Origin of the sequence: Amycolatopsis thermalba (assembly GCF_003385215.1) — a bacterium.
Classification (GTDB): Bacteria; Actinomycetota; Actinomycetes; order Mycobacteriales; family Pseudonocardiaceae; genus Amycolatopsis_E; species Amycolatopsis_E thermalba.
Genome location: NZ_PQHW01000030.1, coordinates 1 through 56,071, shown reverse-complemented (window position 1 = coordinate 56,071; position 56,071 = coordinate 1). Strand labels below are relative to the sequence as shown.

Genomic DNA, 56,071 nt, shown 5'->3' with positions numbered 1-56,071 from the left:
AGATCACACCCGTGACAAGGAGCCGTCGGCGAGCGATACTGGTCGGTAGAGGCGGTGCGGGCGATGGCACTCCACGGTGAAGAACAGCGACGGCTCTCGGAGATCGAGCGGCAACTGGCCGCCGAGAACCCGCGCCTGGCGCAGCGACTGGCCGAACTCCGGCCGATGCGCGTGTCCGGCATCCTGCTGTCCGTCCTGTGCATCCTCGGCTCCCTGGTGATCGGCCTGTTCCTGCTGGTGGCCGCGGCCCAGTCGCAGACGCTGGTCCTGTTCGTGATCGGAACCGTGTTCACCTCCGTGCTGCCGACGGCGCTGATCTGGCGCGCCTGGCTGCACCGGTTGTGACCGCTACTCCGCCGCGGCGGAGTCCCTCGGCGGCACCGGTGACGGGCGGGTGTCCTGCTGCGCGTGGTTCGACAGGAAGTTCGGGACCACGAACCACAGCACCGCGAACGTGATACCGACCAGCCCGCCGACGATCGCCATCGCGATCGGGCCGTAGACCACCTTCGCGATCAGCGACACCGTCGCCGTGATCGCGGCCGCCAGGCAGACCAGGCCGGCCAGGACGGCGCGGTTGCCCGCGCGCAGGATGTCGTCGCGGCGGCCGGCGCGGAACAGGATCCGGTGCCACGCCGCGGGCGAGGACAGCAGCGCCGTGGAGACGACCGCGAGCAGCACCGCGACCAGGTGCACGGCCTTCTCGAACCCGCTGGCCGCGCGAAACTCGCCGGTGAACACGACCGTCAGCAGGAAGCCGAACAGGATCTGCACCCCGGCCTGCGCCACTCGCAGCTCGCCGAGAAGCTCGTTCACGTTCCGCGCGAGGCGCTGGTTCGGTGTCTCTTCGTCAGGGCCGCTCACGGAGATCAGCCTATGGGAGGATTTGCGCGGTCACAGAATGACCGATAAATGGAACATCATGCGAATCGTCCCCTTGGTCCTCGCCGCGGCCGCACTGCCGGTCCTGTCACCCGCCGAAGCCGCCGCCGCACCCGCCGCGCAGGTGGGCGTCGGCACCTCCGTCGTGCGCTACGACACGGCCCTCGTGCCGGAGGGGGCGACGGCGCGGGCGTTCACGGCGTCGGCGGCGGGCACCCTGACGGCGCTTTCCGTGCGCGGTCTGCTGCCCGCCCGCGAGTACGGGGCCCACGTGCACACCAAGCCGTGCGGGCCGTCGCCGAGCGATTCCGGGCCGCACTACCAGCACGTGCCGGACCCGGTGCAGCCCTCGACCGACCCGGCGTACGCCAACCCGCGCAACGAGATCTGGCTCGACTTCACCACCACCGCGAACGGCAGCGGGTTCGCGGTTTCACACGTGGACTGGACTTACGGCGACCGGTTGCCGGCGTCGGTGGTCATCCACGAGACGCACACGCACACGGGCCCGGGTCACGCCGGGACGGCGGGCGGGCGGCTGGCCTGCCTGAACCTCGAGTTCGGGCCGAGGTGACCGCCACGGCCAGGTGAATCCGGCTTGAGCCGGCGGCCCGCGGGTAGGTCCGGACGGAGCAGCGGCGGAGGGGAGAAGCGATGGAAGCGACCCCGGACGACCATCCGGTCTGGGTGACCAGCGCGGACGGCACGGCCGAGCACGCGGTTCCCGACACGGCGATGGCGGCGGGCCTGGAGCTGGAATCGGTGTGCGGCGCACGATTCCTCCCCGCCGCGATGACCGCACCACCAGGCAAGACCTGCGAAGAGTGCCTGACGCACCTGCTGGTGCCCGCACCGCGCGAGCCGGAGCCACGCCGGCTCTGGCGCCGCTACGTGGCCAAACACTGACGGGCCGCGGGCGGCACCCGGTGCCACCGCTCCGGCGCGGAACGCTGGCCCGCGCGGGCACCGGAGCCCGCGAGGCGCGCCTGCCCGCCCACGGGGGAATCAGCTCGAAACTGCCGGGCGCCACCCGAGCCGCCGCCCGGAAGCCCTCACCGGCGCGACTGCGTCGACGCCCGCACCACCAGCTCCGGCTTGAACACCACCGACCGGTGCGCCGGCCGGTTCTCCGGGTCCGCCGTCTCCGCGATCAGCAACTCCGCCGCCGTCTGGCCCAGCCGCCGCGCGGGCTGGCGCACCGACGTCAGCGGCACCGCCGCCGCCCCGGCGAACTCGATGTCGTCGTAGCCCACGATCGCCATCTCGTCCGGCACCCGAACGCCCGCGCCGACCATCGCCTGCAGCACGCCCAGCGCGAGCAGGTCGTTGGCGCAGAACACCGCCGTCGGCCGGGGGCTCACGCCCAGCAGCCGCGCGCCCGCGTCCCGCCCGGACACCACGTCCAGCTCGGCCGTCTCGATCACCGACAGCTCGGCCCCGGACCCCTCCAGCGCGGTCCGCAGCCCTTGTTCCCGGTCGCGGCACTGCGTGAGTATCCGCGGCCCGTTGACGAACGCGATGTGCCGGTGCCCGGTCTCCAGCAGGTGCCGCCCGGCCAGCTCACCGCCCGCGAGGTCGTCCACGGACACCGAACTCGCCTCGTCCGCGGGCACCTTCCGGTCCACGAACACGTACGGGATTCCGCTGCGGCGGAACGTCTCCAGCGCCGCGCCGGACGTGTCGACCGGGCTCAGCAACAACCCCCGCACCCGCTGCTCGGCCAGCAGCGACAGATACGACTCCTCGCGGTCGACGCGCTGCCCGCTGTTGCACGTGATGACGCTCAGCCCCGCGTCGTGGGCGGCCTGTTCGGCTCCGCGCGCGACGTCGACGAAGAACGGGTTCGCCAGGTCCAGCACGAGCAGCGCCATGATGCGGCTGCGGCCGGCCCGCAACTGCCGAGCGGACTCGTCGCGGACGTAGCCCAGCTCCTCGATGACGGACAGCACGCGTGAGCGGGTGGCCGGGGAAACGATGTGCGGCCGGTTGACCACATTGGACACCGTGCCGATGGAGACCCCGGCGCGCCGGGCCACATCCTTGATGCCAACCATGCGTCCCCTCGATCTGCCAGGCTACGAGCCTAGCACGCATGAAACGTTCAATGGGCCGAACGGAAGCTTGTTATTCCCCCACCCACACGCTAACCTGCCCGCTTAATACGTTTCAAAATGTGACCCGCGTCAAGGAAGACGAGGAGAACCACATGACCTCACGCGAAGCGGTCGGCGCGAGCGCCGTGGAAGACGGCGGCACGATCAGCCGTCAGCAGTGGCGGTGGTCCGTGCTCGCGGGCATGGCCTCCTACCTGGATGCCGGGTCGATCGTCGCCCTCGGTGCCGGTCTGGCCCTCTTCCAGAGCTACCTCGGCCTGTCCGAGGGCGCGGTGGGCGCGCTCGCCGCGATCGGCCCGAACGCCATCGGCTGTGCGATCGGCGCGTTCATCGGCGGCCGGCTGGGCGACAAGCTGGGCCGGAAGCGGATCTACAAGTACGACCTGCTGGTCTACGCGGCCGGCATCCTGTGCATCGCGCTCGCGGTCAACACGCCGATGCTGTTCATCGGCACGTTCGTCGTCGGGGTCGCGGTCGGTGCGGACGTGCCGACGTCGCTGGCGCTGGTCGGCGAGTTCTCCCCGTCGAAGGCACGCGGCAAGCTCCTCGGTTTCACCCAGGTCGCGTGGAACCTCGGCCCGGTGATCGTGCTGTTGCTGTCGCTCGCGCTCACCCCGCTGGACCTGCTGGGCACGCGGATCGTGTTCCTGCACCTGTTCGTGATCGCGCTGGTCACCTGGGCGATGCGCCGCGGCCTGTCCGAATCCGCGCGCTGGACGTCGGCCGCGTCCACGAAGGACGTCAAGTACCAGCTGAAAGCGCTTTTTCGGGGCGCCCACCTCAAGGCGCTGCTGTTCACCGGGCTCGTCTACGTGTTCTGGAACATCGCGGCGGGCACGTCGGGGATCTTCACGCCGTACGTCATCAAGACCCTCAACGCGGGCAGCCAGGCGGCCAGCGTCGCGCTGTCCTGCGCCGGGTTCGTGATCGGCATCCTGGTCACCACGCTGGTCTTCATGCGCTTCGCCGACCGCAGCCACCACACGCGCAAGTGGATGTGGGGCATCGGCGCGATCATGCAGATCGTCGCCTACGGGCTCTACGTGGTGCTGCCGTTCAACGTCCCGGTGATCATCGCCAACATCGTGCTGTTCGGCGTCGGCTGCTCGCTCGCCGGTGAGGCGTTCTACAAGGTGTGGAGCCAGGAGCTGTTCCCGACGATGCTGCGCGGCACCGCGCAGGGCTTCACCTTCGGCGTCGCCCGGACGTTGCTGGGTGTGTGGAGCTTCTTCCTGCCGACGCTGGCCAGCGGCGGGTTCACCCTCGCCGGCGGTCTGCTCACGCTGTTCCTGGTGATCAGCGGCTGCGTCGGGTTCTTCTTCATGCCGAACACCTCGGGCAAGTCGCTGGAGCAGATCGAGGCGGAGCGCACCACCGCATGAGCTCCGACGAGCTGCTGACCCGGTTCACCGATCCCGGCCCCGAGTTCTCGCCGCTGCCGATCTGGTGGTGGAGCGGCGGCCGGGTCACCGGGGACCGGATCCGGTGGCAGATGGAACAGCTGGTGTCGCAGGGCGTCCGGCAGGCGGTGGTGATGTGCCTGGCGCCGACCGGCCCGATGTTCGGTTCGCTGGCCGACGATCCGCCGTTCCTCAGTCCGAAGTGGATCGAGCTGCTGGACGGCGCCTGCGCCGACGCCGCCGAGCTGGGGTTCCAGCTGTGGATGTACGACCAGATCGGGTTCTCCGGGGCGAACTTCCAGGGCCGCCTCACCGCGGCCCGCCCGGAGTTCGCCGGGCTCGCCCTGCACCGGGACCCGGACGGCACGATCAGCCACCGCGTCAGCGGCTTCGACTACTTCAACCCGGACGCCTGCGCGGCGCTGCTCGACCAGGTGCACGGCGTGCTGGAGCGGCACGTCGGCCGCTGGTTCGGCACGGTGATCCCGGGCTTCTTCCAGGACGAGCTGCCACCGCTGCCGACCTGGGGGCACGACTTCGCGGAGACCTTCGCGGCCGAGTACGGCTACGACCTGGTGCCGCGGCTGTCCGCGCTGTACGCGGGCGACGACGCGGAGTCGGCCGGGATCCGCCGGGACTACCAGGAACACCGTGCCCGGCTGGCGCGGCGCGCGTTCTTCGGTCCACTGGCTCAGTGGCTCAGCCACCGCGGTCTGATCTGCGGGTTCGACCAGGCGAGCCCGGCCCGCGAAGGCGATCCGGTGGGCGGTGTCCGGATCTACGGCGACTACCTGGGCACGCACTCCGGGTTCGGCGCGCCGGGCAGCGACCACTGGGGCGACGCGAAGGTGCACAGCTCGCTCGCCCACGCGCACGGGCATCCGCGCACCTGGATCGAGGCGTTCCACTCCTCCGGCTGGGGCGGCACGCTGGAGGAGACCTACGACTGGCTGGCGCCGTTCCTGCGCCGCGGTGCCACGCTCTACGACCCGCACGCGGTGTACTACTCGACGGCGGGCGGCTGGTGGGAGTGGGCGCCGCCGTCGACCTGCTGGCGGCAGCCGTACTGGCCCGCGTACTCGCAGTTCTCCGGCGCGGTGAGCCGGTTGTGCTCGGTGCTGACGGCGGGCACGCACTGCTGCGACGTGGTGCTGCTGTCGCCGACCAGCACCGCTCAGGCCTACCTGACGCTGGACGGCCCGCTGCCGCCCGCGGAGCGCGCGGCGGCCACGTTCCACGCCCTCAACGGGGTGGGCACCTGGTTCGCCGAGGAACGCGGGGTGCTGGAGCGCGCCGGGATCGACCACGACACGTTCGACGAGGCCACGATCGCCTCCGGGGAGGTCACCGCCGACGGGCTGCGGATCGGGGCGGAGACCTACCGCGCGGTGGTGCTGCCCGAGGTCGAACTGCTGCTCCCCGCCGCGGCCGCTCGCCTCGCGGAGTTCGCCGCGGCCGGCGGGACCGTCGTCTGCGTGGGCGGCGGCGCAGTGGCGGGCGCGATCACGGTCGCCGAGCCCGAGGACGTTCCGGCGGTGCTTCCGAAATCCCGGATCCGGTCCGACGTGCCGTTCCTGGTCCGGCGGCACGGCGACCGGCACGTCCTGCTGCTGACCGCGCACGACGAGCGCAGCGGCACCCGGGCGCCGATCGTCGACCTCGACCGCGAAGGCTGGACGGACACGGGTTTTCCTTGGGACGAGTACTGGCGGCAGCTGCGCGCGAACGGGTACGAGTTCGTGTCGCCCTCGGACCGGGTGGCGCGGGTCAGCGGGGTGACCGGACGGGCCCAGCAGTGGAACCCGCGCACCGGGGAACGCACGAACGTCCCAGTCGTGCACGGCTCGGTCGAGGTCGCCTTCACCGACGGGCCGATGACGCTGCTCGTCTTCGGCGACGACCTGCCCGCGGCCACGCACAGGCCGCCGGGGCCGGTGGTGCGGTCGGTGCTCCTGGACGACTGGCGCGGGCTGGCGGAGTCCACTCTGGACAACCGGCACGGCGACCTGGCCGCGCCGTCCCGCACCGGCGTGCTGCCGATCGAGGTCTGGCGGCTGGGTGACGAGCTGGCCGGGTACGGCGTGTTCGCGGAAGCCCGGGACGCCGATGGGTGGCGGCCCGTCACGTGGTCGCTGTCCCGCGGCATCCGCGACGACCCCGGGCACGCGGAAGCGCTGGGCCCCAAGGGTTACGTGCCCGAGGAGTTCCTCGACTGGCGGCACGTGCGCACCGGGGAGACGGTCGGAATACGAACGTATCTGCCCCTGCCCGAGCGCGACGGTCTGTTCCTCGCCGTCGGGGCGAGCGCGGCGCGGCGGGTGTTCGTGGACGGTGCGGAGGTGCCGGTCGACCGGCCGAGGTACCAGTCGTTCAGCCCGCTTCCGGCCGGACGGACGGTGCGGGTGGAGATCGAGTTCACCGCGGACCAGGACGGCCCACTGCGGGCGTCGTTCGCGGTGGTCACCGCTCCCGCCGCCTACCGCAGGCCGGAATGGCTGGCGGGCGGGGAGATCCACCGGACCTTCCACCTCGACGAGATGCCCAGTGACGCAACGGTGCAGGTCGCCAGCGAGGAGGCCTGCCGAGTCCTCGTCAACGGCGCCGAGGTGGGCAGGCAGGGCGATTTCAACCCCTACCCCGGGTTCCGCGAGATCCGCATCCACCCGTATGACCTGCGCGAACACCTCCGCCCCGGGGAGAACACGCTCACCCTGATCACGACCGGCCCGGTCGCCGTGGACTCGCGCGATCCGCGCCTGGTCAGCGGACCGGACTGGGGCGAGGTGCGTCGCCTGCACCGGCGCGACCCGCGGTTCCTGTGCCGGTGGGCGCGGCCGCACCCGCTGCCCGGCGCGCACTGGCTCGAGCCCGCCGCCGCGCCCGGCGAGGTCGTCGTGCCGGTGATCCCCGACGTCGCGCCGGGCGCGGAACGCACCGAGACGCTGACCTTCCCGGCCCCGCTCGGCCCGGAGGGGCTGCGCGTCCCGACCGATCTCGACGTGGTCGTCCGGATCGGCGAGGCCGAGTACAAGCCGGTCGACCAGCGAGTCCGCTTCCCCAAGCCGTTGCGCGCCGGCACCCCCGTCGAGCTGCGGTTCCGCGCGGTGGACGGGCGCCGGGGTGGCGCGCTGCTGGACGCGGGACTGGAGGTCGAGACCGCCGAAGCGCCGGTCGAGCTGCACAGCTGGGAGGACCTCGGACTGCGTGCGCTCGGCGGCCTGGTCCGGTACCGGACCACGTTCGAGGCGCTGCCCGGCCGCGTCGTGCTCGACCTCGGCGAGGTGCGCGGCACGGCCGACGTGGTGGTCAACGGCCGGCTCGTCGACCGCCTGGTCTGGGGACCCTGGCGGTCCGAGATCTCGGACGCGGTCCGGGATGGCGTCAACGAACTGGAAATCGTCGTCCGCGGGACGCTCGCCGGGTACCTCGACGACGCGTCGCCCACGATGGCCGTGGCCGCCGGGCAGGTCCGCACGGGCCTGTTCGGGCCGGTGCGGCTGGTACAGCACGAGAAGGAGAGCGATCGTTGACCGTCACCGCCGTCCGCTTCGAGCACCACGACGTCCCGCTGGGCATCGGCACCGGCACACCCCGCCTGTCCTGGCAGGTGCGCACGGACGACCCGGACTGGGCGCAGACCGCGTACGAGGTCGAGCTGAACGGGTCGACGACGGTGCGCGTCGAATCGGCCGACCAGGTGCTGGTGCCGTGGCCGTTCGAGCCGCTGCCGTCGCGGACCAGGGCGACCGTGCGGGTGCGCGTCGGCGACGAGTGGTCCGAGCCGGCCACGGTGGAAACGGGCCTGCTGCGGCCGGAGGACTGGTCGGCGCGGTTCATCAGCCCGCGCACGATCGGCGGCATCGGGCAGCGCGCGCCGATCCTCACCCGCCGCGTGGAGCTGCGGCCGGGCATCGTGTCCGCCCGGCTGTACGCGACGGCGCACGGCGTCTACACCGCGTCGATCAACGGTTCCCGCGTCGGTGACGAGGTGCTGGCGCCCGGCTGGACCAGCTACGCGCACCGGCTGCGCTACCAGACCCACGACGTCACCTCGCTGCTCCGCGAGGGGACCAACGACCTGGAGTTCCTGCTCGGCAACGGCTGGTTCCGCGGGCGGCTCACCTGGTCCGGCCGCCGCGCGCTCTACGGCGACCGGCTCGCGCTGCTGGCGCAGCTGGAGGTGACCTACGCCGACGGCACCACCGAGGTCATCGGCACCGACGAGCGGTGGTCGGCGACGGAGAGCCGGATCACCTCCGACGACCTGTACGACGGGCAGCACACCGACCTGACGCTGACCGAGTCCGAAGCGGACGACGTCGAGGTGGTGGACGCCGACCTCGGCCGGCTCGTCGCGCCCGAGGGCCCGCCGGTGCGGGTGACCGAGGTGGTGCCCGCGGTGCGGGTGTGGGCCTCGCCGTCCGGGAAGACGCTGGTGGACTTCGGGCAGAACGTGGTCGGCTGGGTGCGGCTGCGGGTGCGGGACGCCCGCGAGGTCACCGTGCGGCACGCGGAGGTGCTGGAGGACGGCGAGCTGGGCGTGCGGCCGCTGCGGTCGGCGAAGGCGACGGACACCTACGTCCTGTCCGGCGACGCCGAGACCGTACTGGAGCCGAGCCTGACGTTCCACGGGTTCCGGTACGCGGAGGTGTCCGGAGTGGACGATCTGCGAGCCGCGGACCTGGAAGCCGTGGTGGTGCACAGCGATCTGCGCCGCACCGGCTGGTTCAGCTGCTCGGACCCGGACCTGGAGAAGTTCCACGAGAACGTCGTGTGGGGCATGCGCGGCAACTTCCTCGACGTGCCGACCGACTGCCCGCAGCGCGACGAGCGGCTCGGCTGGACCGGCGACATCCAGGTCTTCTCGCCGACCGCGAGCTTCCTCTACGACTGCGCCGGGTTCCTGCGCTCGTGGCTGGCCGACCTCGCCGCCGATCAGCGTCCGGACGGCGCGGTGCCGTTCGTGATCCCGGACGTGCTGCCCGGCGACAGCCCGACCGCGACGGCCTGGGGTGACGCGGCGGTGATCGTGCCGTGGGTGCTCTACCAGCGGTTCGGCGACGCCGAGGTGCTGGCGCGGCAGTTCGACAGCATGCGCGGCTGGGTCGACAAGATCGCGTCGCTGACCACCGACGGCGTGTGGGCGGGCGGGTTCCAGTTCGGCGACTGGCTCGACCCCACCGCACCGCCGGACGACCCGTTCGCGGCGAAGGCCGACTCCGACGTGGTCGCGACGGCGTATCTCGTGCGCTCGGCGGAGATCGTGGCCGCGGCAGCTGAGGTGCTGGGCCGGGACGGTTCGAAATACCGGACGCTGTCCGAGGAGACGCGCGCGGCGTTCGTCCGGGAGTACGTCACCGGGTCGGGGCGCGTGCTCTCCGACGCGCCGACCGTGTACGCGCAGGCGATCGAGTGGGCACTGCTGCCGACGGAGGAGCAGCGGGCGGTCGCGGGTCGACGACTGGCGGATCTCGTGCGCACCAACGGCTTCCGCATCGCGACCGGGTTCGTCGGCACGCCGCTGATCACGGACGCGCTGACCACGGCCGGGTACCCGGAGCTGGCGTACCGGCTGCTGCTGGAGCGGGGGTGCCCGTCGTGGCTGTACCCGGTGACGATGGGCGCGACGACGATCTGGGAGCGCTGGGACAGCATGCTGCCGGACGGGTCGATCAACCCGGGTGAGATGACCTCGTTCAACCACTACGCGCTGGGTGCGGTGGCCGACTGGATGCACCGCACGGTCGCCGGGCTGGCGCCGGCCGCGCCCGGGTACCGGTCGATGGTGGTGCGCCCGCTGCCCGACGCGGCGCTCACCCACGCCTCGGCCCGCCACGAGACGCCCTTTGGTGCGGCTTCGGTGGCCTGGCGGCGGGCGGACGGGCAGCTGACCCTGGACGTCGTGGTTCCGCCCGGCACGCGGGCCGAAGTGCACGTGCCCGGCGGCCCGGTGACCGAGGTCCGGCACGGCACGCACAGCTGGACGGTCGACGACCCGTGCCTGTCGCAGCCACACGTGCGGACCATTCGTGAGCTGATCGGCTCGCCGAAGTGGGCGGAGGCGGTGTCGCTGCTGGTCGAGCACGGACTCGCCGAGGACGCGGTGGACGCCGCGCACCGGGCGGGCCGCTACCTGGACCGCCCGGCGCCGGAACTGGCGGACTTCCTGGCGATGAAGACCCTCGACGATGGGTCGGTCGCGCGGCAGGCGCTGGAGAAGCTGCTGGAGTGAGCCCGCGTCGCCCGGGGTGGCTGCTGAAGCGAGCCGGCCGTCGCCCACCCCGGCGACGGCCACTCCGGCACGGCCGGACCGCTACCGGAGTCAGCCGGCATCAACCACTCCAGTCGCGCCCCGCCGCCCGATTGAATCCGCCCCAGCCACGGCTCCACCGCAACGAGAGCGAACCCCCGCCAACCACTCCAGTCACCACCGCGACCCGAGCGAGCCGGCATCAACCATCCCGGCCGCAGCCGCCCCACCAGCCGACCGAACCCGCGCCAGCCGCCCCGACCGCCATCGCACCCGCGCCGTCCCAACGAACCGGGGTCAACCACCCCGGCCGTAGCCGCCCCCACCACCCGACCGAAGCCGCGCCAGCCACCACCGCGACCGGAGCGAACCGGCATCAACCACCCCAGCGACGGCCGTACCGCCACCCGACCGAACCCCCGCCAACCACCGCTACCCGAGCGCACCGACGTCAACCACTCCGGTGACAGCCACCCCGCGGGGCGCGTCATCGGCACCCATACTGGGGGCCATGAACCAGCCGGAGCCGTTGTTCAGCTCGTCCCGGGCCTTCCGCGTGTGGCGCTACGGCGTCGAGCACTCGGAGCTGGTCCTGCGCACCGACGACGACCCCGACGAGCCGGTCGAGCTGCTGTTCGAGGGCGTGCTGTCGGTGCACTTCGATCAGCTGTGGTTCACCGGCCTGGTGGTCGGCCGCGCGGAGGACCAGATCCTGCGGAGCCCCACCGTCGACATCCCGCACCTGAAGGTCGAACTCGGGTCCGCGGGCCACGCCGCGCAGGTCGTCTGCCGGAGCCTGACCTGCATCGGCGGGATCCACCCAGACGGGAAGATTCTGTGGACCGTCACCGCACCTCGTCCGAAATCCCGGATCACCGCCGACATCCCGGCAGTCGAACGGGCCTGACTGCGGGTGGCGCGAGTCACCAGCGACAATGGAGGACGTGACCGCGACCCTGAGCAAGCCCGCACTGAAGATCGGCCCGTACGAGGTCGATCCCCCAGTGGTGCTCGCGCCCATGGCCGGCATCACGAACGTCGCGTTCCGGCGATTGTGCCGCGAGTACGGCGCCGGGCTGTACGTGTGCGAGATGATCACCGCGCGCGCCGTCGTCGAGCGGCACCCCGGGACCATGCACATGATGGCCTTCGACCAGGGCGAATACCCCCGGTCGATGCAGCTCTACGGCGTGGACCCGAAGACCATGCGGGAAGCGGTCAAGATCATCGTCGGTGAGGGGCTGGCCGACCACATCGACAGCAACTTCGGCTGCCCGGTCGCCAAGGTCACCCGCAAGGGCGGCGGCGCGGCGCTGCCGTACAAGCGGAAGCTGTTCGCGCAGATCGTGCGGGCCTCGGTGGAGGCGGCCGAGGCCGCGGGCGTGCCGTTCACGGTCAAGTTCCGGATCGGCATCGACGACGACCACCACACCTTCCTCGACGCCGGCCGCATCGCCGAGGCCGAGGGCGCGGCGGCGGTCTCGCTGCACGCCCGCACGGCCGCCCAGCGCTACTCCGGCAAGGCCGACTGGAGCGCGATCGCCCGCCTGAAGGAGGCCGTGCGGACCATCCCCGTGCTGGGCAACGGCGACATCTTCACCGCCGACGACGCGCTGCGGATGGTGGCCGAGACCGGGTGCGACGGCGTGGTCGTCGGACGCGGGTGCCTGGGCCGGCCGTGGCTGTTCGGCGAGCTGGAGGCCGCGTTCGCCGGCCGCCCGATCCCGGAGGGGCCAAGCCTGGGCGAGGTCGCGCGGGTGCTGCGGCGGCACGCGGAGCTGCTGATCCAGCACGACGGCCACGACAAGGCGATGCGCGACCTGCGCAAGCACATGGCCTGGTACTTCATGGGCTTCCCGGTGGGATCCGAGCTGCGGCGGCGGTTCGCGATGGTGTCGTCGATGGACGAGCTGGACGAGCTGATCGCCCAGCTGGACCACGCGGCGCCGTTCCCCGCGGACGCCCTCGGCCCGCGCGGACGCCAGGGCTCACCCGGCAAGGTCACGCTGCCACACGGCTGGCTGAACAACCCGGACGACGACCTGGTGCCCGAAGCGGAGGACATGCACTCGGGCGGCTGACGTCCGGCACAGTCGCTCGAGGTCCACGGGAATCGCCCAGGTGATCGATCCGAGGACATTGATCCGGGCGGCTAGCGCCCGGCGCGCCGCCTCGCGCGGTCGAAATCGGCGTGCTGCACCGGGTTGGCCGCCCAGTAGTCCTCCGGGATGCGGCGGAGCGCGTCGACCAGGTAGCCGAAGTGGGTTTCCGCGAACGGGTCCCGGTTGAGGATCTCGAGCGCGCGCGGCACCAGGTACGGCACCCCGATCTGCTGCCCGAGCAGGATGCGCACGCCCTCGGCGTCCAGCTCGTCCAGCGGGACCTGGCGCATCCGGTAGCAGGTCCGGATCAGGTAGCTGGTGTCCGGCGGCGGGTCGCCCCAGTAGTCGTCCTCGAGCTGCTCCAGCGACCGGCCCGTCACGGGTCCTTCCGTTCGCTCGCGCCCAGGGCGGCGCGCAGTTCGGCGATCTCGCGGCTCAGCTCGGCGATCTGTGCGCGCGTCACGGTCTGCGCCGTCGCCTCGACCTCCTCCACCCGGCGGACCAGCCACGACGCGAACGTCGCCGTCACCACGCCGAGCAGCGCGATGCCCGCGACCATCAGCCCGACCGCGACCAACCGCCCGGTGCCCGACACCGGGTAGCGGTCGCCGTAGCCGACGGTGGTGATCGTCGTGATCGCCCACCACAGCGCGTCCGGGAAGGTCTTGATGCCGGCCTCCTCGACCGGCCGCTCCGCTTCGAGCACGGCGAGGGCCGCGCAGAAGACGATCAGCACCGTCGCGCCCACGAAGTACACGACGACCCGTCCGCGCAGGGCGAGCGCGGCGGTGCGGTTGAGGACGTTCAGCATCGCGACGAGGCGCAGCGGGCGGAGCAGCGGGAGCACGATGACCAGGAGGTCCAGTACGTGCCGCCGGAGGAAACGCGGTTTGTCGCGCGACTGGACCAGTCGCACGACGTAGTCGAGCGCGAACAGCCCCCACGTGAGCCACGTGACGACCTCGCACCACAGACGGCCGGTGCTCCCGAGCGACGGCTGGAGGATCGGCCAGGCGTAGGCGGCCAGGAACACCACCGCGACGCCCGTCAGCGGCCACTCCATGCGCTTTCCCACATGTCCCACTCCCGTCGGTCGGCGCGATCGTCGCACGGACCGGCGCGGTGATCCGGATCATTTCGCCCGGATCGTTACCCGCTTTCTGGTAGACACCATGATCGATGGGCAAGCTGACCAACCGCGCCAGGGCGAAGGCCGACTACTTCTGGTTCATCGGCTCGCGTGAATGGCCGGTGTTCGTGTCCGCCCTGGGCGTGCTGCTCGGCCTCGTCACGCTCGTGCCCAGCGCCGTCGGCATCGTGCTCTCGGGGGTCGCGCTCGCGCTCGGCGTCCTGACCCTCACCCGCGACATCCGCATGCTCCGCGGCCGCTGGGCCGCCTACGAGTTCGCCGCGATCGCCGCGCCCTTCCCGCACACGGACGTCCCACCGCCCGCGAGCTACCCCGAAGCCCGGTACCTCCACCTGACCGGACGCGGAACCGCCCTGGTCAGCGATGCCATCGACCGAGCACTGTGGACACAACGGTTCTCGGTCGAGGTCGCGCCGGACCCGTATCGCCTGCCCGCCGAACTCAAGGCCACCGCGCCGTACGTGCTGCCGCTGCGCGCGCACGGCCGGTTGCTGTTCAACGGCAAGGTGGTCGGCATGCGGGGTGAGCCGCTGCCGTCGGTCGGGCACGGCGCGCCGATCCGGCTGCAGCGCACCCGGTTCTTCGACGCGCAGTGCTCCAACGAGCTGGCGACCCTGCGGATCGCGCGCCGGGACACCGACCAGGTCTTCGACCTGCGACGACACATGATGGTCGACACCGCGGGCCGGCTGCACACGCTCGCCGAGAGCCGGCTGGCGGACATCGTCGGGGTGTCAACGGTGGCGGTCACCACCGACGGCTGCGTACTGGTGGTGCTCCAGTCCAACCGGAATTCGGCCAGCCAGTCGCTGCTCGCCCCGTCGGGCAGCGGATCGCTGGAGCCGCGCGACCTCGACGGCGACGACCTGCACGACGTGGTCCGCGCCGGGATGGAACGCGAGCTGTGCGAGGAGACCGGGCTGCGCCGCGACGAGATCGTGCGCACGACGATCACCGGGTTCGCCCGCTGGATGGACCGCGGTGCGAAGTCGGAGTTCTTCGGGCTGACGGAATTGTCGGTGACGCGGCAGGACCTCGTGACGCGCCGTCCGAGCCGGTCGGAGCGCGATTTCACGGCGGCGATGCGGTTCGTGGAGATCGACCTCGCGGCGTACGGGCGGGAGCTGGCCGCGGGTGCGGACCTGCCGTCCCTGCCCGCGCTGATCACCGACAGCGGTTCGGTGCCGCTGCTGCTGGCGCTGCGGGCGGCCGCGCGGTGGACGGTCCGCGCCGAGCCGAAGGAGGGCGATCGTGTTCACCCCTGACAGTCGTGCGCGCTTGCGCGACGCCTTGATCGCGGTGGCGCACGCCGACGAGCGGGTCAGCGGTGCGGCGCTGACCGGGTCCGCGTCCGTTGGACGAGAGGACCAGTGGTCGGACATCGACCTGGCGCTCGCGGTAGCTGAGGACCGTGAGCAGGTCGTGGCGGACTGGACCGACCGGATGTACCGCGCGATCCACCACTTGGACCTCGGCGTGTTCCGGGTGTTCCTGCTGCCGGACACGCTCCAGGTCGACATCGCGTTCTGGCCGGAAGCCGAGTTCGGCCCGACTGGTCCGACATTTCGGACGCTGTTCGGCATGCCGCACGAGCCGCCGCGGATTCAGCCGCCGTCGGCGGAGCACCTGATGGGCATGGCGTGGCTGTACGGGTTGCCCGCGCGGTCCAGCATCGCGCGGGGCCGGGTGTGGCAGGCGGAGTACATGATCAGCGGCGCACGTGATCAGGTGCTCGCGCTGGCGTGCCTGCGTCACGGGGTGCCGGCCGTGCAGGGACGCGGCGTGGACGACCTGCCCGCGGAGGTCGTGGCGCCGTTCGCGGACACCCTGGTCCGGACCGTGGAGCCGGCCGAGCTGCGGCGCGCGTTCGGGGCGGTCGTGGAACTGCTGCTCGCCGAGGCAGGACAGGTCGACGTGGCGCTCGCGGCCCGGCTGTCGGGGCCGCTCCGGGAACTGGTCAGCTGACCTCGACGGTGACGAGGGTGACGTTCGCACCGGCGAGCCGGATGGTGAACGTGCCGGTGCGGGTCGGGGTGACGTCGAGGTCCTCGGGCTCGGCCGGGGCGACGTCGGCGTTCGCGTCCGGGTAGGCGTCGACCACGATGTCGTCAGCGCGGTCCGAGGTGACGTTCACCTGGAGCGGCTGCCCGACCTTCCCCGGCACGACGAGGTTCGCGGGATCCACCTGCCCGTTCCGGTAGGCGACGTCGACGATCGACGCGCCGGCGCTGGTGGGCGGCGCGGAGGTGGGCGCGGCCTGGTCGTCGCCACCGGACGAGCAGCCGGCGGCGGCGAGGGCGATCAAGGTCGTTGCGAGAACACGGCGCACCATCCGACCCAAGCTAGGCCGGATGGCGGCGGCGCGCAGGGCGAAGACCACGTCGGAGTGATCCCGGGGCGTTGTCCTGTGCGGACTCAGGGCCGTGGTGTCCGCTCACCGTGGGTGGCGGTGTACTCGGCGGCGAGCCAGGGGGCCAGGTCGTCGATCAGCATCGCGAGGATCGCCGGGTCGGCGGTGGGTTCGCGGGCGGTCCGGGCGGCGGTGCGCATCTGTTGGCGGCGGTCCGGGTAGTAGTGGCCGAAGAGTTCGGCGGATCGGGCGAGGTCGCTCGTCCAGCCGCCCCAGCGGGGCATGACCAGGGTGAAGCCGGTGCGGACGATCCGGCGCGCGACCGTGCGGCTGAGGGTCTGGCGTTCGCGGTCGGTCACCTCGGCGGCGCGCTTGCGCCAGTCCGGGAGCAGCGCTCCGAGATCGCCGTTCGTCTCGCGCGCGAGCACCGACGTCGGGCGATAGCGGGGCAGGTGCTCGGCGAGGTGGCGGCCGAGGAGGGGCGTGCACAGGCAGGCGACGAAGAAGCCGCCGTCGTGGCGCTCGGCGTCGCTGAGGAGTGTGCGGGCGCTGTCGAGTTGGATGCCGGCGCCGTTGATCTGGGGGAACTCGCGGTCGAGGGCGTCCTCGATGCGCCCGGCCTCGCGCCGGTCGGCATCGGTGGGCTCGTCGTGGAAGGCGAGGAGGGCGTCGAGGTCGGAGGTGCCGGGGAGGGCGGTGCCGCGCGGGACGCTGCCGTAGAGGTAGGCGCTGTGAAGCCGCACGAAAGTCCCAACGACGCGCCTCCGAAACGCCTCCACGACGGGGGCGAACTCTGTGGACACGCGATCCAGAGAGCCTTCGCGCGCGATCGTCCCGTCCCGGTCCAGCCCTCGATCGTCCACCTGACTACTGTGCCCTGCGTTCGTCTTGCGGGCGGGTAACTTCTGCCGGATGTGGGACATCCTCGGCGACCTGGCGGCTGCGTTGATCGGGACGCCGTCCCCCGAACGCGAGCCCGGCCGGCGCCGCGAACGTGTCTCGCAGAAGCGGCGCGAGGCGTTCGAGTCTGGTGGGGAAATCAGACTCAGATGCGCGCTGCGATGGGCGGTTGGCGGGGTGCCGTGTTGGCGGTCGGGCAGCGAGGTTGTTCGGATTCCCCCGCACCGTGGATGATCACAGCTCGCCTTCCCCCTGATCGCACATGCCGCTACGCACTCGCGGGAGCATCGTCGGCGGCTTCGCGTTCGGCCAGGGACTCGTCCAGCAACTCGAACAGCACGTTGATGGCGTGCGCGTTCTCGTCGGCCGTGAGGTCGAAGCCACGCGAGCGGAAGGCTCCATCAGGAAATGCGAGCCACAGCACTTCGGCGCTCCAGACCAGAGGGCTCCTCTCGAGGCCGCGCCTCCGCAAGACCCAGTCGTGAAATTCGCGCAGCCATCCGCCGCCGTTGCGCATGGCGTGCTGGTCGTATCCGGTGATGAAGGAACTGATCGCGTGGTAGGTCCCGCGCTCGACGAACATGCCGGGCCGCCGCCCCACATTCGCGAAGAACTCCCGTTCGCTCATCGTCTCGAGCGACGTCATGTCGATCTCCCCTGAGTTGAGTCGAACAGAGCATACGAACGGACGCGCTGCACAGGCGCAAGCCAGCCTCGGGCGAGGTTCGGGCGGCATGGCCGCTGATGACGTCACGACGGTTGGAGCGGGAGGTGCGCCGGGGCCGACGGCCTGAGCGGAGCGGCTCCCGAAGCTCGTCGAGGAGCACCGCCGTGGCCGCATGATGTTGCTGGAGACAGCAGAAGGGGCGCCTCCCGAACCCGGATGGCACCCCTTCTGACCTGCGGAGAGCGGATGACGGGAATCGAACCCGCGTTCTCAGCTTGGGAATCGGTCTGATCTTGCTTGACGATGGCCCTGACCTGCGGGACGGGTTCGCCCGGGTGTGCCTCCGTTGACCGTGGTTGACCGCCCCTAATGGCACGCTAATGGCACGACATGCGGGGCTCCCACCTGCACAGTTCCCCCGGCTGAGGTGATCTCCTCGCGGCGCGGGTTCACCCCTGCCAGACCGGGTGGTGCCGGTCAAGGGTCTGCCGGAGGCCGCGAAGCGCCCTTGACCGGTGCCGGCCGGTCTGGCTGCCCTCGGGCGCGCCGTGAGGAGATCACCGGTCGTGACTTTCCCTGATCTCCGAAGCGGTGCCGGGGTCCGGGGCGGAGCCCTGGAAGGATCGCTTAAATGTACGTATGGCGGGGTCGCAGGTCAGCAAGGGCGGAGCCAAGGAGTCGCGGCTGGTACAGCTGGCAGTCCGCGCTCTCCAAGACGCTCTTCGCCGCCTTCGCCTGGAGCGCTACGACGTCGACAAGGCCTACGCGCCGACCGGCGAGACCTTGTTCTGGCTCGGATCATGCGACGAAGGTCTTCAGGACCTGCTCGGCGACCGTTATCGGGCGGCCAGGCAGGGCGATCCCGAGGGGCAGTTGATCGCTGGAATCCGGTGGGCCAGAAATCGGATGACGCATCAACGTGCCATCGTCATCCAACGGAACCACGGCAGTGAACTTGGCACTTGGATCCTTGGCCAAGGCAGGCTTGGCACTCGGGACGAGATGTACTGGGCCCCTGCCGACGGTGTCCCGGCAGACCCAAGGTACGACCGCGGACGAGATGTGTATGAGGACCAGCTTGCGGGTCAACCGGTGATACCAACGGCGGAGGCGACTGTTCGATGGATACAGAAGGCGGCATCCCAGGTCGGATTAGACAGCACGCCTTGACGGCAGATGTCGGGACCGCCGGCCGGAGCGGAGCGGAAGGCCGTGCGGATCCCGACGCGGCCCGCTTGCGGGCCGCTCTTGATCCAATAGAGCCAAGTTCGGCAGCTGAACTGCAGCTAACTCGACGCCTGACCGATTGACACGCCTTCCAAGTCGACCGATACAAGGTTGTCCGAACGCCACTCGAATTCAAGCCAGACGCGAAAGGAAACTCGACGAACCTCGGTCGTGGGGTTAACCCCAGAGGCAAAGCCATAGATATCCATGACAACATTGACGAGCGCCAGCTTTGTTTCCTCGATCTCATAGGCACGCAAGACGGTACCCGCAACAGATTCGTACGCATCGAAGACTTCAAACGGCGTGAAGTTCTCCGACGCCAACGCGTCTTGCAATACTGATTCAACCGAATCGGATACCTCTGTCAACGCGCTAGCGAGGAGTCCTTCTGGCAGTGAATCAATCTTCACCCTGCTCGCCAGAACGTTGACCAGCTCGTCTAGTGACTTGTAATAGTGGAATCCATCATTTTGGTCGCCAAGGTCCTGGATTAGGTCACCATGGAGCCCACTCTTATTATTATCAGCGAAATCATTCGTATTCGCAGATACAAGGTATGTGGGACCGCCTGTCGACCTATGATGCCGGACAGCCGTTAGCCATATAGCGGAATCTCGCGCACCTCGGCCATTCGATGCCGGTTTGATTCTGTTCGCTTCTCTGATCAGCGACTCCGTCGCATCATCTGGATGCACATCGACGATCGTGAAAGCTTCCCGTAAGTCCGTTCGCCACTCGTCTTCTACCTCAACTCGCCCTGGCACGTAGATCGGTGGCAATTGGAAGTACTTGCTAGCGTCGTTATAAGAGGTAAGCAGCTTTGAGAACACATCTTCCGCGTCTCGTCCGCGAGCACTGACCGACTCCTCGAGCACGATGGAAGGGAGGACGATTTCAATTCCTCTCGTCTTGCAAACATGAATCAACGCGCCGAGGATCGGCGTTCTCAGCTTACCCCGTCGAGGCAAGACCGACGTATCGAGGATGATCATTGTTTAGCTTTCCCCGCCACGTACTCAACGCGTTCAGAAATCTCTTTTGCCAAATTACTGAACAACATATAGGTATCGCGCGCACGAGTATGCTGCGCGCCGCGGGCTTCAACACCGCTCAACTCAAAGATCGCCTTGTTACTACGCTGCGCGATCGGAACGAGGCTCGATAGGTTTTTCACTTCACCGAGACTCGCAGCGCCAGGCGGAATGGCCGCCCCACTTCTAGACAGCGGCTCGACAATTCCCTTTTGATATTGCTCGGGTATCTGCTCTATCCAGCGCCTATAAGCCTCGGCTGGCTCCTGTCGATACACGGAGAACTGTTGGCTAACATAACCAAGCGGCGCTGGTTTGCCTTCAGGTAGAGTAAAGGGAAAGGACAGCTGCCTGCGCTCCATTGACCCAATAGCAGCCTGCCATTCCGAAACCCACAACGACGCACTCTTGCCAACACTGCTGAGTGCAGTTAGCGAGAACAGGTCTGGAGCAAGGGGTACGACAAAGCCCGTCGACCCTAGAATTGCAGTTCTATTCAATGCGCCGACGTTCGGACCGAGGTCCATCATCGCAAAATCAGCCTGTACCACTTCGCCAACCTCGGAAATGAGGCGATAGATTGCAGTGCTGGTCCGAAAGCCTCCCGCATTTCCTGCGACCGCTTCAGTCCAGCCAGTTGGCGCAATTTCCTCAAACTCACTTAACGCTATATGGCCCGGCAGTATCCATGCGGTATCTCTAATCTTAAAAGGCGATATCGGCTTAACGTCCCCCGACCGGTCAACCAGTGGCTGTAGACAGCCGTGGATCGTTAAATCTTGGTCAATCGCCCGTTGTAACACTGTGTCAGATAGGGCGGCGGAAGTAAGATTCGCCTGAGGGTCGAGGTCAACGAAGAGTATACGCTTGCCATGACTAGCGAGCGCCATGCCGACGTTATATAGAAGTGTAGTCTTACCTACCCCGCCTTTGTGATTGAAGAACGAGATGATGCGCAACGAGTCCTCCGGATGTTCGACCGCTCACTAGTGCTTCTCGACGCAAGCCAAGGATAACATTCTCATACGCAGCTGCACAGCTCACTGCAAGATAGTCGACCACGACAGAACGAGACCTCAGTACACCCGATATTGACCTCACCACTTCTGATTGCTTAGATCCGCGCCGCGCGGGCCACTGTTTCCCAAGCGTCAATTCGAGTGCTATCGAGCTGGCTGAGGTCAGCAATCTTGCCTTCAGCATTAGAAATTGAGAGAAAGTGCTGAAGCTTGAATGCCATCACGGCGGCGTCGTACTCGGGTTCGCCTTGCATGCCGCGGGGGTCGATGAGCTTCCACTGGCCGTCGTGGCCTGTGAGGACGTTCCAGGGTGAGGCGTCGCCGTGGCAGAGACCGGGGCGCATGTCCGCGGTGAGGTCATCGAGGAGTTCGAGGGCGTAGGCTCGCTCGGCCTTGGGGGCTACCTGCTCGCCCTCCGGTAGCTCGGTGAGGTTGTCGTTGATGAGGCGGTCGCGGAGCCAGTCGGTGATGAGTGGCAGGTCGGGCGAAGGTGCGGGTTGGCCGGCCATTGCTCGGACGGGGCGGGCCAGGGCCTCGATGTCGAGGGTTGCCGGGTTGGCGTCGGCGAGCGGGGTTCCGGGGATGACCTGCTCCATGACCGTCCATGAACCGGTGTCGGTGCTGGTCGTGAGATGGATCTTGGGGCCGATGTCGAGGCGGCCCAGTGCTTCGGCGACGGTGGCTTGGTCGAGGGCTGCCGGGTCGGGTGAGGCTCGGAAGATGAGCGGGCCGTGCGGGCTGGTCGCACTGACCACGAAGGCGTACCGCGCTGGCAGGACGCGCTGGAGCGTCGCTGAATGCTGGTGGGTGAGTTCGTCGAGTTCGGAGCTGATGCTGGTCAGCCAGGTGTCCGCACGGTCGGGCCATCGCGCTCGGACGGAGTTGGCGAGCTTGTCCGGGACCTTCACGAGACCGCGACCAGCTCTGTCAAGACCTCGGTGATCGCGTCGGCTCCGGCGCTGGTGAAACGCTCGCGCTTGCCTGGCTTGTTGGCATAGCCGATCGACCGGACACCGGCGGCCTTCGCCGCTTCGACGTCGGTCAGGGAGTCGCCGACGAAGACGCATCGCTCCGCGGGGATGCCGAGTCCGCGGACTGCCTGGTTCAGGAGGTGCGGGTGCGGCTTGAGGAGCTGGACGTCTGCGCTCTCGCGGGCGGATACCACGTTGACCAGGGGGCGGAGGCCGTAGAAGTCGAGGTAGGCGCTGATGGCGGCGGCGCTGTTGTTGCTGACGATCGCCAGTGGCCGGCCGGAACCGTGCCATGCCTGCATGAGCTCGTAAGCGCCCTCGGTGGGCGCTGCGGTGGTCATCGCCTCGACTTCGTGGGCAGTGAACGCGGCCTCGACGTATCGGGCGTCCTCGTCGCTGAGTGAGGCGGCATATTTCAGCATGTCGAACGGGTCACTGCTGCTCGCTATGGGCTCGGGTGGGGCATGTCCGGCGTCGGCGAGGACGGTGCGGAGCTGATCGGCCACGACGGACGCGGGGATTCCGGCGAAGACCGAGCACACTGGGCCGTCGAAGTCGAGGAGGAGCGCTCCGGCCTGGTCCAGCAGCTCCGCGGCCGTCATCGCTGGAAGTCCTTGCCGACGCTCGACCACATGCTCTCGAACCACGTCTTGGCCTGCTCGACGTACTGCGATCCGGTCGAGGTGTCGTCGTCGTTCGCCGAGTGGTGGAACAGGATCGCGTCCTTGCCCATCAGGTCGTACATGGCCTCGGTCTGGCCGTCGTAGCTGATGACGTGCTCACGCACCGGGTAGAAGCCGAAGAACGCTTCCTCGTCGTTGATCAGGTAGAGCTTGAACGTCGGCGGCACGTTGTGCACCCGGATCTCGGCCGACGCCTCGTTGATCAAACCCAGGTCGGCGAGTTCGGTCACGGAATCGACGATCGCGAGGGTGTTGCGGCGCATGATCTCGTCGGCCCGCTTGCGGAAGACCGGGCTGTCGGTGCGGTTGTCCACGGTGACTGGCAGCGTCCAGGGCTGCGTCGGATCGGGCACGAGTAGGCGGACCCTGATCGACTCGGGACGGAGCCGGCCGATTCGGATCTTGTCCAGCGGTTCGGCGATGACACCGTGGAGGGTCTCGCCGGAGAATCCCGCGAAGTCGACCGTCACGTGCTGGGCCTCGAACGCGCGCTCGATGTGCGGTCGGAGTCCGATGGGGCGTTCGGTGCGCTCTCGGACGAACACGCCACTGCCCTGACGGGAGACGATCAAGCCTTCTTCACGCAGCTCACGCAGGGCGTTCTGCACCGTCATGGGGGCGACGTTGTAGGTCTTCGCCAGCTCGTTCCGCGAGGGCAGCTTGTCCCCCGGGCTGAACTTCTTGGTCAGGATCGCAGCACGGAGAGCATTCGCCACCTGCACATACGGCGGTCGCGGGTCATCTGGATCGAGCGGCACGGCGCGCTCCTTGCTCTCTGCGGGACGACAGGTGTTGCGAACTGTTGCGCAACACCCTCCCAGTGTTGCGCAACGCCGAAACTCCTGTCTAGGCCACCTAGTCGCCTAGCCTGATTACTGCTTGCTTGACTTGTCTAGCCAGGCTGGCTAACCTATCCCTGTCAGCCACGATAGGCAGCGCCGGTTGAGGCGCCGACCAGGAGGAACAGGCAATGGCGGTACCGCGCGGAACGCGCTTCGAGATCGAGCACGACATGGTCTTCCCGGAAGGAGCGGCGATCGTTGGTCCGGTCACACCGGACATGGAGTACGTCTCGAACGAGGACAAGGCCCGGGGCAAGCAGCCGAAGCAGAAGATCGACGAGCAGACCGGTCTGCCGCAGTGGAAGGTCACGGTGACCGACCCCTCGGCGGAGAAGGACCGGGACAAGTCGGTCACGGTGACCCTGCTCGACAGGGTCCAGCCGGTCCCGCCTCCGGCGGTGATGCAGGGCTTCGACTTCCGTCCGGTGCTCTTCGAGGGCCTGACGATCGAACCTCGGGTTATGGGCGAGAAGTTCAAGTACCAGGGTTGGGTGCTGCGGGCGACCGGGATGCGTGAGCCCAAGGGCGCGACCAACTCCCGGCCCACCCAGAGCAAGGGTGCAGGCCAGGGCTCGAGTGAGCAGAAGGCCGCCTGATGGTGGGGCGACCGTCGCGTGAGGCGGTCGCTCGGTGGAACACCGCGTATGCCGAGCAGACAGCCGCACTGTTCGCCGCGATGCGAGCAGCCGCCGATGACGTGGCGGCAGTGCGGCGTCTTGCTCAGGCATACCACTCCGTCGCCGAGGCGTGGCGAGTCCTGGCGGAGGACCTGGGGGCACCGTTGTGGGCTCGCCACGCAGCATCCGTAGCCGCCGAGGAGTTCGAGCGCAGAGCCCGTCTCGAATCTCGGCGCGCAGATTCCATCCAGTCCTGACACCAAGAGGGGGCAGTTGTGCCCAGAGTTCCGAACGACCTGGTCGGCTACGTGTATGAGTGGCTGGCTGATGACATCGCAGCGCGGATCGCCTCGGGTGAGCTGCCTCCGCGAAGTGCGCTGCCCAACGAACGCCGTCTCGCCGAGGAGTACCGCGTCTCTCTGGGCACAGCGAGGCACGCTGTCGAAATCCTCCGTGAACGCGGCCTCGTGACCACGATCCGCTCCAAGGGAACGTTCGTAGTCGAGCGCGAGACCAACCGTTGAAACCTCGATGACCTAACGGAAAGGAGGTGATCGCGGTGGCACACAAGGTGCGGCGCAGGTGGCTCGTTCGGCGACGCTGCTGGGTCTGTGGGCATTCGCAGCGGGTCCTGCGCAACAGGGTGCACGTGTGCCGGAGGTGTTCCCGACAAGCGACCGAAGGACTTTAGGAGTCCACAAGCGACTGAAACGCGCGCTATGTCGTGCGGCGATGAAGTACGCCCTCATTCGGGCTCTTGAACCATACGGCGCAGAAGCGGAAAACGGCTGCCAACCTCTTGCCGCTCCTGCGCTGTCCACACCTCACGGAGTAGACAGTGGAAACGCTAGCCAACGCTGGCGGGCACGTGTCAAGCGGGGTCACCCGGACGCGCTGCGCCGCATGCAAGAAGTTCGCCCGCCTCGCTCCCGGCGACACCGAGTGCGCCACCTGTGCGGGACGGCTGGATCTCCCGATCACGGCTCGGAAGGCCGGTGGTCGGCGATGAACGCACACACCTTCGGAGTCCTGTTGCTCGGCAGTGCCGGCCTCGCCGTCATCGTCTGGGTACTGCACAAACTCGGCAAGGCACTCGCCTCGATCGCGGAAGCTCTCGCCGCTGCTGCCGTCGTTTTCCTTGCCCTGTGGTGGGTCCTCAAGGGCGCGGTCTGGGTCTTCAAGGAGATCCTGACTCATCCGCGGACCACGCTCGCTGTGCTGGCGGTCGCGGCGTGGTGCATGTGGTTGGGCGGGATGTCGCTGGCGGTGACCGGGCTGGTCATCGCTACGGGACTGTTGACCTGGCGGCGCTTCCACCTGGTTTCGTTCGACCAGTGGGCCGGGCGCGTGCTGCGCTCGTGGTGGTTCCGCTGGGCGCTCTACATGCCCAAGCTGCCGGAGTGGCTGCACGCGTGTGGCCTGAGCGTCAAGGACGACACCGTGCCGGTCGATCTGACCGTGACGCTCGTCGGCCGGAAGAAGATCACGCGTGATCAGCGGCGTCCAGGTGTCCGGCTGCCCAAGGTCCGGCGGGTGCGGTCGGGTGCCTCGTGGGATGAGGTGCGGGTCGAGCTGGTGCCGGGGCAGAAGCCCGAGGACTTCGACGAGGCTGCGCGGGAACTCGCCGTGGCGCGCAAGGTCGCCCGGTGCCAGGTGCGGGAGCTGGCTCCCAACGTGGTTTCCATCGACTTCCAGCGCCGGGACCTGCTCGCCACTCCGGTGCCGTGCCCGCAGTTCACGGAGCTGGACGCCTCGGCGGTGGATCTGCGGCGCGCCTGGGCTGGACGGACCGAGTACGGGCAGGACTGGCACCTGCCGTTGTACGGCTCGGGAAGCCACACGCTCACGGCCGGCGCTTCCGGTGCGGGCAAGAACTCGGTGATGTGGTGCCCGCTCGCGTCGATCGCTCCGGCCATCCGGGACGGGCTTGTCCGCGTGACCGGCATCGATCCGAAGGGGATGGAACTGGCCTACGGGCGCGGGATCTTCCACCGGTACGCGGTCACGCCGAAGGACGCGCTCGAAGTGCTGGATGAGCTGGTGGCCGCGATGGATGCGCGCAAGGCCGAGTTCGCCGGGCGGGTCCGGAACGTGCCGATCAGCACCGAGAACCCGCTTGAGCTGGTCGAGTTCGACGAGATCGGTGCCCTGACCAAGTACACCGACCGGAAGACGCGGGAGCAGATCATCGAGAAGGTGGCGTTGCTGACCACGCAGGGCCGAGCGCTCGGGTTCACGGTCCGCGGCTACGTGCAGGAGCCGACGAAGGACACCGTTCCGGTGCGGGAACTGTTCCCCCGCCGTATCTGCCTGCGGGTCACCTCAAAGTCACACGTCGGCATGGTGCTCGGCGACCAGGCGTACGAGCGGGGCGCGTGGGCCAACCGCATCGGCGAGTCCGAAGCGGGCACCGGCTACGTCTGGGGCGAGGGCATCCGTGAGCCGCTCCGTGTGCGGGCCGGGTGGGTGCCGGATGAGGCGGTTAAGGCGCTCGAAGCGTTCGTGACCGGCGGGGCTGTCGTGCCGTTCCGCGGCCCTGAGGGCGGTGTTGCGGCATGAGAACTCCCTTGGAGAAGCTGACCCGGGCGTTCTGGGGACACCTGCGTGACTTTCCGCTTCCGGAGCCGTGCCGGGTGACGCTGCACCCGGGCGCGCCGGAAATCCAATTGCAGGTGGCTCCCGGCGAGGCCGGCGCGCATCTCGCCGAGCTGCTGTTGTGGGCCTACACGCTCGACCAGGTCACCGCGACGTGGTGGCGCACCGAGCAGAACAACCTGCACATCACCATTCGCGGTCGGTCGCAGGGCGGGGCGCACTTCCTCGTCTACGGCGGAATTCCGTGGCGTCACTGCGGCGGCCTGGTGCAGCTCGCGACCGGCGCTCGTGAGGGTGTCTCGGTTGACGAGCTGTACACGCTGCGGATGCTGCTCGACGAGCAGGCGGTGGAGGTGGCCGCGTGAGCACTCGTGCTGAGCGGATGCGGCTGCCGCTGTCGACCGAGGTCATGAAGGCCACCGCCGAGAAGCACGGGGTGTGCGTGCGGCCGTTCACGATGGAAGTCGGGGACCCGGAGACCGGTGAACTGCGCTACGTCGCCGTGCCCTGCGGATCGACCGTGGAGAGCGTCTGCGCGCCGTGTGCCAAGAAGGCCAAGGCGTTGCGGATGGCGCAGTGCCGGGAGGGCTGGCACCTGACGGAGGAACCGGACTTCACCCCGGCCCCGCCGACTGCGGAGCAGAAGGAGTTGATGGAGTTCCGCGCCGATCTGGTGGCGCGGTACCGGGAGGCGGTCGAGCACGGGGAAGAGGGCCAGGCCGACGAACTCCGCGACGAGATCCGCGGCGTCGATGAAGAACTTCGGCAACTCGGCATGCGCGGCCGACTGCCCTCGCCGGATCTTCCCTCGAAGCGGCCGGTGAAGCGGTCGACCAAACGGCGGCAGGACGCACCCAACCTGCCCCGCAAGAAGGTCGCCAAAACCACCGTGGGCCGCGAGTACGCCGGGAAGTTCCGGCCCTCGATGTTCGTGACCCTGACCTGCGATACCTACGGGCGGGTGCGCGAGGACGGCACCCCGGTCAACCCCGCTGAGTACGACTATCGGCGGGCGGCGCGGGACGCGGTGCACTTTGCCTCGCTGGTGGATCGGTGGTGGCAGAACCTCCGCCGCGTCGTGGGCTGGGATGTCCAGTACTTCGCGACCGTGGAGCCGCAGAAGCGGACGGCTCCGCACCTGCACGCGGCGTTGCGGGGGTCGATTCCGCATGAGGTGCTGCGGCAGGTCACCGAGGCCACCTACCACCAAGTGTGGTGGCCCAACCATGACGAGCCGATCTATGGCGGGGACCGGTTGCCCGTGTGGGATGCGCGGGTGAAGGGGTTTGTGGATCCGGAGCAGCACGAGCCGTTGACGCCTTGGGAGGAGGCGGTGGAGGAGGTCGAGGAACCCGCCCACGTGGTGACGTTCGGGCGGCAGGTGCACTCCAAGGGCATCCTCGGCGGAAGCGAGGAAGCTGGGCGCCACATCGGCTACCTAACCAAATACCTCACCAAATCCACCGGCGAAGTGCTCGAAGCCACCAGCGCCCGGCAGCGAGAACACCATGACCGGCTCCACGCCCAACTCGCCATCACCCCGTGCTCGCCCCGCTGCGCGGTCTGGCTGCTCTACGGCATCCAGCCGCTCGGCGCGACCAGCCGGATGACCCCGGGCCACTGCAAGGGCAGGGCGCACCGCCGGACCACGCTCGGGCTCCCCGGCCGGCGAGTGCTCGTCTCGCGCAAGTGGTCCGGGAAGTCGCTGGCCGATCACAAGGCCGACCGCAAGGCGTTCGTGCGAGACATGCTCGCAGGCGTCGGCATCGTCAAACCCGAGGAAGACACCTCGCGGCTGATCTGGCGCAAGGTCCAGCCCGGCGACCGCGACGCCCCACCACGCGCGCACCTGCTCATGCGGGCCATCTCGGAGCGGATCACCTGGAAGGCCGAGTACGACCGGGCGCTCCTCGCGGCCCATCCACCGGGTCCAGAGACTTCGGCAATTCCGCAAGCAGCCTGATCACCTGGGGGAGGAAGACACCTTGAACACGCACTACCTGAACGTCGAGCAGGCGGCCGAGTACCTGAACACCTCGGTGCGCTTCGTCCGCCGGTTGATCGCGGAACGTCGGATCGCCTTCCACAAGGTCGGCGCTCACGTCCGGCTGGCCGTCGAGGACCTGGAGGCATTCGTGCAGGCCGGCCGGGTCGAGCCGATCAATGCGGCGTCCGTGCTCCGCGACCTCGGACGGGCGGCCTGACGTGGCGAACAAGAAGGGGCGTCGAGGCTTCGGCAACATCCGCCAGCTTCCGTCGGGTCGGTGGCAGGCTCGCTATCCCGGGCCGGACGGGCAATTCCGAAAGGCACCCGACACCTTCGAGACCAAGCGGGCGGCCGAGCGCTGGTTGTCGGTGGTCGAAAGCCAGATCATCCAGGGCGAGTGGACCGACCCGGAGCGGGCGAAGGTCAAGCTCGGGGACTACGCGAGTCAGTGGGTCACCCAGCGGCCTGGGCTGCGTCCGCGCACGACCGAGCTGTACCGGTGGCTTCTCCGGAAGCACATTGAACCGCGGCTCGGTGGGGTCGAGCTGGGCAAGTTGTCGACCGCCACCATCCGGCAGTGGCGGGCGGACCTGCTGGCAGCCGGGGTGTCCGAGTCGATGACCGCCAAGGCGTACCGACTGCTCCGGGCGGTCCTGAACACCGCCGTGGAGGAGGACCGCATCCTCCAGCGCAATCCGTGCCGGGTTCGCGGGGCGGATCGGGAGAACCCGGCGGAGCGGCCGGTCCTGTCGGTGGCGCAGGTCTTCGACTTGGCCGGCCGGATGCCGGAGCGGTTCCGGGCGCTCGTCCTCCTCGCGGCGTTCGGCTCGCTTCGGTGGGGTGAGGTGACGGCCCTGCGGCGCTGCGACGTGGCCGAGGACGGGAGCTGGGTCCGGGTCTCGCGGGCGTTCGTCGAGGTCAGTGGGAAGGGGCTGACAGTCGGGCCGCCGAAGTCACGGGCTGGTGTGCGGACGGTGATCATCCCGGCGGCCGTCCGACCGGAGGTGGTGAAGCACCTGGACACGTACGTGAAGCCGGATCAGCTCGCGCTGCTGTTCACGGGTGAGCGGGACGGCAACGCAGTGCGTCGGCCGAACTTCAACCAGCGATCCCGCTGGACGCAGGTGGTCGCGAAGATGGGGCTCAAGGGCCTGCACTTCCACGACCTGCGGCACGCGGGCAACATCTGGGCGTCCAAGGCCGGGACCTCGACCAAGGATCTGATGGCCCGGATGGGGCACGACGACATGCGGGCGGCCCTCATCTACCAGCGGGCGACCAGTGACGCCGATGAGCGGATCGCGGACCGGCTGTCCAAGCTCGTCGACCAGCACCGGCAGGGGAGCCAGGATGAGGGCTAATGGCACGTTAATGGCACGCGACCCGAGTTGAGCAAGAGACGACGAAGGCCCAGGTCCGGAGTAGACACCCGCTGACCTGGGCCTTCGCACTACGAGCGGATGACGGGAATCGAACCCGCGTTCTCAGCTTGGGAACCATAGCCGGAGGCCAGGAAAACGGCCCTGACCTGTGGTTCTTAGTGTGCGCGGGGTACCCCTGTTGACCGTGGTTGACCGGGGCATGTTGTTGGCATGTTGCTGAGAGCTGCCCTCGCTGACGGCTGGCGCTGAGGTGATCTCGTCGCGGCGCGGGTTCACCCCTGCCAGGCCGGGTGGCGCCGGTCAAGGGTTTGCCGGAGGCCGCGAAGCGCCCTTGACCGGTGCCGGCCGGGCTGGCTGCCCTCGGGCGCGCCGTGAGGAGGTCACCGGACTGGTCCTCCCCTGATCTCCGAAGCGGTGCCGGGGTGCGGGGCGGAGCCCCGGGCTTTGAACTTTCACGTTGCACTCCTGACCTGAACAATTAGGTGGTGGCAGAGCTAACTAATGCGGATCAGGTACTCGTGGTGGCCGGGCGGTCGATCTCCCTGCGCGATGCGATCGCGACGCTAGAGGGGTACCCGGAGCGCACGCCGCCGCGCTACGACTTGCCGGGTCCGGGCGACCCGTACCTGTTGACTCCGGCCGAGGTGATTCGGACTCGGGTTGTGCGCTCCCGGATCGGTGGCCGGGAGGTGGACTGGTTCGTCGAGCAGGCGAAGGATGCGCCGTGGGTCGCACCGGGCAGTGACCTTCGTGATGCTGATCCTGGGACGCGCGGAGGTCTCTATGACGCGATGACCTCGCTGTACCGCCACTTCATGGATGCTCGGCCGCGCGGGGTGAGCCACGCGAAGGTAAGCAAGGTCCTGCACGTGAAGCGTCCTGCTCTGTTCCCGATCCTCGACCAGCACGTCTTCACCGCCTATAGGGCGGAAGCGCGGACGCAGGGGGCCAGGTACCCAGAGCTGGGGTTTCGCTCGATCACATGGGCGGCAGTGCGAGCGGATCTCCTAGCGGCTACGTCGTCCGGCGCGCTTGTTCGCCTTCGGGAGATGGTGGCCGCTCATGCCGAGGAGAAGGTCAGGCGGCTGTCGGCGGTCACGGACCTGCGTCTGCTGGACATGCTGACCTGGTAGTTCACTAGCCTGCGTCGCACGCTCGCGCTGGGCCGCCGGCCGAAGCGGAGCGGCAGGCCGAGCGGCCAGCGGCGCGCTTGCGCGCCGCTCTTGATCCCATAGAGCCAGATTCGGCAGCTAGATAGAGGAAGTGTGGCCGGTCTAGCAGGGACTCGCGAGGATCCGTAAGCTATGACACCTCGGAGAGGCCAGGGAGATATGTACATTAGACGAGTCGTACTACGAGGAATCAAAGGTTTCGAAGACGCTGATTTTAACTTCGCACCTGACGTGGATCGCTATCCTGGCTGGGCTGCAATCACTGGGGATAACGGATCCGGTAAAACTTCACTATTGAAGGCCATTGCCGTTGCCCTGCTGGGCCCCGACCAGGTGCGTTCATTGCTACCCGACTTACGAGGCTGGGTACAGGATGGACTAGAACGCGGCACCATTTCCGTGGAAGTCAAACCCCATCATGAATATGACAAAACCCGACAGGGAGGCAATCCCGTAGCAGGAACATTTTGGGCCGAGGTTGAGATTGAACGACAGGGGCCGGTCTACGAGATAACTCCAGCTGACGTCTTCCGCCACAAAAAGAAGGGCGCAATAAATGGCCCTTGGCAGCAATCGACTCAAGGATGGTTCACACTGGGCTACGGCCCCTTCCGCCGCCTGTACGGCAGCTCCCCAGATGCTCAGCGTCTTATGGTCATCCCTGGCCGCGTTCCCCGATTCGCAACTCTGTTTAAGGAGGACGCTACGCTCGCAGAAGGTGAAGAGTGGATAAAGCAGCTTCAGTATAAGAAACTTGAAGAGCGCGAGCACGAGCCACTTGTACTAGAGGCGCTCTTGAGCCTTCTTAGTGATGAGTTCCTTCGGAATGGCATCACGATCCACCAAGTTGATTCAGAAGGCGTATGGATCAAAGATTCCGCCGATCGCATTATGCCACTGACGGATATGAGCGATGGCTATCGTTCCGCAGTAGCCATGTTGATCGATATCTTTCGCCACATGGTGGAAGTGTACGGCCCACGCGACCTGGTCATCAGAGATGATTCAGGAAAGTTTGTGGTTGACCGGCCTGGGGTCGTAATGATCGACGAGGTTGACGCTCACCTCCATCCCGCCTGGCAACGAGAGATCGGTTTCTGGCTAAAGAGCCATTTCCCTCGTATTCAGTTTCTAATCACCACACACAGTCCCCTAGTTTGCCAAGCAGCCGATAATGGGAGGATTTACCACCTGCCTCAACCAGGCGAGGGTGCGCCGTTTATGATTGATGAGCATCAATTTAATCAAATCGTCGCTGGCCGCCCTAATGAGATCCTGTTGACATCGGCATTCGGGCTAGACCACACACGGTCACCCCGAGCCGTGACGGCTCGAGAGCGACGTGCTCGCTTGCTGGCGAAGCAGCGGCAGCTCCCCCTTTCCGGCATGGAACTCGAAGAGATGCGTCAACTTGATCTATTCGCTGAAGTCGAGGGCTAAAATTGAGACGGCTACACCGCGTCGAATTGAAGCTACAAGACAGACTTGCGCTCTTTCGCAAGACAAAGAGCATCGCGAATGCATCGGTTGCAGACACGCGAGCCGCCTGGAAGAGATTTCGTGCCACGAAGGCTTCGGAACCAATCAATGAGGCCTTGGCATCCATGGCTGGATCTCGCGTGCGCTGCGCCTACTGTAGCGATTCGTTCGCATCAGATGTTGACCACTTCAGACCGATTGCCACGTTCCCTCAAAAGGCATTCGATTGGGAAAACATGATTCGGGTTTGTACGACATGTAATCGAAAGAAGGGAGAAAGATTCCCCCTAGGCGGCGACGGAGAGCCCCGACTTATCGATCCCACTACGGAGGACCCGTGGTCACATCTAACTTTAGATCCTCAAACAGGGTTCATAGCACCCAGATATACCTTAGCTGGGTTTGATGAATTTGGCGAGGCAACATTAGCGATTCTAGAAACGATCAACTTCGAGGCCGCGACGGAGGCCAGAAGGAAGCAAGCTCGTCGCTTACTAGGGGCCATGAAGTTTGTACTCGACGACGATGATTCTCGAGAATCCAGAAGGGAATTGAGCATCGAAGTTGCGAACGACGAACTCGGAATCTCACGCTGGTATGCCCACTGGGAAGGCTCAGCGGAGGAATTCCCGATCCAGTTGCAGGCTAAATATCTTCTGACTTGGAAGGCGTTTGTCCGGAAAGCTGCTAAAACCACCTAGCGGATTAGCCGCGATGATCAGTACCATCTGGCCGCGAAAGCCCATGAACGAAGATTTCTCGTCAAGCTCTCTGGCGATGTTGAAGCGGAAGGAACCCTCCATTACAGGAACCCTCCCTTGGCTTTGTTCTGCCCGACTGGAAAACGTTCAAGATGCGGCCGAAACTCCAAACTCGCATCCTCGGAAAAGTCGCGTCCTAAAGGTTCCTTTGCCCAGGCGGCGAACCAGTTGAGCTTCGATGAGATCGAGGGGTCGTAGCTGGCTTTATTTCTTGAGAAGGATTAGCGACAGCAATTGACTTATCGTCATGCTTCTTCGCTCGCGGCATGCGGCGGGCTGTCCCATCGTTTTCTTCCCACTCTTGGCAGTGGTGAAGTAGCGTTATGAGGCCTCTCCCGTCAAGTTTCGCGTAGTCGGCCCAATCGACCAGGTTTAGGTGCTCCATGACGTTGTAAGCGCCGTCGCTCGCGATAACGAACCATCGAGTGTCGCTGAGTGATCGTGCTGTCAAAACGGCCTGACGTGCGACAAGGGGATCTGCCTCCGCGATCCAGTAACCGCCTGGCTTATTGCGGTACTGGGCCTGCTGCGTTTGTAGTTCGCGGAGCAGTGCGCGGTGTTCGTCGTCGTAGCCGTGGCCGGCGGCGAGGCGTTCGCGGTACTTGCGGCGGGGTTCGAGGTCCAGGCGGTCTATCCGGTCGTCGGTCAGGATTTCGCCGCCGGGGAGGATCACCGTGTTGTCGCCGAGAAGCAGCAGGTCAAGGTGCTCGTCGCGTTCGCGGGCGATCGTGACCGTGCTGGATGGCGACTCCCCTGCTCGAAGGTCGTAGTGCGCCGCGGTGGCCTTGATGCCTTCGGCGAGGATTTCTTGCAGGTCGGCGGCTGGATCGGCGGTGAGGGCGTCGGCGAGGAGGCGGCCGAGGTAGTCGGCGTAGGCGGAGGCTGGGACGGGCACGGGGACGAAGGCGGATGCTCCGTCGAGGAGGATGACGGCGTGCGGGGTCACGAAGATCTTGTCGGCGCTCTCTTCCATGGGCGGGAGTTGCGCGGTTGTGACTCGCATGTGTTCACCAAACGTAGGGTCCTGCGGCCAGTTCGCTGTCGGTGATGGTCAGCCCGTCGTAGGTCGCTCGCGCGACCAGCGACATCGGCTGCTGTCCAACCTGCCGGAACACGTCGGCGAGATGCGCTCGGAGGTAGTGCGTCGCGCCGAGTGATCCGATGCCGTGGATACCCGCGATGTGGATGATCACACGGTTGTCGATCATGTGCCGGGCCACATACGCCACGTCGGCCGACTGCGGCTGAGCGTCGTCGGAAGGCGACCCGATCCGGGTGCTGTCCTCGCGCTGCTCGATCCACCACCGGCCGTTGTCCTCGATCATCGCCAGGGCGGGATCGCGGGAGAGCAGGTCGGCACCGATGGGCGCGGACTTCGGACCGCACACGACGATCGTGTCTCCGGCCGGCGGCTCGGTCCGGTCAGGCTCGATCTGGTAGCGGGAGGTGGCGAGCGAGAGCGCGGTCAACAGGGCTTCGAGCTGGTTGGCGGTCTCGGCGTCCTCGGCGGCGATCAGCGGGCGTTCGCGGTCGGTGGTCTGGTACCGGTACGGCACGCCGATGCTCACCGGGCCGACGCCGAAGAACGCGCGCTCGGCCGTGGGTGCCGTGCTGCGGATCTGGGTGATCCGGCCCTTCGTGATGCCGAGCGCTCCGGCGATCTCGGTGTAGCTCATGCCCAGCTCACGGTGCGCTTCCTCGATCGCGGCCTTCCGGAGACGCGCCAGCTCGGTCGCCCGTTGCTGGTAGGTCGTGAGCAGCTCGGTTGCGCGCTTGCCCCGCCGGATCGGGTCGGGGTCGCGCCGGACGCTGTCGAAGTCCTCGGTGCTCACAAGGTCGGAGTTTAGACCCCCTTGACGCACTCCGTCAGGGGCCGGTACATTGCCGTTTAGACCCCCTAGACACGGCAGGGCGCACTATGGAGCGGGTGTTTAGGGGCCTAAACCGGCCGCGAGGGCCACGACACGAGGAGTTCGAAGAGATGGCGATCAGCAGGGGGCACCGGTTCCCGGTGGAGTTCGATGAGGCGTTTCCGCAGGGTCTGGTGATGGTGGGCGAGGTGTCGCCGGACAACGAGTACCAGTCGCGGGAGGACCGGGCGGCGGGTCGTCCGGCTCGTCAGCGGGTGGACGAGATCACCGGTAAGCGGCAGTGGAAGGTCACGGTGACCGACCCGTCGGAGCCGAACGCGAAGCGGGCTTCGTTCGAGGTGACGTTGCTGGCGGATGTCCAGCCGGTTCCGACTACGGGTGAGGTGCTGCCGGGGATGCGCCCGGTCGAGTTGGAGGGGCTGACCGCGGAGCCGCGTGTGGCTGGCAACGGCGAGTTCAAGTACCAGTCGTACGTGTTCCGGGCGTCCGGGTTCAAGGCGGTCAACGCGGGTGGCGGCCGGGGCAAGTCGCAGGGCGGGCCGGCTGAGTCGGCCAAGGCCGCGTGACGGGTGTGGTCACGATGACCTGCAACGACACCAAGCCGCCCAAGTTTCGGCTGAACGAGCAGCCGGGGCCGCCGGGCTACATGTACGAGAACGTCGCGAACCACGTGGCGGCGCGGATCGAGGCGGGGGAGCTGCCTCCGCACACGCCGCTGGCGAGTGAGCGGGAGTTCGCCAAGGAGTACGGCGTCTCGCTCGGCACCGCCCGGCACGCGATCGAGATCCTTCGCAAGCGCGGCCTGGTGATCACAATTCCGTCCAAGGGCACGTTCGTGACGGACCGGCGGCATTCCTGAACCCGGCACGGGGACGAGTGAAGGAGTGTGACCGTCCCGCTCGTCCCCGTGCCATCCCACCCACGACCACGAGGGGAGGTGATGGTGGTGTCGCCGAGGCTACCGCGCTCCCGGCGCCGCTGGTTCATCCGGCGTCGGTGCTGGATCTGCGGAGGACGGCAACGAGTGATGCGAGACAAAGTGCTTGTGTGTAGGGCCTGCCAACGAAAGTCGACCGAAGGCCTCTAAGTCCAGATAGGACGAAAGCTAACGCGCGAAGGGTTCGTGCGGCGATGTCGTGCGCCCTGATTCACGTCCCGAGTTGTTAGGCGCAGAAGCGGTACCTGGCTACCAACCTTTCCCGCTTCTGCGCTGTCCACACCTGACGGAGCAGACGTTGAAGACCATAGACAACCGTACACAATCGACGTCAAGAGACCGCGTCCCGGCGCGGTGTGGTGCGTGCCGCAGATTCGCCCGTTTGGCACCGGGGGACACTGAGTGCGCTACGTGCGCGGGGCGGCTGCCCCTGGACATTCCGTCTGGGGGTGGCCGCTGATGGACGCGCACACCCTCGGAGTTCTCCTGCTCGGCAGTGGCGCCCTCGCCCTCGTGGTGTGGGTGCTGCACAAGCTGGGCAAGGCGCTGGCCGGGATCGCGGAAGCGCTGGCCGCTGCTGCGGTGGTGTTCCTCGCCTTGTGGTGGCTGTGCAAGGGCTTGTTCTGGGCGCTCGCGCAGATCGTGATGCATCCGCGGACCAGTCTGACCGTGGTGGCACTGGCGGCCTGGTGCTACTGGCTTGGCTGGCTGCCTTTGGTCGTCACCCTGACCGTCGTGGCGTCGGGGCTGGCGTCCTGGCGGTGGTTCCACCTCGTGTCCTACGACCAGTGGGCCGGGCGGGTGCTGCGGACGTGGTGGCAGAAGTGGGCGATCTACATGCCCAAGCTGCCGGAGTGGCTGCACGCCTGCGGGTTGAGTGTCAAGGACGACGCGATCCCCGTGGACGTGACGGTGACGTTGGTGGGGCGCAAGAAGGTGTCCCGGGAGCAGCGCTCGGCGGGGGTGCGGGTGCCGAAGGTGAAGCGGGTACGCTCCGGGCCGTCCTGGGATGAGGTCCAGGTCCGGTTGGTGCCGGGGCAGAAGCCGGAGGATTTCGACGACGCCGCCCGCGCCCTGGCCTCGGCTCGGAAGGTGTCGCGCTGTCAGGTGCGGGAGATCGCCCCGAACGTCGTGTCGATCGACTTTCAGCGTCGCAACCTGCTCGCCGCGCCCGTGCCGTGCCCGGAGATCGGGGATCGGGCGGTGGATCTGCGGCGGGTGTGGTCCGGGCGCACCGAGTACGGGCAGGACTGGCACGTCCCGCTGCACGGCTCCGGCAGTCACACGCTCGTCGCCGGGGCGAGCGGTGCGGGCAAGAACTCGATGATGTGGTGCCCGCTGGTGTCGATCGCTCCCGCGATCCGGGAAGGCCTGGTGCGAGTCTCGGGCATCGACCCGAAGGGCATGGAGCTGGCCTACGGGCGCGGGATCTTCCACCGCTACGCGGTCACGCCCAAGGACGCGCTCGAAGTCCTGGATGACCTCGTGGCCTCAATGGACGCGCGCAAGACGGAGTTCGCCGGGCGGGTCCGGAACGTGCCGATCACCCGTGAGCATCCGTTGGAGTTGGTCGAGTTCGACGAGATCGGCGCGTTGACGAAGTACACCGACCGCAAGACGCGTGAGCAGATCGTGGAGCGGGTCGCGCTGCTGACCACGCAGGGCCGGGCGCTCGGGTTCACGGTGCGCGGGTATGTGCAGGAGCCGACGAAGGACACGGTGCCGGTGCGGGAGCTGTTCCCCCGCCGCATCTGCCTCCGCGTGACCGCGAAGTCGCATGTCGGGATGGTGCTGGGTGACCAGGCGTACGAGCGGGGTGCGTGGGCGAACCGGATCGCCGAGACCGAAGCCGGCGTCGGCTACGTCTGGGGCGAAGGCCTCCGCGAACCGCTGCGGGTCCGGGCCGGATGGGTGCCCGACGACACCGTGAAGGCCCTGGAAGCGTTCGTCACCGGCCGCATTGCTTCGATCGGGGGTGCGGCGGCATGACCAGCCACGACGTGTTGCCCTACCTCGATGCGCTGCGGGATCACCTCGTCCGGCATGCGGTGCCCTCGCCGGTGTCGGTGGAGTGCACGACCTGGCGGGAGCCCGTGGCGGTGCACCTGCACGAGGTCGGTTTGGACGGGCTCGCCTCCGCGCTGCTGGCCTGGGCTCGCACGCTCGACGGCGTGACCGTGACCGGGAAGCGGATCGGCAACGGGCAGTCGGTGTGCCTGACCGTCGTGGGCCGGATGGCGACTGGCGTTCCGGTGCACGTCTGGGGTGCCGTGCGGTACGAGCGGGCGGTGTTCCCGGACTTGCCGCGCGGGGTGGAGCAGGACGTGGAACTGGCCACCCTGCACGGCTGGGCTCGGCGGGAGGTGGCTGCGTGAGCACTCGTGCTGAGCGGATGCGGCTGCCGCTGTCGACCGAGGTTATGAAGGCCACGGCGGAGAAGCACGGGGTGTGCGTGCGGCCGTTCACGATGGAGGTCGGCGACCCGGACACCGGCGAGCTGCGCTACGTCGCCGTGCCCTGCGGCTCCACTGTCGAGAGCGTGTGTGCGCCGTGTGCGAAGAAGGCCAAGGCGTTGCGCATGGCGCAGTGCCGGGAGGGCTGGCACCTGACCGAGGAGCCGGACTTCACCCCGGCCCCGCCCACGGCTGAGCAGAAGGAGTTGATGGAGTTCCGCGCGGATCTGGTGGCGCGGTATCGCGAGGCGGTCGAGCACGGGGAGGAGGGCCAGGCCGACGAGCTGCGAGAGGAGATCCGCGGTGTTGATGAGGAACTTCGGCAACTCGGCATGCGCGGCCGGCTGCCCTCACCGGATCTGCCGGGCAAGCGGCCGGTGAAGCGGTCGACCAAGCGGCGGCAGGACGCACCCAACCTGCCCCGGAAGAAGGTCGCCAAAACGACGGTGGGCCGGGAGTACGCCGGGAAGTTCCGGCCCTCCATGTTCGTCACGTTGACCTGCGACACCTACGGCCGGGTGCGCGAGGACGGGACCCCGGTCGATCCGGCGAGCTATGACTACCGGCGGGCGGCGCGGGATGCGGTGCACTTTGCGTCGCTGGTGGATCGGTGGTGGCAGAACCTCCGCCGCGTCGTCGGCTGGGACGTGCAGTACTTCGCCACCGTCGAACCGCAAAAGCGGACCGCACCGCACCTGCACGCGGCGTTGCGGGGGTCGATTCCGCATGAGGTGCTGCGGCAGGTCACCGAGGCCACCTACCACCAGGTCTGGTGGCCCAACCACGACGAGCCGATCTATGGCGGGGACCGGCTGCCGGTCTGGGACGCGCGGAGCAAGGGGTTCGTTGATCCGGAGAAGCACGAGCCGTTGACGCCGTGGGAGGAGGCGGTGGAGGAGGTCGAGGAACCGGCGCACGTGGTGACGTTCGGGCGGCAGGTGCACTCCAAGGGCATCCTCGGCGGCACCGAAGAAGCCGGGCGGCACATCGGCTACCTGACCAAGTACCTCACCAAATCCACCGGTGAGGTGGTCGAGGCCATCAGCGCGAGGCAACGGGAGCACCACGACCGGCTCCACGCCGAACTCGCGATCACCCCGTGCTCGCCGTGCTGTGCGGTGTGGCTGCTGTACGGGGTGCAGCCGCTCGGGGCCACGAGTCGGATGACTCCGGGCCACTGCAAGGGAAGGGCGCACCGGCGAACCACGCTCGGGCTCCCCGGCCGGCGAGTGCTCGTCTCGCGGAAGTGGTCGGGCAAGTCGCTCGCGGACCACAAGGCGGACCGCAAGGCGTTCGTGCGGGACATGCTCGCCGGGGTCGGGATCGTGAAGCCGGAGGAGGACACCTCGCGGCTGATCTGGCGCAAGGTCCAGCCCGGCGACCGGGACGCGCCACCACGGGCGCACCTGCTCATGCGCGCAATCGCAGAGCGGATCACCTGGAAGGCCGAGTACGACCGGGCGCTCTTAGCGGCGCATCCACCGGGTCCAGAAACTTCGGCAACTCCACTGGCGGTCTGATCGATTGGGGGACGAGATCTTGGAATCCAAGTACCTGACCGTCGAGGAAGCGGCGGACTACATCAACACGGGCGCGCGGTTCATCCGGCGGTTGATCGCGGAGCGGCGGATCGCTTTCCACAAGGTCGGGGCGCACGTCCGGTTGGCGGTGGAGGACCTGGAGGCCTTCGTGGCGGCAGGGCGGGTCGAGCCGATCACGCGGGCGTCCGTGCTGCGGGATCTGGGGAAGGCGGCCTGATGCCCAACAACAAGGGACGCAAGCGGCGGTTCGGGAGCATCCGCAAGACCTCACTCGGTGAGTTCCAGGCGAGCTACCTCGGGCCGGACGGCAAGCGGCATTTCGCTCCGCACCGGTTCAAGAAAGAGCGGGATGCGGATCGCTGGCTGAACGGGGTCGAGGCGGTGATCGTCGCCGGGGACTGGACTGATCCGGATCGCGCGAAGATCACCCTCGCCGAGTACGCGGAGCGGTGGATTGTCGAACGGCCGGGGCTGCGGCCGCGCACGGTCGAGCTGTACCGGTGGCTGCTGCGTAAACACATCACGCCCTACATCGGCGACGTGCCGCTCAACCGGTTGTCGGCGGCGACGTTTCGGCAATGGCGGGCCGATCGGCTGGCGGCCGGCGTATCGGCGTCGGTGCTCGCCAAGTGCTACCGGCTGCTTCGGGGCGTGTTGAACACCGCAGTGGATCCGGACGAGCTGATCGCGAAGAACCCGTGCAAGATCCCGGGCGCGGAGAAGGAGACGCCCGAGGAGCGGCCGTTGGTCACGGTGGGGCAGGTCTTCGAGATCGCGGCGGCCCTTCCGGAGCGGTTCTCGGCGATGGTGCTGCTTGCGGCGTTCGGGTCGCTGCGGTTCGGCGAGGTGACCGCGCTGCGGCGGTGCGACGTGGCGGAGGACGCGAGTCAGGTTCGCGTGGTGCGGCAGTTCGTCGAGGTGCCCGGTCAGGGCGTGGTGGCTGGGCCGCCGAAGTCCCGGGCCGGGGTGCGGACGGTGACCCTGCCGCAAGCCATCCGGCCGGACATCCTCAAGCACCTGTCGGAGTTCGTGCGACCGGACCCGGAGGCGCTGCTCTTCACCGGAGAGAAGTCCGGTGGGGCGATCCGCCGGCCGAACTTCAACCAGCGGACCCGGTGGACCGAGGCCGTGACCAAGCTCGCACTGGAGGGGCTGCACTTCCACGATCTCCGGCACGCGGGCAACGTCTGGGCGTCGAAGGCGGGCATGTCGACGCGGGACCTCATGGCGCGGATGGGGCACGACGACATGCGGGCGGCGTTGATCTACCAGCGGGCCACGAGTGAGGCGGATCAGCACATCGCGGACCGGCTCTCGAAGCTCGTCGAGGAGCACCGCAGAGGGCCCGGGTGATGTTGTTGGGATGTTGCTGGAGACAGCAGAAGGGGCGCCTCCCGAACCCGGATGGCACCCCTTCTGACCTGCGGAGAGCGGATGACGGGAATCGAACCCGCGTTCTCAGCTTGGGAAGCTGATGTTCTACCATTGAACTACATCCGCAGCGACGCACAGCATACACAACGTCGCTCCTCTGCGAAGCCACCCCCTTGACTCCGTGGGGCGCAAGTGACAACACTCGTTGTCGAAAGGGGTGGGTGTGCATGGATGAGCGACTGCCGAATCCCGAGTTGTTCCGCCGTGGGGGTTTCAGCCTGGCGGCCAAGCTCTTCGTGAAGCACGACATCCGCGCGACCGAACGCCAGATGCGCCGCTTCCGGGAGTTCGCCCAGGCGCAGGACCCCAAGGCCGACGCCGTCGTCGCGATGTTCCGTCGGCTGCCGGGGCACCAGGGGCGCCGGCTGTTCGAACAGGCCCTCACCGACGGCATCCACAGCCTCGACGATCCGCCGCGAGAGCTCGTCGACTTCTTCGAGCACGTCGAGGCCACCCCGTACTGGGTCGATCCCGTCCGCCTCGACCGGGGCGCGAAAGCGATCATCCGCACCGGCGTCCTCGGCCTCTTCCCGCTCGGGGACATGTCGCTCATGGGCGGCTACCTCGCCTCGCGCGCCACGAAGACCCTCGTCGCCACCGGGGAGATCGAGCGGATGGCCAGCCAGCGCCTCGTGGAAACCGCGGCCTGGTGGATGGACGTCACCACGCCCGGCGCGCTGGCCATCGGCCACAGCGGCTACGCCTCCGCCCTGCGCGTCCGGCTCGTGCACGCCCACGTCCGCGCCGCCATGAACCGCCGCCCGGACTGGGACTACGACGAGTGGGACAAGCCGGTCAACCAGGTCCAGACCGCCGGCACGCTGCTCCTCTTCTCGCTCGTCTTCGTCTACGGCACGCAGCTGCTCGGCATCCGGTTCAGCGACCGCGAGCGCGCCGACATCCTGCACCTCTGGCGCTACGTCGGCTGGCTGCTCGGCATCGACGAGGAACTCCTGCCCGCCACCGAGGAGGACGCCTGGCGCCTGTTCTGGCTGCTCGCGTCCACCGAGTTCATCCCCGACGAGGACAGCAAACGCCTCGCCAAGGCCCTGATCGACTCGCACGCCGCCATCGGCGCGGGGCGCGGCGCCGTGGGCAAGGTGCTGTCCCACGTCTCGGTCGCCGTGCACTCCTCCATCAGCCGGCTGGTGCTGGGCAAGGCGAACGCCGACTTCCTGGAGATCCCCAACGACCCGATCGCCCAGGGCGCCATCCTCGCCGTCGCCGCGGGCAACTTCGCCGCCGAAACCGCGCGGCGCTTCATCCCCGGCGCCACGGCGCTGCAGGAGTACATCGGCGCACTCGAACGCCGCCGCTACGTCGACCGGCTCGGCCGGGTGTTCAAGCTGGATCCCACCTACGCGCGGCACATGCGGGCTGCCTAAGGTGAAGCCGTGCTGCTCAGTGACCGCGACCTCCGCAAAGAGCTCGAAGCCGGCCGTCTCGGCATCGACCCCTTCGATCCGGCGATGCTCCAGCCGTCGAGCATCGACGTGCGGCTGGACCGGTTCTTCCGGGTGTTCAACAACAGCCAGTACACCCACATCGACCCCAAGCTCCAGCAGGACGAGCTGACCTCGCTGGTCGAGAAGGACGGCGACGACGCGTTCGTCCTCCACCCGGGTGAGTTCGTGCTCGCGTCCACGTTCGAGCTGGTCACGCTGCCCGACGACCTCGCCGGGCGGCTCGAGGGCAAGTCGTCGCTGGGACGTCTCGGACTGCTCACGCACTCCACCGCCGGCTTCATCGACCCCGGCTTCACCGGGCACATCACGCTGGAGCTGTCGAACGTGGCGAACCTGCCGATCACCCTGTGGCCGGGGATGAAGATCGGCCAGCTGTGCCTGTTCCGGCTCACCAGCCCGGCCGAAAACCCGTACGGCTCGGCCGCCGTCGGGTCCCGCTACCAGGGCCAACGCGGCCCGACGCCGTCCCGGGCGTACCTGAACTTCCACACCGCCGACACCAACCGCTAGAGGCCGAACAGCTCCCGCCGGGCGGGCGGTGGCTTGCGGTGGGGGACGGTGGTGAGCGGTCCGCGCTCCGCTGACCTGGAGACGGCAGCCCGAACCGTTCGCCTCCAGCCGGTGCCGCCATCACAGTGCGACGATGTGGCCTACGGGGGCTTGGCCGGCTGTGTGCGGCATGGCCGGGCCGGGCAGCGCGCCGCCGTTGGCAGCACGTCAGGTGCATCGCCACCGAGCATCGTCGCCGCGTCGCATCGCAGCGACGCCAAGTCCAGACCGGGATGGCCCGCCCCGGCACAGTCCAAGCCATAGATCACCGTGCACGAACACCGGGACCGAAGACGCCTCCGGCTGTCCCGAACGGCAGATCCGCGCGCGAACCAGCTCGACCGCGTGCAACTCCGCCGCGACAGCGCCGCGTCAATCTACCGGCGCTGGGCTCCACCGGGATTTGGCTGCTGCCCGAGACTCGCCGGCCAGGCGCAAGGCCGCAACCTCCGTGCGACCTGCGCCGGGCCGCAACACCGCCTCCGAGTCATCCTCGAAACGCAACAGCCAGGGCGCTCCCCCTTCACGGAGCCCGCACCAGCCCAGCACCCGCTGCCCGGCGGCCGTCTCTGCCCAGCTCAGCGCACCTTCCACAGCCGCGGCCCAGAGCGATTTCCGGGACCGAGTCCCGTCAGCCGCTCCCCACGTCGTTCGTGGCCGTCGTCCAGCCCCCTACAGGCCGAGCAGCTCGCGTGCCCGCCGGGCCGCCTCCTGCAGGTCGCCGGTGATCAGCTTGTCGATTTCGCGTAGGCCAGCGCGGTCCAGCAGGCGCTTCTCGTTGAGCACCCACTCTCCGCGTTCGGCCAGCACCGCGTGCCCGGCCTGCATCGCCGCCGTGGCGAGTGCTCCCGCGAACTCCGTCACCTGCCCGCGCGGCGCGTAGTTGTGTTCGGCGTACGTCAGCGTCAGCGAGGCCCGCGCGCGCCACACGGCAGGCGCCGACCGCCGCAGCGCCTCCGGGAACTCCACGGCCGGCAGCGAACCCCGCAGCACCCGGTTGATCGCCAGCTCGGCCACCACCAGGTAGCTCGGGATCCCGGCCAGGTGGAACATCAGCGGCTCCCAGTGGAACCGGCCCTCCCGCGCCTCGGCCAGCTCGTGCTCGACCACATCCAGGTCGCGGTAGTGGACATCGGCCTTGCGCCCGTCGATCGTCAGCCACGCGCCGCCGTTGAACACGCCGCCGCCCCATTCGCCGATCTCCGACACCTCGCCCGGCCAGCCGAGAGCGCGCAGGTCAGCGGGATCGAAGGCACCGCGGTAGTACACCGCGAAGTCCCAGTCGCTGTCCGGCCGGTGCGTGCCCGCCGCCCGGGACCCGCCCAGCGTCACGGCCTCCACGCCGGGCAGCCCGGCCAGCCGCGCGGCCACCTCGTCTTCGAAGCTCATGCGTTCAGCCTCCCATGATCAGGTGGTCCATGTCACCCGGTGGTACGGCATGGACTGGACCATTTTGTAGGTTGCTCCGAATGGAGGCATCACCTCAGGCAAAGGAGCACGGGTCGTGAGTTCGACGACGACCGGGGAGCGAGCCGGTCAACAACACCTCGCCCATGTCGTGTTCATCGCCGGCGCGGCCGCGGTCGGCGGGTTCCTGTTCGGGTACGACAGCTCGAACATCAACGGTGCCGTTCTCGGCATCCAGCGGCACTTCGAGGTCGGTGACGGGGTGACCGGGCTGACCGTGTCGAGCGCGCTGATCGGTTCGGCCGTGGGCGCCTGGTTCGGCGGACTGCTGTCCGACCGGATCGGCCGCATCCGGACCATGCAGCTCGCGGCGGTCCTGTTCCTGGTCAGCGCCCTCGGAGCGATGTTCCCGTTCAGCGTGTGGGACCTGGCGATCTGGCGCGTGGTCGGCGGCATCGCGATCGGCGTCGCGTCGGTCATCGGCCCGGCCTACATCGCCGAGGTCGCGCCACCGGCCTACCGCGGCAGGCTCGCCTCGCTGCAACAGCTGGCGATCGTCCTCGGCATCGGGGTGTCCGCCCTGGTCAACTGGGTCATCAAGGCACTGGCCCCGATCGGCGCGGACGGCACGCACGACCTCAACGGCAACCTCGGCGGCATCGAGCCCTGGCAGTGGATGCTCGGCGCCGCGGCCGTGCCCGCGGTGATCTACTTCGTCCTCGCCTCGATCATCCCCGAGTCGCCGCACTTCCTGCTGGCCAACGGCAAGATCGACAAGGCCCGCAAGGTGCTGCGCGAGGTCGAGGGCGGGGACGTCGACACCAAGCTCGACGACATCCGCCGCAGCCTGCGCACCGAGAAGCGGTCCAAGGTCCGCGACCTCGTCGGCGGCCGCTTCGGGCTGCTGCCGATCGTGTGGGTGGGCATCGCGCTGGCGGTGTTCCAGCAGTTCGTCGGCATCAACGTGATCTTCTACTACAGCGACACGCTGTGGCACTCCGTCGGCCAGAACACCGACTCGCTGCTGATCTCGATGGTCAGCCCGGTCATCAACATCATCGGCACGTTCATCGCGATCGCCTTCATCGACCGGGTCGGCCGCAAGCCGCTGCTGCTGATCGGCTCGGTGGGCATGCTCGTCGGCCTCGGGGTGGCCGCGATCGCGTTCGGCAACGCCGTCACCGTCGGCGGCGAGCTGAGCCTGCCGGGCGCGTGGGGCCCGATCGCGCTGGTGTTCGCGAACCTGTTCGTGATCTCCTTCGCGATGTCGTGGGGCGTGATCCTGTGGGTCATGCTCGGCGAGATGTTCCCGCTGCGCATCCGCGGCGCCGCGCTGGCCGTCGGCACCGCGGCGAACTGGGTCGCGAACTGGGCGGTCACGGTCAGCTTCCCGAGCATGGCCGGCTGGAACCTGTCGGTCACCTACTGGATCTACGCGGCGTTCGCGCTGCTGTCGATCCCGTTCGCGCTGCGGTTCGTCCGGGAGACGAAGGGCACCGCGATCGAGGACGTCAGCTGACGAACGCCCGCTCGATGATGGCCCTGGTGCCGGTGCCCGCGGGCAGGGTGCCGAACGCGATGCCCCAGTCCCCGGCCAGGCGGGACGCGCAGAAGGCGTCCGCGACGGCCTTCGGGGCGTAGCGCACCAGCAGGGAACCCTGCAGCACCAGGGCCATCATCTCGGCCAGCCGCCGCGCCCGGTACTGGAGGTCCTCCAGGTCCGACAGCTCCTTGCGCACCCGGGCGATCGCGTCGTCCAGGCGCGCGTCGGCGCCGGCGGCGAGGTCGAGTTCGGCGAAGAACGCCTCCACCGACTCCGGCTGCTTGCCCATCGCGCGCAGGGAATCCAGCGCCGCGACGTTGCCCGAACCCTCCCAAATGGACAGCAACGGCGCCTCCCGGTACAGGCGCGGCATGCCGGAGTCCTCGACGTAACCGTTGCCGCCCAGGCATTCCAGCGCCTCGGCGGTGTGCGCGGCGCCGCGCTTGCACACCCAGTACTTGGTGACCGCGAGCGCGAGACGGCGGAACGCCTGCTGGTCCGGGTCGGCGGTGGCGCCGGCCAGCCGCATCGCGACGGTCGTGGCCGCCTCCGACTCCACGACCAGGTCCGCCAGCACGTTCGCCATCGCCGGCTGGTCGACGAGGTGCGCGCCGAACGCCTTGCGGTGCCGCGCGTGGTGCACGGCCTGCACGACGGCCTGGCGCATCAGGGAGGCGCTGCCGAGGACGCAGTCCAGGCGGGTGTTGTTGACCATCTCGATGATGGTCGGCACGCCGCGGCCCTCCTCGCCGACGAGCCACCCGACCGCGCCGTCGTACTCGATCTCGGACGAGGCGTTCGACTTGTTACCGAGCTTGTCCTTGAGGCGCTGGAAGAAGATGCGGTTGCGGGAGCCGTCGGGCAGCACGCGCGGCAGCATGAAGCAGGACAGGCCGCCGGGCGCCTGCGCCAGCGTCAGGAACATGTCCGACATCGGCGCCGAGGTGAACCACTTGTGGCCGGTCAGCACGTAGCTGCCGTCGCCGGCCGGCTGCGCGGTGGTGGTGTTGGCGCGGACGTCGGAACCGCCCTGCTTCTCCGTCATCGACATGCCGGCGATCAGGCCGCGCTTGGTGGTGGGCACGCGCAGGCCGTAGTCGTACACCGGCGCGGCGAGCAGCGGCTCGTACACCGCGGCCAGCTCCGGGTTGTGCCGCAGCGTCGGGACCGCGGCGTAGGTCATCGAGATCGGGCAGACGTGCCCGCCCTCGGCCTGGTTCCACACCAGGACCTTCGCCGCGCGCGCGACGTGCGCGCCCGGCCGGTCGGACACCCACGGCGCCGCGTGCAGGCCGTGCTCGACCGCGACCGTCATCAGCTCGTGGTAGTACGGGTGGTACTCGACCTCGTCGACGCGGTGGCCGTAGCGGTCGTGCGTGTGCAGGACGGGCGGGTTCTCGTTGGCGACCCGGCCCCACTCCTGGCCCTGGGCGCTGCCGGCGAGGCGGCCCAGCTCGTGCACCTCGTCCTCGGCCCAGCCACCGCCTTCCCGGCGCAGCCCCTCCAGCAGCGCGGCGTCGCCGGCGACGTCGTAGTCGACCAGCGGCGGGACCTGGTTGAGGACTTCGTGGGTGTCAGGCATGGCGGCCTCCCAGAGCGCGGACGATGAACGTGCGGAGCGCGCCGATCGCGTCGGCGCTGTCGGTGGTCAGTGGTCCGATCAGCACCTCGGCGGCGCCGCCGACGAGGGCGGCGGCGGTGAGGTCGGCGTCCTGCGGCGGCAACTGCCCGCTGCGGACGCCCGCGGAGACGTGGCGGGCGATCTCGTCCCGGAACACGCGCCGGAACACGATCCGCTCGGCCTCGATCGGGGCGTCGACGGGTTCGGCGAGCAGGGCGTACGCCTGACGCGGGACCTTCAGCGCCCGCTCGGCGAACGTCTCGATGATCGCCACGATCCGCTCGACCGGGTCGCCGGGCGTCTCGGCGGCCTTGCGCACCGCGGCGACCTCGTGGCCGACGATGCTCTGGAACAGCTCGACGACCAGCTCGGCCTTGCCGGGGAAGTGTTTGTAGACCGTGCCGGTCGCGATGCCCGCCTTCTCCGCGACGGCGCTCACCGAGCACCCCGCGTAGCCGCGCTCGGCCAGGAGCGCGGCCGCGGCGGTCAGGATCGCCTCACGCTGGGCGTCGAGGCGAGCCTGGACCTGCGGGGTACGTCGGTACGGCACGTGAAGAAGTGAACCACTGATTCACGGCTTCACGCAAGGGAGCGGTACGCCTCGCGCGTCAGATCGGTGATCCGGTCCGCCGAGTCCGCCCAGCTCAGGGTGGTCGGCTGGGAGGTCAGGACGACGACGATCCGCCGGTCGCCGCGGTCGGCGGTGCCGGAGGTGTGCATGACGCGGCTGGTCAGGTCGACGTCCCCACTGGAGGCGAGCTCGGTCGCGGACCGCGCCTCGGGCGAGGCGAGCACGCGCTTGGTGTTCGCCGGCACGCACTCCTCGCCCGGAGCCGGCGCCGCGCCGAAGCCGGACCAGCCCTGCTTCACCGCACCCGGTCGCGGGAGCGCGTTCGGGATGCCGAACGACTGGTCGAACCCGTCGTCGGCGCACTTCGTGGCCTGCTCCAGGTTGTCCATGATGAAGTCGCGGAACTTCGGGTGCGCCTTTTCGAGGATGTACTCGTAGGTCTTCGCGACGTCCGCGGCACTGACCGCGGTGTAACCCCAGGTGCCGCGCTTTTCCGCGGGCGGCGGCGTGGTGTCGGTGAGACCGATCTTCGCCACCATCCGGTTGACGATCTCCTCCCAGCCGTCGCGCACCCACAGCACGCTGGCCGCGTCGTCGTTGCTGGAGCGCAGCATCGGTTCGAGCAGCGCGAGGTCGTCGGCCGGGATCTCGTAGTCCGGCCCGTGCGACTCCAGGTAGTCGAGCGCGATGAACAGCTTGACCAGCGACGCCGACCGGTACTGGTGGTGCTCGTTCCCGGCGACGGTCTCGCCGGTGCGCCGGTCGAGGACGACGTAACCGGCGGTCATGCCCTCGGGCAGCTCAGCCGCGGAAGCGGGCGCGGCCAGCACGGCCGTCGAAGCCGCGAAAGCCACGGCGAGGCTCAGGATCTTGCGCAATGTCGGATCCCCACAGTTCGATGATCAACTTGGTGGGGCGCACACTATCGCCTGGCCGTGGGGCCGGTCAGCGCCCGTAGCGTTTCGCGATGTCGCCGTACCGCGCGAGCACCGCGGCCCTCAGCTCGGGATCGCTGCGCGGCACCGGTTCGATGAACACCTCGGTGACATCGGAGAACTCGTCGTGCAGCTCGGCGGCCAGCCGGACGCACGCGCGTTCGAGGTCGGCGGCGCTCAGCGCGTCGTCGAAGTCCACGCGGGCGCAGACCAGGATCTGGTCCGTGCCGAGCAACATGGTCTGCAGGTCGACCACCGACTCGACCTCCCCCGCCGCCGACAGGTACTCGCGAATCCCGCGCACCACCGTCAGGTCCGCCTGGCGGCCGATCAGCAGGCGCAGGTTCGTCCGCCCCAGCACGTACGCCACGACGGCCAGCAGCAGGCCGATCAGGATCGACGCGATCCCGTCGTACACCGCCGACCCCGTCACGTGGTGCAGGAACACCCCGGCGAACGCCAGCACCAGCCCGATCAGCGCGGCCGAGTCCTCCAGGAACACCGTCTTCGGCGCCGGGTCGTCGATGTAGCGCAGGAACTTCCAGATCGTCCGGTTCTGCTCCGCCGCGCCCCGCCGCACCTGGCGGAACGCCTGCGTCCACGACACCGACTCCATCGCGAACGCCAGCGCCAGCACGACGTACCCGACGATCGGGCTGCTCTGCTCCACCGGCTCCCCGAACACCGTCGAGAAACCTTCGTACAGCGCGAACGTCGCACCGGAGGCGAAGATCGACACCGCCGCGAGCAGCGACCAGAAGTACCGCTCCTTGCCGTACCCGAACGGGTGCATCACATCCGCCGGGCGGCCGGACCGGCGCAGCGCGGTGAGCAGCAGGATCTCGGTGAACGTGTCGGCCACCGAGTGCGCCGCCTCGGACAGCATCGCCCCCGAGCCGGTGATGACGCCGGCCACCGCCTTCATGATCGCGATGGCCAGGTTGACACCGCCGGCCAGCAAGACGGTGAGGGTGCTTTCGCCCCCGCCGGTCTGCCGCTCCGATTCCTCGCTCACCGGCCGATCCTACGAGTGGATCACAGCCGCTGCAGGCCGTCCAGAACGCGCTTCATCAGCTCGAGCGGCGGGCGCCCCTCGGCGGTCCGCTCGATGCCGTGGATGTGCAGCAACCCCAATTCGGCCATATCGGACAACAGCACCCTGGCGACGCCGAGCGGGATCGACAGCAGCGCCGCGACCTCGGCCAGCGACCGCGGGCTGTCGACGACCGCGCGCACGGGCTGGTACTCCGCGCTCAACGCGGGGCCGGTCCACTTGGCGTCGGCCCGGACGGACACCAGCGTCTCGATCGCCAGCTCGTACGCGGAGTGCGTGCGCCCCTTGGTCAGCACGTACGGCCGCACGCGCAGCCGGTTCTCCTCGTCGGGGTCGAGCAGCTCGGCGGGTTCCGGCTCCGGCTCGGCGGGCTTGGTGCGGGGCCGCGGCGAGGGCTTGAACTCCTCGCGCGGTTCGGGGTCCGGCAACGGTTCGGGCTCCGGTTCAGGCGCGGGATCCGGCTCCGGTTCGCGGTACCGAGCGAGCTGCTTCTCGGTGGGGAACCGGGCACCGGCGGCCCGCTTGGTCTTCGTGGTCTCGGCGGGGACGGGGTCCGGAGCTTGTGGTTCCGGACCAGGGGGTTCGGCGTTTTCGCCGGTCAGCTTCCGCATCTGCGTCACGGACGGGAACCGGGCACCGGCGCGCGCGACCGCCGGCTCTCCGGCCGGTCCGGTCCCGTCGGGTACTCCCATGCTCAGCCCCGTTCGCGCGCGTCAGCATCCTCCGCGGGCAGCGTCGGCAGCGTGACGAACAGAATAACCCGGGTGTCGAGCCCCCAACGGGCGGTTGTGACTCGCAGGTTCAACGGTCCTGCGGCAAGTTCGCGGTCGGTGGTGGTGAGCCCGTCGCAGGTCGCTCGCGCGGCCAGTGACACGGGCTGTCGCGGATCTCGGCCAGGTGGGCCAAGCCGGCGCTGGACGCGGACGAGCGGGCCGAGCGGCTGGCCCAACCGGAGAGGAACGAGAAGGCGGTTCCGCTGGGGGCCTGCCCGACTTGTCCAAGTTCATGGCGACGGCGTCCGTATCGGAGTCGGCCCTGGGAGACGAAGAAGAGTGGGCGCGTGCTGCCCGCTGCCGAAGTGTGGCGTTACACGTCATCGTGCCGTTTCGCGTGCGGCAGGTGGCCTGCTACTGGATCCACCTCATCTTCCCGACGCGGGCGGTTGCCAAGGCCTCATGCGCCTTCGGCTGCGAGCGTAGGCGGATGCCGGCGAGGGAATGACGGCGTGCGGCGGTCACGAAGATCTTGTCGGCGCTCTCCCCCGTTGGCGGGAGCTGGGTGGAGACGCGTCGAGGGCCGCCCCACCGCGCGGTGGGGCGGCCCTCAGCGCAACCGGATTACTTGTCCTCGGTCGGGAGCGGCGTGCCGGTGGGCACCTGGTCCGTCCGCGCGTCGGCCTCCAGTGGGTCCGACTCGACCGCCGGCAGGGAGTCCGCACCGGGCGCCGGCGCGGGCTGCGGGCGTCGCTTGACCGCCGACAGCAGCAGCTGCGAGACGTCCACGACCTCGACCTTCTCGCTCGCCTTGCCGTCGTTCTGGCGCGCGGTCACCCCGTCGGTGAGCATGACGCGGCAGAACGGGCAGCCGGTCGCGATCTTCGACGGCGCGGTGCCGAGCGCCTCGTCCACGCGCTCGATGTTGATCCGCTTGCCGATCTTCTCTTCCATCCACATGCGGGCACCACCGGCGCCACAGCACATCGACCGGTCGCCGTGCCGCGGCATCTCACGGAACTGCGCACCCGACGCGCCGACCAGCTCACGCGGCGCCTCGTAGACCTTGTTGTGGCGGCCCAGGTAGCACGGGTCGTGGTAGGTGACGTCGTCCGCGATCGGCGCGACCGGCACCAGCCGCTTCTCCCGCACCAGGCGGTTGAGCAGCTGCGTGTGGTGCACGACCTCGAACTTCCCGCCCAGGTCCGGGTACTCGTTGGCGAGCGTGTTGAAGCAGTGCGCGCAGGTCGCGACGATCTTGCGGCTGCCCGGCTCCCGGCCCTCGAACACCGAGTTCAGCACCTCGACGTTCTGCTGCGCGAGCATCTGGAACAGGAACTCGTTGCCGGCGCGGCGGGCCGGGTCACCGGTGCAGGACTCCTCCGGGCCGAGCACCGTGTACTTGACGCCCGCGATGTGCAGCAGCTCGGCCACCGCGCGGGTGGTCTTCTTCGCGCGGTCCTCGAACGCGCCGGCGCAGCCGACCCAGAACAGGTACTCGGTGTCGCCCAGCTCGCCGTCGAACACCGGCACCTCGAAGTCCAGGTCCTCGGCCCAGGCCATCCGGTCCTTGGCGTTCTGGCCCCACGGGTTGCCCTTGTTCTCCAGGTTCTTGAACATCCCGTTCAGCTCGGTCGGGAAGTTCGACTCGATCATGACCTGGTAGCGGCGCATGTCGACGATGTGGTCGACGTGCTCGATGTCCACCGGGCACTGCTCGACGCACGCGCCGCAGGTGGTGCACGACCACAGCACCTCGGGGTCGATGACACCGCCGTCGTCGCCGACCAGCGGGCGCTCGGCCTCGGCCAGCGCCAGGACGTCGATGCCGGCGTAAGGGTTCTCGCCGGTCAGGCCCACCTCTTCGCCGGTGACGTCCTTCTTGCCACCCGCGAGCAGGTAAGGCGCCTTCGCGTAGGCGTGGTCGCGCAGCTGCGTGATGACCAGCTTCGGCGACAGCGGCTTGCCGGTGTTCCACGCCGGGCACTGCGACTGGCAGCGGCCGCACTCGGTGCAGGTGGTGAAGTCGAGCCAGCCCTTCCAGCTGAAGTCCTCGATCTGGCCGGCGCCGAAGACGTCCTTCTCCGGGTCGGCCTCCTCGAAGTCGAGCGGCTTGCCCCCGCTCATCATCGGCTTGAGCTTGCCCAGCGCGGTGCCGCCGTCGTCCTCGCGCTTGAAGTAGATGTTGAAGAAGGCGCTGAAGCGGTGCCAGGCCACGCCCATGGTGAGCGTCTGGCCGACGATGTACAGCCAGATCATGCCGGACAGCAGCTTGACCAGCGCGGTGATCGTGACCGCGACCGTGCTGGCCGGCAGGATCTCGGCGAGCGGCTTCGTGACGAAGCTCGTCCACAGCGCCGGGTCCTCGATGCCGCTGGAGATCTTGAACGCCTTCACGCCGAGGATGCCCAGACCCTCGACGATCACCACGGTCTCGACGAAGTAGGCCTGCTTGAAGTTCGACCCGGCGAAGCGCGACTGCCGGTCGGCGCGGCGCGGGTGGTTCAGCTGCCGGATGATCACCAGCGCGAGCCCGCCGACGACCGTGCCGAGGCCGAGCAGTTCGGTCAGCAGCAGCCACAGGCTCCAGTTGCCGATGATCGGCCAGTGGAAGTGCGGGTCGAACGTCTCGCCGTAGGCCTCGAACCAGGACAGCGAACCGATCAGGAAGCCCCACATGACCAGCCAGTGCCAGGGGCCGACGTGGCGGAACTTGTTCATCCGCGTGTGGGCGGCGAACTCCTTGATCAGCGTCTTCATGCGCGGCCCGAACGGGCCGTTGCGCGTCGCGTCCGGTTGTCCGAGCCGGATGATCCGGACCATCCGGTACACACCGGTGCCGAACATGATCCAAGCGACGATGCTTACGGCGACGCCGACCACGCCGAGCGTGATCTGCAGTGCACCCATGATCGGGGCCTTTCGTCCGTGATGTGGTGGGTTGGCGGGAGCCTAACCGGATTTACCCATGAGTAACCGATTGGCGCGAGTTGAGTCCCACGAGTGTGGCGTAGGACTCCCTGGATATCGGGACGATCGTACCGGTAGTTTGGGTTGATGGTCGCATACATCTTGCTCGCCCTGGCCATCGCGGCCGAGGTCACCGCCACTGTTTCGATGAAGTTGTCGGAGGGCTTCACGAAATTGTGGCCGTCTGTGGTCGTGGTGGCCGGGTACCTCGTCGCGTTCGCGGCACTCGCGAGCGTGCTCAAGCGCGGGATGCCGGTCGGGGTGGCGTACGCGATCTGGGCGGCGGTGGGGGTCGCGGCGGTCGCGATCATCGGGGTGCTGTTCCTCGGGGAGCCGGTGAACCTGACGATCGTGGCCGGGTTGGCGCTGGTCATCGGCGGGGTGGTGCTGATCGAGGTCGGTTCGGCGTGAAACCCCAGCGCGACGGCCGCCGGGCGCGCGGCGAGAAGCGGCGGCAGGAGATCATCGACGCGACGCTGCGGGTGATCGAGCGGGACGGCGTGGCGGGGGTGACGCACCGGACGGTCGCGGCGGAGGCCGGGGTGCCGACGACGTCGACGACGTACCACTTCGAGACGCTGGACGATCTGCTGATCGCCACGTTGATCTCATGCGCCCGCGACATGGCGACCGAGGTGTACTGGACGATCGACCGGGCGCGTTCGCGGGGCAGCCGGGGAGCTTCGGAGGTGGCGACGCTGCTGGCCGAGGCGCTGGGCCCGCGGCGCGGCCGGACGATGGCGGAGTACGAGCTGTACCTGCTGGCCGCGCGACGGCCCGAGCTGCGACCCGCCGCGCGGCGGTGGCTGGACGTGCTGACGACGATGGTGCGCCCGGACGACCTGGTGGCGCTGCGGGTGTTCCTGGCGGGGATCGACGGACTGCTGATCCAGGGCTTGATCGACGACGAGCCCCCGACGGCGGACGAACTGCGGCCGACGGTGGAGTACCTGCTGAAGCCGCGGTGAGCGTGGCACGGTTCTCGGGGGCCGTTTGTCGAGGGGCGAACACGACGGCATGAGATGACAAACCGCAGAAGTATGAAGTGACCAGCCGTGCGCCCCCGAGGGGCCCCTCGCGAACCTACGAGAGGGCCAATCGTGTGGCGGCGAAGTGACCAACCACCGCCGCGCGAGAGGACCAGTGACGCGCCCGGTTGCGAGAGAGGGCAACTCACGGACACGCGAGAAGGCCACTCATGCGCCTGCGAGTGGACCGGGCGTGAGCCTGCGGGTGGACCGGGCGTGAGGCGGTGGGTGGACCGGTCGCGAGGCGACGAGCGGGCCACCTGCAGATGCGCGAGAGGACCAATAACGCGCCCGGCTGCGCGAGAGGGCCGTTCGTGAAGGGATGAATGGACCGTTCATCGATGGGCGAAGCCCGCCCGGCAAAAGAGGGGGGCGGGGCCACAAAAGATCGGGG

Annotated in this window: 55 protein-coding genes and 1 tRNA gene; 33 read left to right on the top strand and 23 right to left on the bottom strand. The window is 68.4% G+C overall.

From position 1 onward, the window contains the following. The first annotated feature begins 63 nt into the window (after positions 1-63). Positions 64-345: a DUF3040 domain-containing protein gene (locus tag D0D15_RS14835; protein ID WP_233157339.1), complete on the top strand. Its 282-nt coding sequence runs from the start codon at positions 64-66 to the stop codon at positions 343-345. A gap of 3 nt (positions 346-348) precedes the next feature. Here the strand turns inward: D0D15_RS14835 and D0D15_RS14830 are convergent, their stop codons facing one another. Further along, positions 349-864, bottom strand: a complete 516-nt coding sequence (locus D0D15_RS14830) for a DUF6328 family protein (RefSeq protein ID WP_094006408.1) — start codon at positions 862-864, stop codon at positions 349-351. Positions 865-922: 58 nt separating this feature from the next. On the opposite strand from D0D15_RS14830, the gene D0D15_RS14825 reads away from it, so the two are divergent. Together D0D15_RS14825 and D0D15_RS14820 are read left to right on the top strand one after the other, a co-directional pair. Further along, the gene (locus D0D15_RS14825; protein ID WP_094006409.1) at positions 923-1,456 is read left to right on the top strand and encodes a superoxide dismutase; all 534 of its coding nucleotides are present in this window, start codon (positions 923-925) and stop codon (positions 1,454-1,456) included. Between the two features lie 80 nt (positions 1,457-1,536). Continuing rightward, positions 1,537-1,788, top strand: coding sequence for a hypothetical protein (locus D0D15_RS14820; RefSeq protein ID WP_094006410.1), 252 nt, complete (start codon positions 1,537-1,539; stop codon positions 1,786-1,788). Positions 1,789-1,934: 146 nt separating this feature from the next. Here the strand turns inward: D0D15_RS14820 and D0D15_RS14815 are convergent, their stop codons facing one another. Beyond that, the gene (locus tag D0D15_RS14815) at positions 1,935-2,936 is read right to left on the bottom strand and encodes a LacI family DNA-binding transcriptional regulator (RefSeq protein ID WP_094006411.1); all 1,002 of its coding nucleotides are present in this window, start codon (positions 2,934-2,936) and stop codon (positions 1,935-1,937) included. 152 nt (positions 2,937-3,088) lie between these two features. Here D0D15_RS14815 and D0D15_RS14810 point away from each other — a divergent pair, with 152 nt between their 5' ends. The 5 genes from D0D15_RS14810 to dusB all read left to right on the top strand — a co-directional run bounded on the left by D0D15_RS14810 (position 3,089) and on the right by dusB (position 12,727). Continuing rightward, a complete protein-coding gene (locus D0D15_RS14810) occupies positions 3,089-4,378 on the top strand; it encodes an MFS transporter (protein WP_094006450.1) in 1,290 nt (429 codons plus the stop codon). Beyond that, positions 4,375-7,926, top strand: coding sequence for a hypothetical protein (locus D0D15_RS14805; protein ID WP_115944504.1), 3,552 nt, complete (start codon positions 4,375-4,377; stop codon positions 7,924-7,926). Before D0D15_RS14810 ends, D0D15_RS14805 begins: the two co-directional genes overlap by 4 nt. After that, positions 7,923-10,628 carry a glycoside hydrolase family 78 protein gene (locus tag D0D15_RS14800; RefSeq protein ID WP_094006413.1) on the top strand — a complete coding sequence of 902 codons (2,706 nt, stop codon included), beginning with the start codon at positions 7,923-7,925 and terminating at the stop codon, positions 10,626-10,628. The genes D0D15_RS14805 and D0D15_RS14800 overlap by 4 nt, the downstream gene beginning before the upstream one ends. 529 nt (positions 10,629-11,157) lie before the next feature. Beyond that, positions 11,158-11,553, top strand: a complete 396-nt coding sequence (locus D0D15_RS14795; protein WP_094006414.1) for a hypothetical protein — start codon at positions 11,158-11,160, stop codon at positions 11,551-11,553. 28 nt (positions 11,554-11,581) lie between these two features. Then, a complete protein-coding gene (gene dusB / locus D0D15_RS14790; protein ID WP_094006415.1) occupies positions 11,582-12,727 on the top strand; it encodes a tRNA dihydrouridine synthase DusB in 1,146 nt (381 codons plus the stop codon). Positions 12,728-12,798: 71 nt separating this feature from the next. Here the strand turns inward: dusB and D0D15_RS14785 are convergent, their stop codons facing one another. Together D0D15_RS14785 and D0D15_RS14780 are read right to left on the bottom strand one after the other, a co-directional pair. Further along, positions 12,799-13,128: a contact-dependent growth inhibition system immunity protein gene (locus D0D15_RS14785; RefSeq protein ID WP_094006416.1), complete on the bottom strand. Its 330-nt coding sequence runs from the start codon at positions 13,126-13,128 to the stop codon at positions 12,799-12,801. Continuing rightward, complete coding sequence (locus D0D15_RS14780) at positions 13,125-13,811, bottom strand: potassium channel family protein (protein WP_094006417.1); 687 nt, start codon at positions 13,809-13,811, stop codon at positions 13,125-13,127. Before D0D15_RS14780 ends, D0D15_RS14785 begins: the two co-directional genes overlap by 4 nt. A 116-nt stretch (positions 13,812-13,927) precedes the next feature. Here D0D15_RS14780 and D0D15_RS14775 point away from each other — a divergent pair, with 116 nt between their 5' ends. Both D0D15_RS14775 and D0D15_RS14770 read left to right on the top strand, forming a co-directional pair. Continuing rightward, a complete protein-coding gene (locus D0D15_RS14775; RefSeq protein WP_094006418.1) occupies positions 13,928-15,163 on the top strand; it encodes a hypothetical protein in 1,236 nt (411 codons plus the stop codon). Next, entirely contained in the window at positions 15,150-15,863 is a 714-nt protein-coding gene (locus D0D15_RS14770; RefSeq protein ID WP_094006419.1) for a hypothetical protein, read from the top strand. Before D0D15_RS14775 ends, D0D15_RS14770 begins: the two co-directional genes overlap by 14 nt. On the opposite strand, the gene D0D15_RS14765 is transcribed toward D0D15_RS14770, so the two are convergent. From D0D15_RS14765 to D0D15_RS14755, 3 genes are all read right to left on the bottom strand, one after another. Further along, a complete protein-coding gene (locus D0D15_RS14765) occupies positions 15,856-16,230 on the bottom strand; it encodes a hypothetical protein (protein ID WP_143266211.1) in 375 nt (124 codons plus the stop codon). The two genes, D0D15_RS14770 and D0D15_RS14765, sit on opposite strands and share 8 nt — an antisense overlap. Before the next feature lie 83 nt (positions 16,231-16,313). Next, positions 16,314-17,171 (bottom strand): nucleotidyltransferase domain-containing protein, encoded by an 858-nt coding sequence (locus D0D15_RS14760; RefSeq protein ID WP_233157340.1) that lies wholly within the window; start codon positions 17,169-17,171, stop codon positions 16,314-16,316. A gap of 245 nt (positions 17,172-17,416) precedes the next feature. After that, a complete protein-coding gene (locus tag D0D15_RS14755) occupies positions 17,417-17,794 on the bottom strand; it encodes a hypothetical protein (RefSeq protein WP_094006422.1) in 378 nt (125 codons plus the stop codon). Between the two features lie 660 nt (positions 17,795-18,454). Between D0D15_RS14755 and D0D15_RS14750 the strand changes: the two genes are divergently transcribed. After that, positions 18,455-18,985, top strand: a complete 531-nt coding sequence (locus D0D15_RS14750) for a hypothetical protein (RefSeq protein ID WP_094006423.1) — start codon at positions 18,455-18,457, stop codon at positions 18,983-18,985. A 116-nt stretch (positions 18,986-19,101) separates the two neighbouring features. On the opposite strand, the gene D0D15_RS35945 is transcribed toward D0D15_RS14750, so the two are convergent. The 5 genes from D0D15_RS35945 to D0D15_RS14725 all read right to left on the bottom strand — a co-directional run bounded on the left by D0D15_RS35945 (position 19,102) and on the right by D0D15_RS14725 (position 23,471). Next, entirely contained in the window at positions 19,102-20,037 is a 936-nt protein-coding gene (locus D0D15_RS35945) for a PIN domain-containing protein (protein ID WP_143266212.1), read from the bottom strand. Beyond that, positions 20,034-21,035 (bottom strand): ParA family protein, encoded by a 1,002-nt coding sequence (locus D0D15_RS14740; RefSeq protein WP_094006425.1) that lies wholly within the window; start codon positions 21,033-21,035, stop codon positions 20,034-20,036. Before D0D15_RS14740 ends, D0D15_RS35945 begins: the two co-directional genes overlap by 4 nt. A gap of 155 nt (positions 21,036-21,190) precedes the next feature. Next, positions 21,191-22,003 carry an aminoglycoside phosphotransferase family protein gene (locus D0D15_RS14735; RefSeq protein ID WP_094006426.1) on the bottom strand — a complete coding sequence of 271 codons (813 nt, stop codon included), beginning with the start codon at positions 22,001-22,003 and terminating at the stop codon, positions 21,191-21,193. Further along, positions 22,000-22,668 (bottom strand): HAD family hydrolase, encoded by a 669-nt coding sequence (locus tag D0D15_RS14730; protein ID WP_094006427.1) that lies wholly within the window; start codon positions 22,666-22,668, stop codon positions 22,000-22,002. Before D0D15_RS14730 ends, D0D15_RS14735 begins: the two co-directional genes overlap by 4 nt. After that, positions 22,665-23,471, bottom strand: a complete 807-nt coding sequence (locus D0D15_RS14725) for a GntR family transcriptional regulator (RefSeq protein WP_094006428.1) — start codon at positions 23,469-23,471, stop codon at positions 22,665-22,667. Before D0D15_RS14725 ends, D0D15_RS14730 begins: the two co-directional genes overlap by 4 nt. 248 nt (positions 23,472-23,719) lie before the next feature. On the opposite strand from D0D15_RS14725, the gene D0D15_RS14720 reads away from it, so the two are divergent. The 10 genes from D0D15_RS14720 (at position 23,720) to D0D15_RS37810 (ending at position 33,524) form a co-directional block, all read left to right on the top strand. Further along, a complete protein-coding gene (locus D0D15_RS14720; protein WP_094006429.1) occupies positions 23,720-24,187 on the top strand; it encodes a hypothetical protein in 468 nt (155 codons plus the stop codon). A 296-nt stretch (positions 24,188-24,483) separates the two neighbouring features. After that, complete coding sequence (locus D0D15_RS14710) at positions 24,484-24,732, top strand: GntR family transcriptional regulator (protein WP_233157341.1); 249 nt, start codon at positions 24,484-24,486, stop codon at positions 24,730-24,732. Positions 24,733-25,213: 481 nt separating this feature from the next. After that, a complete protein-coding gene (locus tag D0D15_RS14705) occupies positions 25,214-26,767 on the top strand; it encodes an FtsK/SpoIIIE domain-containing protein (protein WP_094006431.1) in 1,554 nt (517 codons plus the stop codon). Then, positions 26,764-27,168 (top strand): hypothetical protein, encoded by a 405-nt coding sequence (locus D0D15_RS14700; RefSeq protein WP_233157342.1) that lies wholly within the window; start codon positions 26,764-26,766, stop codon positions 27,166-27,168. The genes D0D15_RS14705 and D0D15_RS14700 overlap by 4 nt, the downstream gene beginning before the upstream one ends. 17 nt (positions 27,169-27,185) lie before the next feature. Continuing rightward, positions 27,186-28,766: a replication initiator gene (locus D0D15_RS14695; protein ID WP_094006432.1), complete on the top strand. Its 1,581-nt coding sequence runs from the start codon at positions 27,186-27,188 to the stop codon at positions 28,764-28,766. A 22-nt stretch (positions 28,767-28,788) separates the two neighbouring features. Beyond that, on the top strand, positions 28,789-29,007 hold the full coding sequence (locus D0D15_RS14690; RefSeq protein WP_020418348.1) for a helix-turn-helix domain-containing protein: 219 nt from the start codon (positions 28,789-28,791) through the stop codon (positions 29,005-29,007). After that, positions 28,967-30,151, top strand: a complete 1,185-nt coding sequence (locus D0D15_RS14685; protein WP_476726859.1) for a tyrosine-type recombinase/integrase — start codon at positions 28,967-28,969, stop codon at positions 30,149-30,151. Before D0D15_RS14690 ends, D0D15_RS14685 begins: the two co-directional genes overlap by 41 nt. A gap of 506 nt (positions 30,152-30,657) precedes the next feature. Next, positions 30,658-31,305, top strand: coding sequence for a DUF6308 family protein (locus D0D15_RS14680; protein ID WP_198958268.1), 648 nt, complete (start codon positions 30,658-30,660; stop codon positions 31,303-31,305). A gap of 171 nt (positions 31,306-31,476) precedes the next feature. After that, positions 31,477-32,784, top strand: a complete 1,308-nt coding sequence (locus D0D15_RS14675; protein ID WP_094006435.1) for an AAA family ATPase — start codon at positions 31,477-31,479, stop codon at positions 32,782-32,784. 164 nt (positions 32,785-32,948) lie between these two features. Continuing rightward, positions 32,949-33,524 (top strand): HNH endonuclease, encoded by a 576-nt coding sequence (locus tag D0D15_RS37810; protein WP_094006436.1) that lies wholly within the window; start codon positions 32,949-32,951, stop codon positions 33,522-33,524. Here D0D15_RS37810 and D0D15_RS35940 read toward each other — a convergent pair. The 3 genes from D0D15_RS35940 to D0D15_RS14660 all read right to left on the bottom strand — a co-directional run bounded on the left by D0D15_RS35940 (position 33,438) and on the right by D0D15_RS14660 (position 35,416). Continuing rightward, the gene (locus D0D15_RS35940) at positions 33,438-33,626 is read right to left on the bottom strand and encodes a hypothetical protein (RefSeq protein WP_162830573.1); all 189 of its coding nucleotides are present in this window, start codon (positions 33,624-33,626) and stop codon (positions 33,438-33,440) included. The two genes, D0D15_RS37810 and D0D15_RS35940, sit on opposite strands and share 87 nt — an antisense overlap. Before the next feature lie 94 nt (positions 33,627-33,720). Beyond that, entirely contained in the window at positions 33,721-34,557 is an 837-nt protein-coding gene (locus tag D0D15_RS14665) for a PP2C family serine/threonine-protein phosphatase (RefSeq protein WP_198958269.1), read from the bottom strand. Between the two features lie 34 nt (positions 34,558-34,591). After that, positions 34,592-35,416 carry a hypothetical protein gene (locus tag D0D15_RS14660; RefSeq protein WP_244214958.1) on the bottom strand — a complete coding sequence of 275 codons (825 nt, stop codon included), beginning with the start codon at positions 35,414-35,416 and terminating at the stop codon, positions 34,592-34,594. A 149-nt stretch (positions 35,417-35,565) separates the two neighbouring features. Here D0D15_RS14660 and D0D15_RS14655 point away from each other — a divergent pair, with 149 nt between their 5' ends. The 7 genes from D0D15_RS14655 to D0D15_RS14625 all read left to right on the top strand — a co-directional run bounded on the left by D0D15_RS14655 (position 35,566) and on the right by D0D15_RS14625 (position 41,739). Next, positions 35,566-36,021, top strand: coding sequence for a hypothetical protein (locus D0D15_RS14655; RefSeq protein ID WP_027933484.1), 456 nt, complete (start codon positions 35,566-35,568; stop codon positions 36,019-36,021). Between the two features lie 14 nt (positions 36,022-36,035). Continuing rightward, the gene (locus D0D15_RS14650; protein ID WP_233157344.1) at positions 36,036-36,314 is read left to right on the top strand and encodes a winged helix-turn-helix domain-containing protein; all 279 of its coding nucleotides are present in this window, start codon (positions 36,036-36,038) and stop codon (positions 36,312-36,314) included. 537 nt (positions 36,315-36,851) lie between these two features. After that, positions 36,852-38,381 (top strand): FtsK/SpoIIIE domain-containing protein, encoded by a 1,530-nt coding sequence (locus tag D0D15_RS14645; protein WP_094006453.1) that lies wholly within the window; start codon positions 36,852-36,854, stop codon positions 38,379-38,381. Continuing rightward, positions 38,378-38,767, top strand: coding sequence for a hypothetical protein (locus D0D15_RS14640; RefSeq protein WP_094006454.1), 390 nt, complete (start codon positions 38,378-38,380; stop codon positions 38,765-38,767). Before D0D15_RS14645 ends, D0D15_RS14640 begins: the two co-directional genes overlap by 4 nt. A gap of 17 nt (positions 38,768-38,784) precedes the next feature. Continuing rightward, on the top strand, positions 38,785-40,365 hold the full coding sequence (locus D0D15_RS14635) for a replication initiator (protein WP_094006455.1): 1,581 nt from the start codon (positions 38,785-38,787) through the stop codon (positions 40,363-40,365). 19 nt (positions 40,366-40,384) lie between these two features. After that, on the top strand, positions 40,385-40,603 hold the full coding sequence (locus D0D15_RS14630; protein ID WP_094006523.1) for an excisionase family DNA-binding protein: 219 nt from the start codon (positions 40,385-40,387) through the stop codon (positions 40,601-40,603). After that, positions 40,603-41,739, top strand: coding sequence for a tyrosine-type recombinase/integrase (locus tag D0D15_RS14625; protein WP_167481509.1), 1,137 nt, complete (start codon positions 40,603-40,605; stop codon positions 41,737-41,739). Before D0D15_RS14630 ends, D0D15_RS14625 begins: the two co-directional genes overlap by 1 nt. A 76-nt stretch (positions 41,740-41,815) precedes the next feature. Here D0D15_RS14625 and D0D15_RS14620 read toward each other — a convergent pair. Continuing rightward, positions 41,816-41,886 (bottom strand) — tRNA-Gly (locus D0D15_RS14620). 101 nt (positions 41,887-41,987) lie between these two features. Between D0D15_RS14620 and D0D15_RS14615 the strand changes: the two genes are divergently transcribed. After that, on the top strand, positions 41,988-43,205 hold the full coding sequence (locus tag D0D15_RS14615; protein WP_094006456.1) for an oxygenase MpaB family protein: 1,218 nt from the start codon (positions 41,988-41,990) through the stop codon (positions 43,203-43,205). 9 nt (positions 43,206-43,214) lie between these two features. Further along, the gene (gene dcd / locus D0D15_RS14610; RefSeq protein ID WP_094006457.1) at positions 43,215-43,796 is read left to right on the top strand and encodes a dCTP deaminase; all 582 of its coding nucleotides are present in this window, start codon (positions 43,215-43,217) and stop codon (positions 43,794-43,796) included. Between the two features lie 711 nt (positions 43,797-44,507). Here the strand turns inward: dcd and D0D15_RS14605 are convergent. Continuing rightward, entirely contained in the window at positions 44,508-45,224 is a 717-nt protein-coding gene (locus D0D15_RS14605; protein ID WP_094006458.1) for a nucleotidyltransferase domain-containing protein, read from the bottom strand. A gap of 115 nt (positions 45,225-45,339) precedes the next feature. Between D0D15_RS14605 and D0D15_RS14600 the strand changes: the two genes are divergently transcribed. Beyond that, positions 45,340-46,761: a sugar porter family MFS transporter gene (locus D0D15_RS14600; protein ID WP_198958271.1), complete on the top strand. Its 1,422-nt coding sequence runs from the start codon at positions 45,340-45,342 to the stop codon at positions 46,759-46,761. Here the strand turns inward: D0D15_RS14600 and D0D15_RS14595 are convergent. The 6 genes from D0D15_RS14595 to D0D15_RS14570 all read right to left on the bottom strand — a co-directional run bounded on the left by D0D15_RS14595 (position 46,754) and on the right by D0D15_RS14570 (position 54,589). Further along, positions 46,754-48,367: an acyl-CoA dehydrogenase family protein gene (locus D0D15_RS14595; RefSeq protein ID WP_094006460.1), complete on the bottom strand. Its 1,614-nt coding sequence runs from the start codon at positions 48,365-48,367 to the stop codon at positions 46,754-46,756. The two genes, D0D15_RS14600 and D0D15_RS14595, sit on opposite strands and share 8 nt — an antisense overlap. After that, on the bottom strand, positions 48,360-48,956 hold the full coding sequence (locus D0D15_RS14590; RefSeq protein ID WP_094006461.1) for a TetR/AcrR family transcriptional regulator: 597 nt from the start codon (positions 48,954-48,956) through the stop codon (positions 48,360-48,362). Before D0D15_RS14590 ends, D0D15_RS14595 begins: the two co-directional genes overlap by 8 nt. A 29-nt stretch (positions 48,957-48,985) precedes the next feature. Further along, positions 48,986-49,855, bottom strand: coding sequence for a serine hydrolase family protein (locus D0D15_RS14585; protein WP_233157345.1), 870 nt, complete (start codon positions 49,853-49,855; stop codon positions 48,986-48,988). Between the two features lie 67 nt (positions 49,856-49,922). After that, a complete protein-coding gene (locus D0D15_RS14580) occupies positions 49,923-50,927 on the bottom strand; it encodes a cation diffusion facilitator family transporter (RefSeq protein WP_094006462.1) in 1,005 nt (334 codons plus the stop codon). Between the two features lie 20 nt (positions 50,928-50,947). After that, on the bottom strand, positions 50,948-51,658 hold the full coding sequence (locus D0D15_RS14575; protein ID WP_115944502.1) for a DUF742 domain-containing protein: 711 nt from the start codon (positions 51,656-51,658) through the stop codon (positions 50,948-50,950). Positions 51,659-52,303: 645 nt separating this feature from the next. Continuing rightward, on the bottom strand, positions 52,304-54,589 hold the full coding sequence (locus D0D15_RS14570; RefSeq protein WP_094006465.1) for a (Fe-S)-binding protein: 2,286 nt from the start codon (positions 54,587-54,589) through the stop codon (positions 52,304-52,306). 147 nt (positions 54,590-54,736) lie between these two features. On the opposite strand from D0D15_RS14570, the gene D0D15_RS14565 reads away from it, so the two are divergent. Then, positions 54,737-55,060 carry a DMT family transporter gene (locus D0D15_RS14565; protein WP_094006466.1) on the top strand — a complete coding sequence of 108 codons (324 nt, stop codon included), beginning with the start codon at positions 54,737-54,739 and terminating at the stop codon, positions 55,058-55,060. Then, positions 55,057-55,617 (top strand): TetR/AcrR family transcriptional regulator, encoded by a 561-nt coding sequence (locus D0D15_RS14560; RefSeq protein WP_094006467.1) that lies wholly within the window; start codon positions 55,057-55,059, stop codon positions 55,615-55,617. The genes D0D15_RS14565 and D0D15_RS14560 overlap by 4 nt, the downstream gene beginning before the upstream one ends. Positions 55,618-56,071: the final 454 nt, after the last annotated feature.

Coding starts and splice junctions, on each gene's coding strand:
- D0D15_RS14835 (WP_233157339.1), top strand. CDS start 64: ATGGCACTCCACGGTGAAGAACAGCGACGGCTCTCGGAGATCGAGCGG.
- D0D15_RS14825 (WP_094006409.1), top strand. CDS start 923: ATGCGAATCGTCCCCTTGGTCCTCGCCGCGGCCGCACTGCCGGTCCTG.
- D0D15_RS14820 (WP_094006410.1), top strand. CDS start 1,537: ATGGAAGCGACCCCGGACGACCATCCGGTCTGGGTGACCAGCGCGGAC.
- D0D15_RS14815 (WP_094006411.1), bottom strand. CDS start 2,936: ATGGTTGGCATCAAGGATGTGGCCCGGCGCGCCGGGGTCTCCATCGGC.
- D0D15_RS14810 (WP_094006450.1), top strand. CDS start 3,089: ATGACCTCACGCGAAGCGGTCGGCGCGAGCGCCGTGGAAGACGGCGGC.
- D0D15_RS14805 (WP_115944504.1), top strand. CDS start 4,375: ATGAGCTCCGACGAGCTGCTGACCCGGTTCACCGATCCCGGCCCCGAG.
- D0D15_RS14795 (WP_094006414.1), top strand. CDS start 11,158: ATGAACCAGCCGGAGCCGTTGTTCAGCTCGTCCCGGGCCTTCCGCGTG.
- dusB (WP_094006415.1), top strand. CDS start 11,582: ATGGAGGACGTGACCGCGACCCTGAGCAAGCCCGCACTGAAGATCGGC.
- D0D15_RS14780 (WP_094006417.1), bottom strand. CDS start 13,811: ATGGAGTGGCCGCTGACGGGCGTCGCGGTGGTGTTCCTGGCCGCCTAC.
- D0D15_RS14775 (WP_094006418.1), top strand. CDS start 13,928: ATGGGCAAGCTGACCAACCGCGCCAGGGCGAAGGCCGACTACTTCTGG.
- D0D15_RS14765 (WP_143266211.1), bottom strand. CDS start 16,230: ATGGTGCGCCGTGTTCTCGCAACGACCTTGATCGCCCTCGCCGCCGCC.
- D0D15_RS14760 (WP_233157340.1), bottom strand. CDS start 17,171: ATGTCCCACATCCGGCAGAAGTTACCCGCCCGCAAGACGAACGCAGGG.
- D0D15_RS14755 (WP_094006422.1), bottom strand. CDS start 17,794: ATGACGTCGCTCGAGACGATGAGCGAACGGGAGTTCTTCGCGAATGTG.
- D0D15_RS14750 (WP_094006423.1), top strand. CDS start 18,455: ATGGCGGGGTCGCAGGTCAGCAAGGGCGGAGCCAAGGAGTCGCGGCTG.
- D0D15_RS35945 (WP_143266212.1), bottom strand. CDS start 20,037: ATGATCATCCTCGATACGTCGGTCTTGCCTCGACGGGGTAAGCTGAGA.
- D0D15_RS14730 (WP_094006427.1), bottom strand. CDS start 22,668: ATGACGGCCGCGGAGCTGCTGGACCAGGCCGGAGCGCTCCTCCTCGAC.
- D0D15_RS14720 (WP_094006429.1), top strand. CDS start 23,720: ATGGCGGTACCGCGCGGAACGCGCTTCGAGATCGAGCACGACATGGTC.
- D0D15_RS14705 (WP_094006431.1), top strand. CDS start 25,214: ATGAACGCACACACCTTCGGAGTCCTGTTGCTCGGCAGTGCCGGCCTC.
- D0D15_RS14700 (WP_233157342.1), top strand. CDS start 26,764: ATGAGAACTCCCTTGGAGAAGCTGACCCGGGCGTTCTGGGGACACCTG.
- D0D15_RS14695 (WP_094006432.1), top strand. CDS start 27,186: ATGCGGCTGCCGCTGTCGACCGAGGTCATGAAGGCCACCGCCGAGAAG.
- D0D15_RS14685 (WP_476726859.1), top strand. CDS start 28,967: ATGCGGCGTCCGTGCTCCGCGACCTCGGACGGGCGGCCTGACGTGGCG.
- D0D15_RS14675 (WP_094006435.1), top strand. CDS start 31,477: ATGACACCTCGGAGAGGCCAGGGAGATATGTACATTAGACGAGTCGTA.
- D0D15_RS37810 (WP_094006436.1), top strand. CDS start 32,949: ATGGCTGGATCTCGCGTGCGCTGCGCCTACTGTAGCGATTCGTTCGCA.
- D0D15_RS35940 (WP_162830573.1), bottom strand. CDS start 33,626: ATGGAGGGTTCCTTCCGCTTCAACATCGCCAGAGAGCTTGACGAGAAA.
- D0D15_RS14665 (WP_198958269.1), bottom strand. CDS start 34,557: ATGGAAGAGAGCGCCGACAAGATCTTCGTGACCCCGCACGCCGTCATC.
- D0D15_RS14655 (WP_027933484.1), top strand. CDS start 35,566: ATGGCGATCAGCAGGGGGCACCGGTTCCCGGTGGAGTTCGATGAGGCG.
- D0D15_RS14650 (WP_233157344.1), top strand. CDS start 36,036: ATGACCTGCAACGACACCAAGCCGCCCAAGTTTCGGCTGAACGAGCAG.
- D0D15_RS14645 (WP_094006453.1), top strand. CDS start 36,852: ATGGACGCGCACACCCTCGGAGTTCTCCTGCTCGGCAGTGGCGCCCTC.
- D0D15_RS14640 (WP_094006454.1), top strand. CDS start 38,378: ATGACCAGCCACGACGTGTTGCCCTACCTCGATGCGCTGCGGGATCAC.
- D0D15_RS14635 (WP_094006455.1), top strand. CDS start 38,785: ATGCGGCTGCCGCTGTCGACCGAGGTTATGAAGGCCACGGCGGAGAAG.
- D0D15_RS14625 (WP_167481509.1), top strand. CDS start 40,603: ATGCCCAACAACAAGGGACGCAAGCGGCGGTTCGGGAGCATCCGCAAG.
- D0D15_RS14615 (WP_094006456.1), top strand. CDS start 41,988: ATGGATGAGCGACTGCCGAATCCCGAGTTGTTCCGCCGTGGGGGTTTC.
- D0D15_RS14605 (WP_094006458.1), bottom strand. CDS start 45,224: ATGAGCTTCGAAGACGAGGTGGCCGCGCGGCTGGCCGGGCTGCCCGGC.
- D0D15_RS14595 (WP_094006460.1), bottom strand. CDS start 48,367: ATGCCTGACACCCACGAAGTCCTCAACCAGGTCCCGCCGCTGGTCGAC.
- D0D15_RS14575 (WP_115944502.1), bottom strand. CDS start 51,658: ATGGGAGTACCCGACGGGACCGGACCGGCCGGAGAGCCGGCGGTCGCG.
- D0D15_RS14570 (WP_094006465.1), bottom strand. CDS start 54,589: ATGGGTGCACTGCAGATCACGCTCGGCGTGGTCGGCGTCGCCGTAAGC.
- D0D15_RS14565 (WP_094006466.1), top strand. CDS start 54,737: ATGGTCGCATACATCTTGCTCGCCCTGGCCATCGCGGCCGAGGTCACC.